The sequence below is a fragment of the Phenylobacterium kunshanense genome (assembly GCF_003254525.1).
Classification (GTDB): Bacteria; Pseudomonadota; Alphaproteobacteria; order Caulobacterales; family Caulobacteraceae; genus Phenylobacterium; species Phenylobacterium kunshanense.
Genome location: NZ_QFYS01000003.1, coordinates 114,481 through 171,205, shown reverse-complemented (window position 1 = coordinate 171,205; position 56,725 = coordinate 114,481). Strand labels below are relative to the sequence as shown.

48 protein-coding genes (2 of these 48 running past the window's edge) are annotated in these 56,725 nt (G+C 69.9%); 20 read left to right on the top strand and 28 right to left on the bottom strand.

Annotation, left to right across the window (positions count from 1 at the left end; all coding sequences use genetic code 11):
- Window positions 1-562, bottom strand: partial view of a TonB-dependent receptor domain-containing protein gene (locus DJ019_RS08865; protein WP_205854126.1) — the start only. 2,411 nt of this gene lie to the left of the window's left edge; only the first 562 of its 2,973 coding nucleotides appear in the window; the start codon lies at window positions 560-562; its stop codon lies beyond the left edge, outside the window.
- Between the two features lie 273 nt (window positions 563-835).
- Here DJ019_RS08865 and DJ019_RS08860 point away from each other — a divergent pair, with 273 nt between their 5' ends.
- The 3 genes from DJ019_RS08860 (at window position 836) to DJ019_RS08850 (ending at window position 4,222) form a co-directional block, all read left to right on the top strand.
- Entirely contained in the window at window positions 836-1,318 is a 483-nt protein-coding gene (locus DJ019_RS08860; RefSeq protein WP_111275659.1) for an Lrp/AsnC family transcriptional regulator, read from the top strand.
- Window positions 1,319-1,421: 103 nt separating this feature from the next.
- Window positions 1,422-2,651, top strand: a complete 1,230-nt coding sequence (locus tag DJ019_RS08855; protein ID WP_205854125.1) for an aminotransferase class V-fold PLP-dependent enzyme — start codon at window positions 1,422-1,424, stop codon at window positions 2,649-2,651.
- Entirely contained in the window at window positions 2,648-4,222 is a 1,575-nt protein-coding gene (locus tag DJ019_RS08850) for a S10 family peptidase (RefSeq protein WP_111275658.1), read from the top strand. The genes DJ019_RS08855 and DJ019_RS08850 overlap by 4 nt, the downstream gene beginning before the upstream one ends.
- Before the next feature lie 10 nt (window positions 4,223-4,232).
- Here the strand turns inward: DJ019_RS08850 and DJ019_RS08845 are convergent, their stop codons facing one another.
- Entirely contained in the window at window positions 4,233-5,747 is a 1,515-nt protein-coding gene (locus DJ019_RS08845; protein ID WP_111275657.1) for a S10 family serine carboxypeptidase-like protein, read from the bottom strand.
- Window positions 5,748-6,009: 262 nt separating this feature from the next.
- On the opposite strand from DJ019_RS08845, the gene DJ019_RS08840 reads away from it, so the two are divergent.
- Complete coding sequence (locus DJ019_RS08840) at window positions 6,010-7,188, top strand: pyridoxal phosphate-dependent aminotransferase (RefSeq protein WP_111275656.1); 1,179 nt, start codon at window positions 6,010-6,012, stop codon at window positions 7,186-7,188.
- A gap of 1 nt (window position 7,189) precedes the next feature.
- Here the strand turns inward: DJ019_RS08840 and DJ019_RS08835 are convergent, their stop codons facing one another.
- Window positions 7,190-8,587, bottom strand: a complete 1,398-nt coding sequence (locus DJ019_RS08835) for a L,D-transpeptidase family protein (RefSeq protein ID WP_165843951.1) — start codon at window positions 8,585-8,587, stop codon at window positions 7,190-7,192.
- A gap of 117 nt (window positions 8,588-8,704) precedes the next feature.
- On the opposite strand from DJ019_RS08835, the gene DJ019_RS08830 reads away from it, so the two are divergent.
- Window positions 8,705-9,160 (top strand): BON domain-containing protein, encoded by a 456-nt coding sequence (locus DJ019_RS08830; RefSeq protein ID WP_111275654.1) that lies wholly within the window; start codon window positions 8,705-8,707, stop codon window positions 9,158-9,160.
- On the opposite strand, the gene DJ019_RS08825 is transcribed toward DJ019_RS08830, so the two are convergent.
- From DJ019_RS08825 to ppsA, 3 genes are read right to left on the bottom strand one after another with little or no spacing between them, the layout of a single operon-like run.
- Entirely contained in the window at window positions 9,157-9,801 is a 645-nt protein-coding gene (locus tag DJ019_RS08825; RefSeq protein WP_240606422.1) for a phosphoribosyltransferase, read from the bottom strand. The genes DJ019_RS08830 and DJ019_RS08825 overlap by 4 nt on opposite strands.
- Entirely contained in the window at window positions 9,801-10,622 is an 822-nt protein-coding gene (locus tag DJ019_RS08820; protein ID WP_111275652.1) for a universal stress protein, read from the bottom strand. Before DJ019_RS08820 ends, DJ019_RS08825 begins: the two co-directional genes overlap by 1 nt.
- Complete coding sequence (gene ppsA / locus DJ019_RS08815; RefSeq protein WP_111275651.1) at window positions 10,619-13,039, bottom strand: phosphoenolpyruvate synthase; 2,421 nt, start codon at window positions 13,037-13,039, stop codon at window positions 10,619-10,621. The genes DJ019_RS08820 and ppsA overlap by 4 nt, the downstream gene beginning before the upstream one ends.
- A 136-nt stretch (window positions 13,040-13,175) precedes the next feature.
- Between ppsA and DJ019_RS08810 the strand changes: the two genes are divergently transcribed.
- Together DJ019_RS08810 and DJ019_RS08805 are read left to right on the top strand one after the other, a co-directional pair.
- Window positions 13,176-13,991, top strand: coding sequence for a TrmB family transcriptional regulator (locus DJ019_RS08810; RefSeq protein ID WP_111275650.1), 816 nt, complete (start codon window positions 13,176-13,178; stop codon window positions 13,989-13,991).
- Window positions 13,992-13,993: 2 nt separating this feature from the next.
- Window positions 13,994-15,811 carry a retropepsin-like aspartic protease gene (locus DJ019_RS08805; protein WP_111275649.1) on the top strand — a complete coding sequence of 606 codons (1,818 nt, stop codon included), beginning with the start codon at window positions 13,994-13,996 and terminating at the stop codon, window positions 15,809-15,811.
- Window positions 15,812-15,828: 17 nt separating this feature from the next.
- Here the strand turns inward: DJ019_RS08805 and DJ019_RS08800 are convergent, their stop codons facing one another.
- Both DJ019_RS08800 and DJ019_RS08795 read right to left on the bottom strand, forming a co-directional pair.
- Window positions 15,829-17,757: a PAS domain-containing sensor histidine kinase gene (locus DJ019_RS08800; RefSeq protein WP_165843950.1), complete on the bottom strand. Its 1,929-nt coding sequence runs from the start codon at window positions 17,755-17,757 to the stop codon at window positions 15,829-15,831.
- A gap of 100 nt (window positions 17,758-17,857) precedes the next feature.
- Complete coding sequence (locus DJ019_RS08795; RefSeq protein WP_111275917.1) at window positions 17,858-18,652, bottom strand: potassium channel family protein; 795 nt, start codon at window positions 18,650-18,652, stop codon at window positions 17,858-17,860.
- A gap of 98 nt (window positions 18,653-18,750) precedes the next feature.
- Here DJ019_RS08795 and DJ019_RS08790 point away from each other — a divergent pair, with 98 nt between their 5' ends.
- Window positions 18,751-18,933 carry a DUF3008 family protein gene (locus DJ019_RS08790; protein WP_111275647.1) on the top strand — a complete coding sequence of 61 codons (183 nt, stop codon included), beginning with the start codon at window positions 18,751-18,753 and terminating at the stop codon, window positions 18,931-18,933.
- 3 nt (window positions 18,934-18,936) lie between these two features.
- On the opposite strand, the gene DJ019_RS08785 is transcribed toward DJ019_RS08790, so the two are convergent.
- Both DJ019_RS08785 and DJ019_RS08780 read right to left on the bottom strand, forming a co-directional pair.
- The gene (locus DJ019_RS08785; RefSeq protein ID WP_111275646.1) at window positions 18,937-20,007 is read right to left on the bottom strand and encodes an acyl-CoA dehydrogenase family protein; all 1,071 of its coding nucleotides are present in this window, start codon (window positions 20,005-20,007) and stop codon (window positions 18,937-18,939) included.
- Window positions 20,008-20,010: 3 nt separating this feature from the next.
- Window positions 20,011-21,177 carry an acyl-CoA dehydrogenase family protein gene (locus DJ019_RS08780; RefSeq protein ID WP_111275645.1) on the bottom strand — a complete coding sequence of 389 codons (1,167 nt, stop codon included), beginning with the start codon at window positions 21,175-21,177 and terminating at the stop codon, window positions 20,011-20,013.
- Between the two features lie 118 nt (window positions 21,178-21,295).
- On the opposite strand from DJ019_RS08780, the gene DJ019_RS08775 reads away from it, so the two are divergent.
- Complete coding sequence (locus tag DJ019_RS08775) at window positions 21,296-22,687, top strand: PQQ-dependent sugar dehydrogenase (protein WP_111275644.1); 1,392 nt, start codon at window positions 21,296-21,298, stop codon at window positions 22,685-22,687.
- Here DJ019_RS08775 and DJ019_RS08770 read toward each other — a convergent pair.
- Complete coding sequence (locus tag DJ019_RS08770; protein ID WP_111275643.1) at window positions 22,636-23,007, bottom strand: VOC family protein; 372 nt, start codon at window positions 23,005-23,007, stop codon at window positions 22,636-22,638. The two genes, DJ019_RS08775 and DJ019_RS08770, sit on opposite strands and share 52 nt — an antisense overlap.
- A 117-nt stretch (window positions 23,008-23,124) precedes the next feature.
- Here DJ019_RS08770 and DJ019_RS08765 point away from each other — a divergent pair, with 117 nt between their 5' ends.
- Window positions 23,125-25,506 (top strand): penicillin acylase family protein, encoded by a 2,382-nt coding sequence (locus tag DJ019_RS08765; protein WP_111275642.1) that lies wholly within the window; start codon window positions 23,125-23,127, stop codon window positions 25,504-25,506.
- Window positions 25,507-25,513: 7 nt separating this feature from the next.
- On the opposite strand, the gene DJ019_RS08760 is transcribed toward DJ019_RS08765, so the two are convergent.
- The 7 genes from DJ019_RS08760 to DJ019_RS08730 form a co-directional block, all read right to left on the bottom strand.
- A complete protein-coding gene (locus DJ019_RS08760) occupies window positions 25,514-27,565 on the bottom strand; it encodes a TonB-dependent receptor plug domain-containing protein (protein WP_111275641.1) in 2,052 nt (683 codons plus the stop codon).
- 149 nt (window positions 27,566-27,714) lie between these two features.
- A complete protein-coding gene (locus DJ019_RS08755) occupies window positions 27,715-30,270 on the bottom strand; it encodes a TonB-dependent receptor (RefSeq protein ID WP_111275640.1) in 2,556 nt (851 codons plus the stop codon).
- A gap of 157 nt (window positions 30,271-30,427) precedes the next feature.
- Window positions 30,428-30,913 (bottom strand): RpiB/LacA/LacB family sugar-phosphate isomerase, encoded by a 486-nt coding sequence (locus DJ019_RS08750; protein ID WP_111275639.1) that lies wholly within the window; start codon window positions 30,911-30,913, stop codon window positions 30,428-30,430.
- The gene (locus tag DJ019_RS08745; RefSeq protein WP_111275638.1) at window positions 30,906-31,586 is read right to left on the bottom strand and encodes an SDR family NAD(P)-dependent oxidoreductase; all 681 of its coding nucleotides are present in this window, start codon (window positions 31,584-31,586) and stop codon (window positions 30,906-30,908) included. The genes DJ019_RS08750 and DJ019_RS08745 overlap by 8 nt, the downstream gene beginning before the upstream one ends.
- Before the next feature lie 173 nt (window positions 31,587-31,759).
- Window positions 31,760-32,932 (bottom strand): acetyl-CoA C-acetyltransferase, encoded by a 1,173-nt coding sequence (locus tag DJ019_RS08740; RefSeq protein ID WP_111275637.1) that lies wholly within the window; start codon window positions 32,930-32,932, stop codon window positions 31,760-31,762.
- A gap of 134 nt (window positions 32,933-33,066) precedes the next feature.
- On the bottom strand, window positions 33,067-33,561 hold the full coding sequence (locus DJ019_RS08735) for a GAF domain-containing protein (protein ID WP_111275916.1): 495 nt from the start codon (window positions 33,559-33,561) through the stop codon (window positions 33,067-33,069).
- Window positions 33,562-33,614: 53 nt separating this feature from the next.
- Entirely contained in the window at window positions 33,615-34,412 is a 798-nt protein-coding gene (locus tag DJ019_RS08730) for an SDR family NAD(P)-dependent oxidoreductase (RefSeq protein WP_111275636.1), read from the bottom strand.
- Between the two features lie 213 nt (window positions 34,413-34,625).
- Between DJ019_RS08730 and DJ019_RS08725 the strand changes: the two genes are divergently transcribed.
- The 4 genes from DJ019_RS08725 to DJ019_RS08710 all read left to right on the top strand — a co-directional run bounded on the left by DJ019_RS08725 (window position 34,626) and on the right by DJ019_RS08710 (window position 38,936).
- Window positions 34,626-35,159: an arsenate reductase/protein-tyrosine-phosphatase family protein gene (locus DJ019_RS08725; RefSeq protein ID WP_165843949.1), complete on the top strand. Its 534-nt coding sequence runs from the start codon at window positions 34,626-34,628 to the stop codon at window positions 35,157-35,159.
- A gap of 90 nt (window positions 35,160-35,249) precedes the next feature.
- On the top strand, window positions 35,250-37,289 hold the full coding sequence (locus tag DJ019_RS08720) for an alpha/beta hydrolase family protein (protein ID WP_111275634.1): 2,040 nt from the start codon (window positions 35,250-35,252) through the stop codon (window positions 37,287-37,289).
- A gap of 80 nt (window positions 37,290-37,369) precedes the next feature.
- A complete protein-coding gene (locus DJ019_RS08715) occupies window positions 37,370-38,332 on the top strand; it encodes a DeoR family transcriptional regulator (protein WP_111275633.1) in 963 nt (320 codons plus the stop codon).
- 160 nt (window positions 38,333-38,492) lie between these two features.
- On the top strand, window positions 38,493-38,936 hold the full coding sequence (locus tag DJ019_RS08710; RefSeq protein WP_111275632.1) for a helix-turn-helix domain-containing protein: 444 nt from the start codon (window positions 38,493-38,495) through the stop codon (window positions 38,934-38,936).
- A gap of 17 nt (window positions 38,937-38,953) precedes the next feature.
- Here DJ019_RS08710 and DJ019_RS08705 read toward each other — a convergent pair whose 3' ends face one another.
- The 3 genes from DJ019_RS08705 to DJ019_RS08695 form a co-directional block, all read right to left on the bottom strand.
- The gene (locus DJ019_RS08705; RefSeq protein ID WP_111275631.1) at window positions 38,954-40,501 is read right to left on the bottom strand and encodes a class I adenylate-forming enzyme family protein; all 1,548 of its coding nucleotides are present in this window, start codon (window positions 40,499-40,501) and stop codon (window positions 38,954-38,956) included.
- A 23-nt stretch (window positions 40,502-40,524) separates the two neighbouring features.
- Window positions 40,525-42,012: an MFS transporter gene (locus DJ019_RS08700; protein ID WP_111275630.1), complete on the bottom strand. Its 1,488-nt coding sequence runs from the start codon at window positions 42,010-42,012 to the stop codon at window positions 40,525-40,527.
- 138 nt (window positions 42,013-42,150) lie between these two features.
- Complete coding sequence (locus DJ019_RS08695) at window positions 42,151-43,383, bottom strand: TetR/AcrR family transcriptional regulator (RefSeq protein ID WP_165843948.1); 1,233 nt, start codon at window positions 43,381-43,383, stop codon at window positions 42,151-42,153.
- Window positions 43,384-43,505: 122 nt separating this feature from the next.
- Here DJ019_RS08695 and DJ019_RS08690 point away from each other — a divergent pair, with 122 nt between their 5' ends.
- Entirely contained in the window at window positions 43,506-44,678 is a 1,173-nt protein-coding gene (locus DJ019_RS08690; RefSeq protein WP_240606421.1) for a CaiB/BaiF CoA transferase family protein, read from the top strand.
- A 185-nt stretch (window positions 44,679-44,863) separates the two neighbouring features.
- Here DJ019_RS08690 and upp read toward each other — a convergent pair whose 3' ends face one another.
- From upp to DJ019_RS08675, 3 genes are read right to left on the bottom strand one after another with little or no spacing between them, the layout of a single operon-like run.
- Window positions 44,864-45,493: a uracil phosphoribosyltransferase gene (upp, locus tag DJ019_RS08685; protein ID WP_111275628.1), complete on the bottom strand. Its 630-nt coding sequence runs from the start codon at window positions 45,491-45,493 to the stop codon at window positions 44,864-44,866.
- A 10-nt stretch (window positions 45,494-45,503) separates the two neighbouring features.
- Window positions 45,504-46,667: a DUF1688 family protein gene (locus DJ019_RS08680; RefSeq protein WP_111275627.1), complete on the bottom strand. Its 1,164-nt coding sequence runs from the start codon at window positions 46,665-46,667 to the stop codon at window positions 45,504-45,506.
- Window positions 46,667-47,923 carry a GTP cyclohydrolase II gene (locus DJ019_RS08675; protein ID WP_111275626.1) on the bottom strand — a complete coding sequence of 419 codons (1,257 nt, stop codon included), beginning with the start codon at window positions 47,921-47,923 and terminating at the stop codon, window positions 46,667-46,669. Before DJ019_RS08675 ends, DJ019_RS08680 begins: the two co-directional genes overlap by 1 nt.
- Before the next feature lie 179 nt (window positions 47,924-48,102).
- Here DJ019_RS08675 and DJ019_RS08670 point away from each other — a divergent pair, with 179 nt between their 5' ends.
- Window positions 48,103-48,489, top strand: coding sequence for a nuclear transport factor 2 family protein (locus DJ019_RS08670; RefSeq protein ID WP_111275625.1), 387 nt, complete (start codon window positions 48,103-48,105; stop codon window positions 48,487-48,489).
- 97 nt (window positions 48,490-48,586) lie between these two features.
- Entirely contained in the window at window positions 48,587-49,240 is a 654-nt protein-coding gene (locus DJ019_RS08665) for an urease accessory protein UreF (protein WP_165843947.1), read from the top strand.
- Between the two features lie 17 nt (window positions 49,241-49,257).
- On the opposite strand, the gene DJ019_RS08660 is transcribed toward DJ019_RS08665, so the two are convergent.
- The 3 genes from DJ019_RS08660 to DJ019_RS08650 form a co-directional block, all read right to left on the bottom strand.
- The gene (locus DJ019_RS08660; RefSeq protein WP_111275623.1) at window positions 49,258-50,217 is read right to left on the bottom strand and encodes a glycosyltransferase; all 960 of its coding nucleotides are present in this window, start codon (window positions 50,215-50,217) and stop codon (window positions 49,258-49,260) included.
- A 68-nt stretch (window positions 50,218-50,285) separates the two neighbouring features.
- Entirely contained in the window at window positions 50,286-51,272 is a 987-nt protein-coding gene (locus tag DJ019_RS08655) for a glycosyltransferase (protein WP_111275622.1), read from the bottom strand.
- On the bottom strand, window positions 51,269-52,078 hold the full coding sequence (locus tag DJ019_RS08650; RefSeq protein WP_165843946.1) for a dienelactone hydrolase family protein: 810 nt from the start codon (window positions 52,076-52,078) through the stop codon (window positions 51,269-51,271). Before DJ019_RS08650 ends, DJ019_RS08655 begins: the two co-directional genes overlap by 4 nt.
- Window positions 52,079-52,247: 169 nt before the next feature.
- Between DJ019_RS08650 and guaD the strand changes: the two genes are divergently transcribed.
- The 3 genes from guaD to DJ019_RS08635 are packed head-to-tail and all read left to right on the top strand — an operon-like array spanning window position 52,248 to window position 55,957.
- Window positions 52,248-53,564, top strand: coding sequence for a guanine deaminase (gene guaD, locus DJ019_RS08645; protein WP_111275620.1), 1,317 nt, complete (start codon window positions 52,248-52,250; stop codon window positions 53,562-53,564).
- Between the two features lie 33 nt (window positions 53,565-53,597).
- Window positions 53,598-54,632, top strand: coding sequence for a purine-nucleoside phosphorylase (locus tag DJ019_RS08640; RefSeq protein ID WP_240606420.1), 1,035 nt, complete (start codon window positions 53,598-53,600; stop codon window positions 54,630-54,632).
- Window positions 54,629-55,957, top strand: coding sequence for an NCS2 family permease (locus DJ019_RS08635; protein WP_111275618.1), 1,329 nt, complete (start codon window positions 54,629-54,631; stop codon window positions 55,955-55,957). The genes DJ019_RS08640 and DJ019_RS08635 overlap by 4 nt, the downstream gene beginning before the upstream one ends.
- Here DJ019_RS08635 and DJ019_RS08630 read toward each other — a convergent pair.
- On the bottom strand, window positions 55,954-56,725 hold the 3' portion of the coding sequence (locus tag DJ019_RS08630; protein ID WP_165843945.1) for an adenosine deaminase family protein. The gene runs 698 nt beyond the window's last position; the window shows 772 of its 1,470 coding nt (coding positions 699-1,470); its start codon lies beyond the right edge, outside the window — the gene reads right to left on this strand; its stop codon occupies window positions 55,954-55,956. The genes DJ019_RS08635 and DJ019_RS08630 overlap by 4 nt on opposite strands.

Below are 56,725 nucleotides of genomic sequence, written 5' to 3'. Positions count from 1 at the left end.
ACTGGGCGTCCAGCTCCAGGCCCTCGAAGTTGTCCTTCAGGACGTAGTTCACCACCCCGGCGATGGCGTCCGAGCCGTAGACGGCGGCGCCGCCGCCCTGGACCACATCCACACGCTGGATGAGGCCTGTCGGGATGATGTTGGTGTCGACCACCCGGTCGCCCAGGCCCTGCGAGGAGGTCACGAACCGGCGGCCGTTGACCAGCGTCAGCGTGCGTCCCGGTCCGAGGCCGAAGATGTTCGGGAACTGCTGGCCGCTGCCAGCCGCCGCCCCGTTGCCGGGCGCGATGGCGAACTGAGGCATGTTGGAGGTGAGCTCGTTCAGCGCCTGACCGGCCTGCACGAAGCCGCGGTCCATGATCGCCTGGGCGTCGATCACCGCCACCGGCGCTTCGGTCGTCGTCTCGGCGCGCTTGATGCGCGAGCCGGTGATGACCACCTCGCCCAGCTCCTGCGCGTCGCCCACGGCCTGGGCCGCGGCCGGCTGGGCCGCCGTCAGCGCGAGGCCCGCCACCATGGTCGAGGCGAACAGCCGCCCGCGCACCGAATTCCCGATCATCATATCCCCCGCGGTTCCGGCCCGGACAGGAGGGTTAGGGACCCGCCCAGAGCTCTGCGTGAACGAACGGTAATGTCGGAGGCTCGGTTTTTCTTTTCGTTCTTGGAAGCATCACGCGCGCGTCACAGATTGATAATGCAGGCCACAGCACGGCCGTGCATGGCCAATGCAGGAACCGACGGTGACGCCGGGTCCCGCCAACCGACACAGCCCAGCCTTGACAGCGACGTTTCGTGCATCCGCTATGCGCGCAACCTTGCCGCACAGGACATTTCTATGCCCGCCCCGCTGGACGCGATCGACATCAAGATCCTGGAGCTGATGCAGAAGGACGCCTCGCTCTCGACGGGCGAGCTGGCGGAGCGGGTAGGCTTGTCGCAGTCGCCGTGCTGGCGGCGCATCCAGCGGCTGCGCGAGGAGGGCTACATCAAGGGGATCGTCGCCGTCGTCGACCACGAGAAGCTCGGCTACAAGATGCAGATCTTCGCCCAGGTGAAGATGACCACGCTCACCGAGGCCGAGCGGGCGAATTTCTACAAGGCGATCAACAGCATCCCGGAAATCCAGGACTGCTGGACCGTATTCGGCGAGATGGACGCCATGATGAAGATCCTGGCCCCCGACGTCGCCTGGTACCAGGACTTCATCTTCTCGGTGCTGCTGAAGCTGCCCGGCGTGGTCGACGTCCGCTCCATTGTCACCCTCGGCGCCCAGAAGAGCAGTCAGGCCGTGCCGCTCGTCGCCCGCCAGTTCCGGTAGGCCCACGAATAAATCATCCAAGCGACCCGGCGCCCCGCCCGAAGTTCGAAAGGATAATCCGACCTTGCGGAGCTAGCCTTGTCGTCGAGGGGCAGGAGACCCGATGGAATTCACCCGTAGAGCCCTCGTCGCCGGCGCCGCAGCGGCGCCCGCCCTGGCCCACGCCGCCGAGCAGGCCCTGCCGGCGAAGGCCGCCTTCGCGAAGATGCCTTACGTCTACCTCGACAGCGGCTCGACCCATCCCATGCCGCTGGGCGCCCGCGCCGCGCTTGAGGAATACCTCCGCTACAAGACCCGCGACGGGCTCTGGCCCGGCTACAGCATGGACGCCAAGGAGAAGGCGGTCGTGGAGGGCTTCGGCGCCCTGGTCGGCGCGGCGCCCGACGAGCTGACCATGATCCAGTCCACCACCATGGGCGAGAACCTCGTCCTCCAGGCCCTGGGCTTCCCTGAGGCCGGCGGACGCATCGTCACCGACGCCCTGCACTTCTTCGGCTCGTTCTACACCTACGGCGAGCTTGGCAAGGCTGGGGTCGACGTGGTGACCCTGCCGATGACCCCCGAGGGTCGCATCGACATGCAGGCCATGGCGGCCGCCGTGAACGACAGGACGAAGCTGGTCTCCATCAGCCACGTCTCGACCACCAACGGCTTCGAGCACGACCTGAAGGCCGTCTGCGACCTGGCTCACGCCCACGGCGCCTACGTCTATGCCGACATCGTCCACGGCGCCGGCTCCACGCCCCTGGACCTGCGGGCGGCCGGCGTCGATTTCGCGGCCTCATCCTCCTACAAGTGGCTGATGGGCGACTTCGGCCTCGCCTTCCTCTACGTGCGCCGCGAGGTGCAGGAGAAGATCGCGCGGCCCTGGTGGGGCTATCACCAGGTCGGCGGCCGGTTCGTCACCCACGTCTTCCCTTTCGACCCGCCCGGCGAGGCGGTCGCCGACTACGGCTACGCCCCCGGCGCCACCGGCAAGTTCGCCATGGGAACCACATCGTGGACCGGCGTGGTCCAGCTCGAGCACAGCCTGGGCTTCATCCGCGGGCTGGGCGTCGACCGCATCCAGGCCTACCGCCAGCCGATGGCCGACGCGATCCAGACCGAGCTTCGCCGCCGCGGCTACCAGCCGATGACACCGCTCGGCAGCCGCACGCCCCTGGTCGCCTTCGCCCTCAAGGACGCCCGGGCGAAGCTGAGCGACCTGCTGGCCAGGAACGACCTTCGCCTGACCGTCAGCGCCAACCGCTTCCGCGTCTCGCTCTCGGTGTTCAACGACATGAACGACGTCGACCGCCTGCTCGCGGTCCTGCCCAAGGCCCCGCCCGCATGAAGCTCGCCACGACCCTGGCCGCCGCGCTGCTCACGGCAAGCGGCGCGTTCGCCCAGACAGCGCCGCCACCGCCGAACTCCAGCCCCTTCGCGATCCCCATGTCGCGGCCCACGGCGCCCGGCCCCGTCGAGCCCCTGCCCGCGCCTAAACGCTTCCTCAGCAAGCGCAGCATCACCGTCAAGGGCCAGAAGGTCGCCTACACGGCCATCGCCGGCGAGACCTACCTCTACAACCGTGCCGCCGAGCCGATCGGCTCGATCTTCTCGTTCAGCTACCTGCGCGACGGCGCGAAGGATCCAAACCGGCCGGTTCTGTTCGTGTTCAACGGCGGCCCCGGCTCCTCCTCGCTCTGGCTCCACATGGGCGTCGTCGGCCCCCGCCGCGTGGTGCTGGACCGCGAGGTGAACCCGTCCAACACCCCGCCCTTCGGCGTCGCCGACAATCCCTACAGCCTGATCGACGTGGCCGACCTGGTCTTCATCGATCCTGTCGGCACGGGCTGGTCGCGCGTCGTCGGCAAGGGGACTACCGCCGACTTCTGGGGTGTCGACGAGGACGCCGACACCGTGGCCCAGTTCATCGAGCTCTGGCTCACCGAACACGGCCGCTGGAACAGTCCGAAGTTCCTGATGGGCGAGAGCTACGGCTCGGTCCGGGCCGCTGTGCTGCCCCGGGCGCTGATGGGCGGGCCGCTCTACGTCGGCATGATGCGCGGGATCACCGTCAACGGAGTGGTCTTGCTGGGCACGACCCTCAACGCCCGCATCGGCCAGCCCGACGCGGAGGGCGCCGAGATGCGCCAGGCCCTGATGCTGCCCGCCATGGCCGACACCGCCTGGTATCACCAGAAGGTCGATCGCGCCGGCCGCGGCCTGGAGGCCTTCCATCAGGAGGTCCTGGCCTTCGCCAAGGGCGACTACCTCGCCGCCCTCCAGGCCGAGAAGGCCGGCAGCCTGTCGCCGGATCGGCGCGGCGCCGTCGCCGCTCGGCTCGCCGGCTACACCGGCCTGCCCGCCGCCGCCTGGGAGAAGTCGCTCAGGATGTCCGACGGCGAGTTCTCCCGCCGCCTCCTGGCCGACCAGGGCCTGCAGGTGGGGACCTACGATTCCCGCTACACCCTGCCGCTCGCGGGCAGTGGGAACGATCCCGTCGGCGACGACCCCGCCATGGGCCGCTATGTCCCCGGCTTCCTAGCCGCCTTCCACCAGACCGTCGCGGAAGACCTCGGGGTGAAGATGGACCGTCCCTACGGCGCCATCGTCTGGAAGGACCTGCTGCCGTCCTGGAACTGGGACCGCAAGGGCGTGCCGCCGGGCCAGAGCTTCGCCACCGACCTCGCCGTCGCCATGCGGCGCAACGAGACGCTCAGGGTGCTGGTGGCCTCAGGCTACTACGACTTCTCCACCCACTCGGCGCCGGCGGAGTTCTCGGTGGAGCAGGCCAGGCTCCCGCCCGACCGCACCATGCTGCGCCGCTACGCCTCGGGCCACATGCTGTACCTGGGCGACACCGCCGGAGCCTTCGCCGACGACGTCCGCACCCTCATCCGCGACGCGACGAAGAAGAAGTAGCGGCGCGCGGCTACTTCGCAGTCACGAACGCCCGCACCGCCGCGCTGAACCGCGCCAGGTTCTCCGGCCCCTCGTACACACCATGTGGACCAGGGAAGTAGGCCGCCGTGAGCTGGCCCGCCGGCACGCCCGCCTGGTCCAGGGTGTAGCGCGCCGCATAGGCCGGGGTGGTCAGGTCGTAGTAGCCGGCCGCCCAGAACAGCCGCAGTGTCGGGTCCGCCCGCATCGCCGCGCCCAGGGCCTCCATGGCCCGAGCGTCGCGCTCGTGCTTCCAAGCCGCGTTCACGGTGAAGTTCACGCCGTAGTAGGGCTCGGCGCCGGCGGGGAACTTCAGCACCTCGGTCATGTAGCGCCTGACCACCGGCGAGGGCACCGCGCCGATGGCGGCGGGGCTCGGCGGCGGACCGGCCGGCGCGCCCGGCGCCCGCTTCGGCACGACGCCCAGCGCGGGGTCGTCGATCGCCCCGTCCTGCCCGGGCTCCAGCGGCGCGGTCACCCGGACGTCCAGGAGACCCGTACGCAGGCCTCGGTCCTTCAGGACGTTGAACATCCAGTCGTTCTTGGAGAGCCTGAGGTCCTTCTCCAGGATCAGCGCCGCGGGCAGCCCCACCAGCGCCGACATCCGCTCGGCGACCCGGCGCTTCTCGGCCTCCGGCAGGCTGCCGCCCTGGATAAGCGCCGCCACATAGTCGGTGCGCGCGAACTGAAGGGCCTCGGCATAGACCTGGTCCACGGTCCGCCCCGCCCGGGCGATGGTCTGGAAGTGCCAGGCCCCCGCAGCCATGGTCGGCAGGCTCGCCACATGCGGCATCTCACGGCCGGGCGTGTCGCCCACCAGGGCGATCAGCAGGACGCCGTCGAACGGCAGATCCTTCGCCACCTTCGTCAGCATCGCCGCCCGCGTCGTGCCATAGCTCTCGCCGGCCATATAGCGGGGTGAGGCCTCGCGGGCGTTGGCCTTCAGCCAGCCAGCGATCACATCCCGTGTCGCCAGGGCGTCGCCGGTGGTCGAATAGACACCGCCTGTGTCGGCGTCCGGCAAAGCGCGGGAAAACCCTGTCCCCACGGGATCGATGAACACCAGGTCCGCCACGTCCAGCGGGCTCTCGGGATTCGGCTCCCAGGCTCCGCCGCTGCGGTCCCCAGGCGCTGCGGGCGTTCGCCGATATGGCCCCATGGCGCTCATGTGCAGCGGAGACGACGAGGCCCCTGGCCCCCCGTTGAACACGAACACCACTGGCCTCTTCGCCGGCTCCCTCACGCCGTCGCGCACATAGGCGATCGTCGTGGCGTGGCCGACCGGCTTGCCCGCAGCGTCATCGACGCGGACTTCGCTGACCGTCGCCGTGTAGCGAAACCTCTGCCCCCCGAAGACGCCCACATGCCGGGTCACCGCCATCCGGGGGGCCTGAGCCGTGGCCTCGGGGGGGCTGCCAGGCCGGGTCTGGGCGGCCGACGGCGCGCCCATGGACGAAAGGACGATCAAACCCAGCGCGGCCAGGCCGCCGCTCCGCAAAGTCTTCATGCGCACCCCCCGGACTTGCGGACACCCTAGCCGCCGTCACCCGGATTTTCCTTTCGTTGTGCAGCCTGGGCGACGTCCAGCGACAGGGATGGTTCTGCGTCTCCCCGCATTGACGCATGAGTTATGCGCCCAGGCCTTTCGGCACGAATAGCCCACGCGCGACGCCCCGCGACCTGAGGCAAATTCGCAAAGATTGTCCGGCGGCGGCGCCTAAGCTTGCGGATACCCGCCAAACTTGGGGGCGGCGCGTAAGGACGTATCGTTGACCTCTGCCCAATCGCCCCGCGCGCCCGGCGCGCAGCCCCTGGCTGCGGGCGAGAGCCTGTTCGAGGCGCCGTCCTATGCAGAATGGGGCCGCGGCGTTCTGCGCGTGCGCGATTCCGGGGCCGACGTGGCCATGCTGTGGGACAGCACCATCGCCGAGCCCACCGCCGCCCTGATGGACGTGGTCCGCAACGCCTTCTCGCCAAGCGTCACCTCGCGCTACGTGAGCGTCTTCGCCGACGGCAACCGCTTCGCGATCGAAGCGCTGGCCCAGCGATACGGCCTCGCGACCGGCCAGATCCTCACGACCACGGGCGCGACAGGCGCCCTCGCCCTGACCCTGAAGGCGCTGGTGGAGCCTGGCGACCAGGTGCTGGTGGAACAGCCGGGCTTCGACGTCCTGGCGCGGCAGGCGCGCGAGGTCGGCGCGGTGGTCGGCCATGTCAGGCGTCCCGCGCCGGATTTCCGCGTCGACCTGGACGATCTGGCGGACCGACTGACGCCCCGAACCCGCGCTGTCCTGATCACCAACCTGCACAACCCCAGCGGCGCGCGACTGACGCCCGCGGAAATCGCCGCCATCGCCGCCGTCGCCGACCGGGTCGGGGCGGTGCTGGTAGTGGACGAGGTCTATGCCGACTTCGCCCGCGAGGCCGGGGATCCGCCCGCCGCGACCCTTGCCCCCAACATCGTCACGGTCTCCAGCCTCACCAAGGTGTTCGGCCTCTTCGCACTCAAGTTCGGCTGGCTTACCGCCGACGCGGGCCTGCTGGCGAAGATCCGCGCCGCCGCGCCCGACGGCGACATCGGCATCTCGAAGCTGTCCCATGCCGTGGCCGCCCATGTGCTGGAGGCTCCCGCGCCGTTCGAGGCGCATTGGACCCGCACCCTCGCCGCAACCCGCGCGCCGGTCGCGCGTACCGCCGAAGCGCTGCTTCGAAGGGGGCTTCTGGAAGGCGAACTCCAGCCCTACGGCTGCATGTATTTCCCGCGCGTGCCGGGCGTGGACGACACGCGGGCGCTGGCTCGCCGTCTGTTCGAGCGCCACGGCGTGCTGGTCGCGCCCGGCGAGTATTTCGGCGCCCCAGGGCGCCTCCGCATCGGCTTCGGCGCCGACGTGCAAACGGTCGAGCTAGGTCTCGCCCGCCTCGCCGAGGGTCTCGCCGCGGAGCGCTGAATCAGGCGTCTGCGCAGTCCGTGGAGCCCGCCGAGGCCATGGCGCCGCCGGCCGGCCTCACGCCACCCAGCGCGATCATCAGCTTGCGATCCCATCCATAGACGTCGCGACGGAACGCCACCCTGCCATCCTCGTCCGCCACGGCGGTCCAGTGAAACACATAGAGGGGCACGGGCGTCCGCAGCGCCACGCGCTGGGTGGAGCCGGCCGCGATCGCAGTCTCTACGCCTTCCACCGAACCACCCTGCGGCGACAGCAAGATCGCCGCCAGCTCCCGCGGCTTCTCCAGCCGCATGCACCCATGGCTCAGGGCCCGATCGGCGCGGGTGAAGGCGGCCTTGCCCGGCGTGTCGTGCAGATAGACGCCGAACGGGCTCGGCAGGTCGAACTTCACCACCCCCAGCGAGTTCTTGGGCCCGGGCCGCTGGACGAGCTGGCCGCCGACCCAGGTGAAGTTGTTGCGCGCGAGATAGCCGGGATCGCGCCGGGCGCGCGGCAGGATCTCCTTGGTCGCGATGGAGCCGGGCACCCGCCAAGGCGGGTTGAACACCACCGCTTCGATCCGCGAGGCGAACATCGGCGTCGGGTGCTTCGGGTCGCCCACGATGACCCGCATGGTCAGGCTCGGCCGACCGCCGGCGAACAGGGTCGCGGTCGCCCCTCCGGTGTCCACTTCCAGCCGGTCAGCGGGCAGGTCGCGCGGCGTCCAGCGATGGCGTTCCAGGTTCGCGTCGATCTGAGCGAGGCGGGTCGCCGCCGGCACATTCAGGGCCGCGCGGGTGGCCGGGCCGAGAACGCCGTCGACCTCCAGGCCGTGCCGGACCTGGAACGCCTCCAACGCCGCCCGCAGGCTGGCGTCGAACAGGGTGGGCTCGGCCTCCGCACCGACTTCGTAGCCCTCAGCCGCTAGTCGCGCGCGCAGGGCGGGGATCGTGTCGTGGCGGTCGCCTTCGCGCAGGGTCGGCCCGGCTGGCAGGATGCTCCAGCCCCGCGTCGTGAGCGACGCATACCGAGCCCGAGCCTCGCGGAGCGCGCGATACTGCGCGGAAGCGGGCGACAGGTTTCCGAGCCAGGCCTCGAGCGTTCCAGCGGCCCGGGCGGCCTCCAGCTCTCGCGACACGTCCCGCCGAGGCGGCTGCAAAGCCCATTCGTCGACCACGGCGCGCGGTCGAAGCCGCTGGCCCAGCTCCGTCTCGGCGTGCCGACGCAAGGCCGCCAGCAGATCCGCGTCATCGCGGCTGGCCGCCTGCGGATCGGCCTCCGCCAACGTCCGGACAATGGCCTGGCGCTCGGCCGACGACAGGGCGGCCGCCTGCGCGGATATCGCGCCGGCGCTCCACGCCAGCGCCGCGGCGACCGCCAGCCGCGCGATAGTCAACACCCACAACGCCACGTTCACCACCCGAGATCACCGGCCCGCCGTCTACGCGGAACGGCCGTCCACGCGATTGACTGATCGCAAGGCCGCTCCGCGCATCCTCGCCATGGTATACGTCTACCATCGCATGAGGCCGACATGGACAATGCCCCGCTGAGCGCCGCTGTTCGCGCCGAACTGGACAAGTTCGGCCCGCTTCCCGACCTTCATGCGAAGATGGCGGACGGGATCGTCACTCTCAGCGGTACGGTCCCCGACGAGGAACTGCGACGCCGGATCGAACAGCAGCTCCTGGCCCTCCCCGACGTGCTGGACGTCCACTGCTACGTCGACGTGACCCCGCCCTGCGACGGCCTGGAAGACCGCTTCCTGGCCATGCTGGCACGCGACGGGATCTCGGCCGACGACCTTCGCGTCACGATCGAGGGCGGCGTCGTCACCCTCTCTGGTCGGGCGGCGAGCTGGTTCGACCGCGACGCCATGGGCCGTCTGGCCTGGACCCTTCCGGGCGTTCGTGAGGTCGTCAGCCGGGTCACCCTGCCGCCGGGCGCTGTCGAGCCGGGCCGCGACGCAGGCGGCGACCTGATCCCCTAATCCCGGCCAGGCTGGCGCAAGCGGGCCATCGTCTTCACGACCTCGTCGTCCTCCAGCTGGCGGAAGTCGAGATAGTGCGCGCCAATCGCGCCCACCGGGCCGAGCGGCTCCAGGCAGACGACCTCATCAGCGTCCGCCTCCAGTGCGACCAGGACATCCGACGGCGCCACCGGGGTCGCCAGGAGCAGCCGCCGGGGGCCGCGCGCCCGCACCGCCTGAAGCGCGGCGCGGGTGGTGGCGCCGGTCGCGACTCCGTCGTCCACCAGGATCGCCACGCGCCCCGCCACGTCCACGGGCGGGCGCTTGCCGAGATAGGCCGCGCGTCGCCGCTCGATCTCGCGGAGCTGAGCGGCGCGGGCCGCCTCGAAGGTGGCCTCGTCCACGCCGTACGCCGCCATGACGTCCGGATTGCGAACCGTGGCGCCGCCATCGGCCACCGCGCCCATCGCCAGTTCCTCATGGAAGGGCGAGCCGATCTTGCGCACCAGGATCAAGTCCAGCGGAGCCGCCAGGGCCTGCGCCACCTCGGCGGCGACCGGAACACCGCCCCGTGGGAGCGCCAGCACCACGACGTCCTGGCCGGCAAACGAGGCCAGGGCCGCGGCAAGCCGGCGGCCCGCGTCCCGGCGATCCCGGAACATCAGTGGCTGACGAACAGCGGGACCCTAGGCCCGTCGAGCATGCGCCGGCTGACTCCTCCCAGGACCTGTTCCTGCAGTCGCGGCCGGCCGTAGAGTCCCATGACCACCAGGTCGGGCCTGGCCGCCTCCACCTGGCGCTGCAGCAGGACGCCGACCGGCGCATCGCCGCCCCGCTCCACGATCACGTTCGGCTCGACCCCGTGATGTTCGAAATGCCGCTGAAGCAGGCCGTCCGCGCCGTCGGCCCCGCCGCGGGCGACCATGACCACATCCACGGCGTCCGCCAGGCCGATGAGCGGCCAGGCGCTCCGCAGCGCTCGCGCAGCCTCCCGGCTGCCGTTCCAGGCGACGAGGATGCGGCGGAAGGTCGACGGCTTCGCGCCATCGGGCAGCAGGATCGCTGGGCCCCCGCTCGCCATCGCCAGCGACGCCGGCTCCAGCCCTCCCCGCGCGGTCTCGGACGCGGCGCTCAGGATGAAGAGGTCAGTCCGGCGCGCGCAGGCCGCCAGCGCCTCGGAGTCGGAAACCACGTCCCAGACGCTGGACACCTCCTGCTCGGCGGCGGCGGCCTCGAACACCCGCCGCGCGCCTTCCGCGGCCGCGGCCGCCGCCTTGTCATAGGCGTCGACCATCCGCTGGATCTCCGCGGCCGACAGCGCGGCCGTCACGTCCGGCGGCACGAAGGGCGCTCCGACCTGGCTCCGCGCATAGGCCCCGATCAGGGTCGCGCCGAACTTGGCGGCCACGTCGGCGGCGAACCGGGCCGTCGCCGCCTGGGCTTCGCCGCCGTCCATGCTGACGAGGATGTCGCGATAGGTCATGGGATCGCTCCGGGTTTGTTCTGGGGTTGTCGGGCGTCCGCCTCGGCCTCGCGCACGATGGCGAGAGTCCGGGGCAGGCTCTGGGGATTCACGCTGATGGAGTCCACGCCGAGGCCGGCCAGGAAGGCCGCGATCTCGGGATAGGTCGCCGGCGCCTCTCCACAGATGCCGACGTGCCGGCCGTTCCGGTGGGCGCCCGTCACGGCCTGCCGCAGCATCTCCATGACGCCTGGATCGCGCTCGTCGAAATCAAACGCGACGGTCTCGGAGTCGCGGTCCACACCCAGCACGAGCTGGGTCAGGTCGTTGGAGCCGATGGAGAAGCCGTCGAACAGTTCGGCGAAGGCGTCGATCTGGATGACGTTGTTCGGGATCTCGCACATCACATAGACCTCGAGCCCGCCCTCTCCACGCTTCAGGCCGTGTGCCGCCATGGCGTCCAGCACCCGGCGGGCCTCGTCGACCCGACGGCAGAACGGGACCATGACCTTCAGATTCGTCAGCCCAAGCTCGCCCCGCACCCGGGCCAGCGCCTCGCATTCCAGGGCGAATCCGTCGGCGTAGAGCGGGTGCGCGTAGCGCGCGGCGCCCCGGAACCCGAGCATCGGGTTCTCCTCTGTCGGCTCGAAATCACGGCCGCCGGTCAGCCGTGCGTACTCGTTGGTCTTGAAGTCGGACAGCCGCACGATCACCGGGCGAGGCCAGAAGGCCGCCGCGATCACGCCGGCGCCCTCCACCAGTCGGTCCACGAAATACTGTCGCGGTGAGGGATACGCCCTGGCCAGACGCGCCATCGCCGTCCGGTCGCGGGCCGACGTCACGCGGTCCGGATGGGCCGCCGCCATCGGATGCAGTCGGATCTGCTCGCCGATGATGAACTCCAGCCGCGCGAGCCCCACGCCGGCGCTGGGCGCCTGGGCGAACCGGAAGGCCAGGTCGGGCTGCGCCAGGTTCAGCATGATGTGCGTCCGTGGCGGCTTCAGGTCGGCCACGTTCAGGCGCTGGACTTCGAACGGCACGTCGCCCGCAAAGACCCGGCCGGTCTCCCCCTCGGCGCACGAGACGGTCACACGGTCGCCATCCGCGAGGCGCCGCGTCGCGTCGCCGGTCCCGACCACCGCCGGAACGCCCAGCTCACGCGCGATGATCGCGGCGTGGCAGGTGCGGCCGCCGCGCTCGGTCACCACCGCCGCCGCCCGCTTCATCACCGGCTCCCAGTCGGGATTGGTGACCGGCGCGACCAGCACCTCGCCTGTCTGGAAGGCCTTGAGGTCAGCGGGCTCGCGCACGATCCGGACCGGACCGGCGGCGACCCGTTCGCCGACCGCCTTCCCCTCAACCAGGACCTTGCCCGAGCCCTTGAGCCGGAAGCTCTCGATCTCGGCGCCGCTCCGCTGCGAGGCCACGGTCTCCGGTCGCGCCTGGACGATGTAGAGCCGCCCGTCGACGGCGTCCTTGGCCCACTCGATGTCCATCGGCATGGGGCGACCGGCGCGCTGCGAGTAGTGGGTCTCGATCCGCAGCGCTACATCGGCCAGGGTGAGAACCTCGTCGTCGGTCAGGCAGAACCGTCCCCGCAGCGCCCTCGGGACCGGACGCGTGGCGAGCCCGCCCCCGCGCCGCCAGGTCATCCGCGTGTGCTTAGTCCCCAGGCTCCGCTTCAGCACCGCGCGCGCGCCCTGCAGGAACGTGGGCTTGTGGACATACCACTCGTCGGGATCCACCCGCCCCTGCACCACATTCTCGCCGAGGCCGTAGGCGCCGGTGATGAAGACTACGTCCCGGAAGCCGCTTTCAGTGTCGAGCGTGAAGCTCACCCCGCTCGCCGCCTCGTCCGAGCGCACCATCCGCATCACGGCCACGGACAGCGCGACCTTCTCATGCGCGAAGCCGTTGTTCACCCGATAGACGATCGCCCGGTCGGTGTAGAGCGAGGCGAAGCAGCGGCGGCAGGCCTCGATCAGACCGTCCTCGTCCCGCACGTGCAGGAAGCTCTCGTGCTGGCCGGCGAAGCTGGCCGTGGGCAGGTCCTCTGCTGTGGCCGAGCTGCGAACCGCGACGCTGAGGTCCGGGCCCGTGCGGACCTTCAGGTCGCGGAACGCCTCGACGATCGCCGCTGCGAGCTCCGGCGTCCCCGTCGCCTCGTAGACGATCCTCCGGGCTTCCGCGCCGCGTCGCGCCAGGTCCGCGACGTCAGCGACGTCCAGCCCCGCCATCAGTTCGGCCAGCCGGGGCCCGGCGCCCGCGCGAGCGATAGCTTCCCGATAGGCATCGGCGGTAATCGCAAATCCCTCCGGCACGCGAGCCGGGCCCTGATCCAGGAGCCGATGAAGCTCCCCGAGCGAGGCGGTCTTACCCCCTACGACCGGCACGTCGTCGAGCGTCAGGCCGTCGAAGGATCGGACGTGACCGCCCATTCGCCTGCTCCCTTGCCGCGAACCTGCAAGCTAACCGGCCCGCGACGCCGCCCGCGTTGAGCACGGTCAACCCGCGCGTCCGACCTTACGAGAGCTTAACTGGACCAAACATGCGAGCGCACATTTAGTAGCAGCCATGACTGCTACTACACCCGTCGCGGCGCTTCTGGACCTCGGCTTCACCGACATCGAGGCGCGCATCTTCTGCGAGCTCACGCGCCTGGGCCCCGCCACCGGTTACCGGCTGTCCAAGGCGATCGGAAAGGCCAGCGCCAACACCTACCAGGCCCTCGAGACCCTGGCCCAGAAGGGCGCCGTGATCGTCGACGAGGGTGAGACCCGCATCTGGCGAGCGGCGCCAGCCGCCGAACTGATCGCCGCCCTCGGAGCGCGCTTCCAGCAGCGCAGCCAGTCGGCGCTTGCGGCGCTCGCGGATCTGAAACCGCCCGCGGCCGAGGCTCGTCTCTACGCCGTAAAGACCCCCGATCAGGTGATATCGCGGGCCCGGGCCATGATCGAGGCCGCCCAAGAGATCCTGCTGTTCGACCTTTTTCCCGAGCCCTATGTGGCGCTCGAACCCGACCTGGTCCGCTGCGGCGCCCGAGGCGTCCGCGTCGTCGGCCAGGTCTACGGCGACGGGCCCACCCGGGTCCCCGCGGTCAGCCAGCCGGTGGCCGAGACCCAGCTTGCGGCCTGGCCCGGCCGCCAGGTGACGATCATCGCCGACGGCCGCGAACACCTCACCGCCCTGCTCTCCCGGGACGGCCAGCGCTGCCGTCACGGGGTCTGGAGCGACAGCGTGTACCTCGCGTGCCTGTACCACAGCGGGCTCGCCGCAGAGATCGTGCTCGGGGCCCAGGCGCGCGGCCTCACCCTCCCCTTCGACCCTTCGCTGTTCGGCTCGCGGCCTCCGGGCCTCGACGCCCTGACCGATCCAGCCTTCGGAGACTGACCATGAAATCCGTCCTGGCCGCCGCCGTGGCCGCTCTCGCCCTGGCCGCGCCCGCCGTTGCGCTCGCCGACCCGGCCCGCGAGGCCATCGACCGCTACGTCGCCTGGCGTGGCGGACCCGCCTTCGAGAAGGCGACCGGCCTCCTGGTCCGCGGCAAGACCGACAACGGCCGCTTCCAGGGCGAGGTGGAGCGCCGCATCGAACCCGGGCGTAGCGTCGAGCGCATCAGCCTTGGCTCGGCCGTCATCCACCGGGCCTTCATCGGCGACGGCGGCTGGACCGTCACCCTGAGCGGGCAGGTCGAGGACGCCGGCGCCCCCGCCGCAAAGGACGCCGCCCGCCGACGCCTGGTCGCCTTCGACGACGCGCTTCGGGGCAAGAATGGGAAGGTCACGCTCGAACCGGGCGAGACATTCGAGGGGCGCACCGTTCAGGTGCTGCGCGTGACCTTCGACGGCCGCAACCGGTACGACCTGCTGCTCGATCCCGCGAGCGGCGCCCTCGTGGCCGAGCGGCTGACCGAGGAGGGCACGACGACCACGACACGCTTCGACGACTGGCGCATGGTCGAAGGCGTCCGCATGCCCTTCCGGCAGGTCCAGCAGACTGCCGAGGACCCCATCGTGATGACCACCCTCCTCACAGAAGTGGACATCAATCCGAAAGCCGACCCGGGCGCATTCGCGCGCCCGGCGTCGCGGAAGCTCTACGCCTTCCCGGAAGGGCGGGCGCACACCGACCCGCTCACCTTCGAGCTGTACATGGGCACGCGGATCAACATTCCCGCGGCGGTCAACGGCGCCCAGACCAACGTGATGCTCGACAGCGGCGCCGAGGCGACCGTGCTGGACAAGGCCTATGCCGAGAGCCTCGGGATCAAGCCGACGGCCATCGTCGCTGCCGTCGGCACCGGCGGACGCGACGTCGCCGAGCTGGCCAACGGCGTGACGATACGGATCGGCGATGTGGAGCTGCGGGACCTGACCGTGGCGCTGATGGACCTCAAGCCCATCGCCGCCGCCATCGGCCGGCCGCTGCCCGCGATCCTCGGCAAGGAGGTGCTGAACGCCTTGACGGTGCAGCTCGACTTCGGCGGCCAGACCATCACCTTCCACGATCCGGCCCGCTTCCAGCCGCCGGCGGGCGCCGTCCCCGTGCCGGTGACCAATGTCTCGGGCCTGCACGCCATTCCCGCCTCGATCGAAGGGGGCAAGCCGGTGCTGATGGACTTCGACCTCGGCAACGGCCAGCCGCTGCTGGTCTTCCCGACCTACTGGAAGCCGAACGGCATGCTGTCCGACCGCCCGACGTCCAAGGGCATGTCGGGGGCGATCGGCGGAATGCGCTCCCGCAACGTCGCAACCGTCAAGAGCCTGACGCTCGCCGGTGTCACCCTGCGCGACATCCCCGCCACCTTCGGCGACGAGGACAACAGCGCGCTGAACAACGGCCACACGGCCGGCAACATCGGCATGCCGATCCTCGGGCGCTTCGAACTGACCACCGACTACGCGCGCAGCCGCATATTCCTGAAGCCGCGGCCCGGCGTGATCGACGCGCCGTTCCCCAAGGACCGTCTCGGCGCGCTGACCCGCTTCGGGAACGGCGCCTTCACCATCGGCGTCGTCGCGCCCGGATCGCCCGCCGAGGCCGCCGGCCTGAAGGTCGGCCAGGTCATCACGGCGGTCGATGGCCGCCCAGCCGCAGAGCTGGGCGTCGCGGGCCTCACCGCCCTGCGGACCGGCCCCGCGGGCCGGGCATTGGCGCTGACCCTCGCCTCGGGCGAGACGATGAGCCTCGTGCTGAAGGACTATTACTGACCCCGGCCGGGCGGCGCTCAGACCGCGGCGGCCGCCCGCGCCTCGCCCACGGCGAGGACCTCGTTCATGGCCTCCAGCAGTTCGCTGAAGGTCACCGGCTTCTCAAGGTGGCGATCGGCGCCGGCCGCAAGACTTGCGGCCACGTGCTCGGGCAAGGCGTTGGCGGTGAGCATGATCAGCGGCGTCGCGGGGCGTCCCGCGGCGCCCTCCGTCTCCCGCACCCGGCGCGTGGCCTCCAGGCCGTCCATCACCGGCATCTGCATGTCCATCAGCACGACGTCGAACACGTCGGCTCCCATGGCCATCAGGGCCTCCGCCCCGTTCTCGACGCTGACCACCTCGGCGACGCCGTCCAGCATCAGCTCGATGACCTTGCGGTTCGTCGGGTGGTCGTCGGCGAGCAGAATGCGCAGCTGGCGCACAGGCGCCTCCACAGCCACCGCTTCCAGGTCGTCTCCCACCGTCTCGGTCTCGACCAACGGCAGCTCGAACCAGAACCGCGCGCCCTGGCCCTCCCGGCCGTCGGCGTCGAGAACGCCACCCATCAGCTCGCAGAGCTCGCGGCTGATCGCCATGCCCAGGCCGGTGCCGCCGAACCGGCGCGTGATCGAGCCGTCCGCCTGCTCGAACCGACCGAAGAGCTGCGCCTTCATTTCGGGTCGGAACCCGATTCCCGTGTCCTCCACGCTCACGCGTACTCGCCCAGCCATCGGCGCCTCGGCCGTGATCCGCACCTCGCCCCGTTCCGTGAACTTCACGGCGTTGGACAGCAGGTTCAGGAGCACCTGGCGGATGCGATATGGATCGCCCTTGAAGGCCTGATCGGCGCCCGGCAGGACGTCGATCTTTACCGCCACGCCCTTCTCGTCGGCCTGCAACCGCGCCAGCGCGGCCGCCGAGCGAACCAGATCGCCCAAGTGGAAGTCCGTGGCCTCGATGGCGATACGCCCGGCCTCGATACGCGCCAGGTCCAGGATATCGGACAGCAGGCGCTCCAGCGTCGCGCCGGATGACGCGATGATCCGCACCAGCTCCCGCGCCCTGGGCTCCAGCTCCTGGCGCGCCAGCATGTCGGCGCCGGCCACGATCCCGTTCAGCGGCGTGCGGATCTCGTGGCTCATGTTGGCCAGGAACTCGCTCTTGGCCCGGTTCGCCGCCTCGGCTTCGGCCAGCGCCGCCTTAAGCGCCAGCGCGGCCTCGCGCCGCTCGGTGACGTCTTCGCCAAGGGTCACGAGGTGCAGCGGCTGGTCGCCGTCGTAGGTCGCGAACTTCTTGGTCGTGAAGTAGCGGACGCCAGCGCGCGTCGTGATCGGCTCCTCCTCCGAGACCCGGGTCTGGCGCGAGGCGATCACCTCGGCGTCCTCGGCCGCGAAGCCGCGCGCCTCGTTCTGGGGAAAGAGCTGGTAGGCGTCCTTACCAATGAACTGGGTGCTGGAGAGGCCGAACGCGTCCTCCGCCGCGCGGTTGATCAGCACGTAGCGACCGTCGCGGGCGTTCTTGGCCAGAAGCGGGTTGGGCAGCAGCCGCACCAGCGTTTCCAGGAAGGTCTCGGATTCGACCGTCTCCGAGACGTCGCGCGACACCGCCAGCAGGCGAACCACGGCGCCAGCCCGGTCCCGCACCGGCGAGATCACGGTGTCGAGGTGAAGATGTTTGCCGCTGGCCGTGACGCAGGCGCCGCGGAAAACCCTCACCTCCCCGCGGGCCGCCGCGGCGATGGCCTCCTGCATGGGGCTCCGGGCGTCCACGGGCCAGAGCAGCGGCCAGTGCTTCCCGCGCATCTCCTCGACCGGGGTCTCGCACAGGGCGCTGCCCGCCGGGTTCACATAGAGGATCTCGCCCGACGGGCTGAGCAGGCGGGCGCACTCCGGCCATGCGTCGAGGATCGCGGCCAGATCGACCTGACCTACGCCATCCGTCGCCGTCTGAGTCGCCTCCCCCGGCACTCGCAACCCCCGAAGCGACACGCCCCACGCGCGCCCAGGTTGCAGTTGGCTCACAGAAACCTAAAGCATTTGCGAAGGACAGGCGGCGCGAGCGCTGCGCCTATTCCTCGTTGGGGATGTTGAGCAGGGTTCCGCACGCCTTGCAGTGCACCGCGTCCGGGTCGTGGCGCATGAGGCCGCAGGTCGGGCACAGGAAACGCACCTTGAACGGACGGATCAGTGTCTGGGCCAGTCGGACAAACAGCGTGATGCCGCTGATCATGATCACGATGGTGAGGAGCCGGCCCCAGACCCCCGGCAGGGTGATGTCGCCGAACCCGGTCGTGGTCAGGGTGGTCACCGTGAAGTAGAGCGCGTCCACATAGCCCTGGATGCCCGGATGTTCCCGCGCAAAGCTGGCATAGACGAAGCCAGTGGCCACGAAGACGAAGGTGACCAGGGTCGCAAGCGTCTTCGCAACCTCTTCCCATCGCGTCTCGTCGTAGCGCCGACCGATCGTCTGCCAGAAGAACTCGCTGTGAAACAGCGACCACAGGCGAAGCACGCGCAGGAACGCCAGGTTGAACAGCCAGAGCGGGAACAGCAGGGTGGCCAGGACGAAGAGATCGATCCAGGTGTTCGGCTTGCGCAGCCATTCCCGCAGGTTGCGGTAGCTCAGCGCCCTGGCGGCGATGTCGGCGGCCAGGATGCAGGCCACCGTGTAGTCGACATAGAGGTAGGCCGGAAAATCGCGCAGGAAGGGGGCCGCGATGAAGAACCCGATCGCCAGGAAATCGATGGCGATCACCCAGAGCCGGAATCGCACCGCGCCCGGCGACTTGCCATGGTAGAGCGCCCGCAGGCGCGCGCGCAGCCGCGAAACCTTTTCCCGCCCGGCGACGGCTCCCTCGGTCAAGCTGCCGATCCCCTCATGCTTCACAAGAACCCTCGTCCGACTTGCGGGTTCATGCCCTCAGCCGCGCACCCTCGCGCGACATTGGGAGGAGGACAACCATGCCCGCCAAATCCGCCGCTCAGCAGAAGGCCGCCGGCGCCGCGCTGTCGGCCAAGCGGGGAGACACGCCCAAGAGCGAACTCAAGGGCGCCTCGAAGTCGATGATGTCGATGTCCGAGAAGGAGCTCGAGAAGATGGCCTCGACGAAGCGCAAGGGTAAGCCCCAGCACGTCAAGCACTGAGGCTCAGGCCGCCAGGCCCTGCATCCTCGCCGCCGCCTCGCGCACCCGTTCGGGACCGCCCAGGAGCTGGCGGTTCTGGCCGATGCGCTTGAACCAGTAGTGCAGGCCCAGGAGATCGGTCATGCCGATGCCGCCGTGCACCTCGGTCGCCGTGCGCGCGACGAAACGGCCGATCTCCGACAGATGCGCCTTGGCGTGGGCCGCCATCAGCGAGGCCTCCTCCGGCGCGTGGTCGAAGGCGTAGGCGGCGTACCAGACGAGCGCCCGCGCAGGCTCCAGCTCGGCGGCCATCTCGGCGCACAGGTGCTTCACCGCCTGGAACGAGCCGATGGTGCGGCCGAACTGCTTGCGCTCCTTGGCGTAGTCGACGGCCCTGTCCAGCATCGCCTGCGCCGCGCCCAGAGTGTCGGCGGCCAGCACGATCCAGGCCGCGTCCCGCAGACGCTCCAGCGCCTGTCCGTTCGCGAGCGGCTCGGCGGGCGTGTCGCGGAACACCAGCTCAGAGAGGCGGCGCGTGTTGTCGATACTCGGCATCGCCGCCGTTTCGGCCGCGCCGCGGGCGAGGTGCAGCGCCCCGCCCCGGTCGGCCACCACCAGCAGGTCCGCGCCCGCAACGTCCAGCGCGAACAGCGCCTTGCCGGACAGCCGCCCGCCCCCGGCCGTCACGCCCGCGCCATCGCGCGCGCCGGCGATCGGCTCGGAGATCGCCGCACCGGCCAGCACCGCGCCCGCCGCCAGCTTCGGCAGCCATTCCCGGCGCTGGGCGTCACTGCCGGCGGCGAGCGCCAGCGGCGCCAGCACCGCCGTGCTCAGGAATGGAGTCGGCGCCACATGCCGTCCCAGGGCCTCGGCCGCCAGCGCCGCCTCCAGCATCCCGAGGCCCAGGCCGCCATGCTCCTCGGGCACGAGCAGGCCCGGAAGGCCAAGGTCGGCGAGGCCCTTCCAGATGTCCGGGGCCGTCTGCTCGCCCCCGTCCGCGAACCGCCGCACCCGTTCCAGCGGCGCGAGGTCGGCGAGGGCCCGGTTCAGGCTGTCCTGCAGCATCACCTGGTCGTCAGAGAGCGCGAAACGCATGGCTTAGGCCTCCACGACCTTGGGCTCGCGCGGCATGTTCAGGCCGCGCTCCGAGATGATGTTCTTCTGGATCTGGGCGGTGCCGCCGCCAATGATCAGCCCCAGGTCGAACATGTAGTTCCACTGCCAGCGCCCCTGGGCCCGCAGGTGCGGACCGTCCTGATAGAGGATGCCCAGCTCGCCCAGCGCGTCGATCGCCAGCGCCGCCACCTGGTGATTCAGCTCGCAGCCCTGCAGCTTGACCACCAGCCGCGCCAAGCCGGCCGTCTGGTCGGTCATGGTGCGCAGGCCGTTGAATTTCATCGACAGCACCCGCGCCTGGAGCTGCATCAGCCGGTCGCGGAGGATCGGGTTGTCGATGATCCTCTGGCCGTCCACCGTCTCTGACTTCATGAGTTCGATCAGGGACTTGAGCCGCGCTTCCGTCGCATTGGGATCGCCCAGCATCCCCCGCTCGTGCTTCAGGGTGGCGTTGGCCACGAACCAGCCTCGACCGCGCCCGCCAACGACGCTCGCCTTCGGCACGCGCACGTCGGTGAAGAACACCTCGTTGAATTCCGCCTGGCCGGTCATGGTCTTCAGCGGCCGCACCTCGATCCCCGGCGTGCTCATGGGGAACAGGAGGTAGGAGATGCCCTCGTGCTTCGGCTTGTCGGGTTCAGTGCGCACCAGGCAGAACATCATCTGCGCCTGGGCCGCCGTAGAAGTCCAAATTTTTGAACCATTTATGACGAAATCATCACCGTCTTCGACGGCTCGGGTCTGCAGGTTGGCGAGGTCGGAACCGGCGCCCGGTTCGGAATAGCCCTGGCACCAGATGATGTCCCCGGCCAACGTCGGCGGGATCCACTGGCGCTTCTGCTCCTCGGAGCCGACCTCCAGCAGGGTCGGGACCAGCATGGAGATGCCCTGCCCCGCCATCCCGGGAGGCGCCCCGGCGGCGATGAACTCCTCGGCGATGATCCGCGACTTCAGGATGTTGGGCTCGGCGCCGTAGCCGCCGTATTCCTTCGGGATGGTGCGGGCGGCGTAGCCGTTGGCGATCAGCAGCTTCTGCCAGGCCTTGGGGTCCTTGGGCGCGCCGCCCTCGTATTCGCCCTTGTGCGCGTTCAGGAAGGACCGCACCTCGTCGCGGAAGGCCGCCAGCTCGGGCGTCAGCGTCAGGTCCATTTGCCTTTCGGCCCCTTTGTGCGTTTCTGCTGTCGCGTCAGTGAACCGGTTTTCCGGTCGCCCGCAACGGCGCCGTGGCGTCAGTCTGGTGCGATTGGGCCGCCCCTGGGAGGATGTGATGAAGTCTCGCTGGTTGGCCGCGGGCGCGGCCCTGTTCCTCCTGGCCTCGTGCAGTTCCGCCGGGTCGGATGATCCGTTCGTCGGCTTTGGACCGAACCCGGACCTGCCGCCGCCGCAGAAGAGCCTGATCCCGACGATCGGCGTGCCGGAGGTCGTCGGCTGGCCTGCCGGCGCCGCGCCGAAGGCGCCTCCGGGCTTCACCGTCACGCGCTTCGCAGAAGGCCTGGATCATCCCCGCTGGCTGCTGGCGCTACCTAACGGCGACGTCCTGGTGGCCGAGTCCGCCGCCCCGCCCAAGGCGGAGACAGGCAAGTCCGGCGGACTGCGTGAGTTCTTCGCCAAGATGCTGATGAAGCGCGCCGGCGCGGTGGTGAGGAGCGCGGACCGCATCACCCTCTTGCGCGACGTAGACGGCGACGGCGTGGCAGAGACCCGAACCGCGTTCGCCACGGGCCTGAAGTCGCCGTTCGGCATGACGCTCGTGGGCGAGACGCTTTACGTGGCCAATGCCGACGGCGTGGTCAGTTTCCCCTACCAGCCCGGCGCGACCCAGGTGGCCGGTCCGGGCGCGCCGGTGTTCGACCTGCCGGGCGGGCCAATCAATCACCACTGGACGAAGAATGTCGTGGCCAGCCCGGACGGGACCAAGCTCTACGCCACGGTCGGCTCCAATTCGAACATTGGCGAGAACGGCATGGCCGCCGAAGAGGGGCGCGCGGCGATCTGGGAGTACGACTTGGCCACTCGCGCCAAGCGACTCTACGCGACCGGCATCCGCAACCCGAACGGCCTCGACTTCGAGCCGACGACCGGAACGATGTGGACCGTCGCCAACGAGCGTGACGAGATCGGCAGCGACTTGCCGCCCGACTACCTCACCAGCGTCAGGGATGGCGGCTTCTACGGCTGGCCCTACAGCTATTGGGGGAAGATCGTCGACCAGCGGGTGAAACCCCAGCGGCCCGACCTGGTGGCCAAGGCCCTGGCGCCGGACTACGGCCTCGGGCCGCACACCGCCTCGCTGGGGCTGACCTTCTATCGCGCCACGGCCTTCCCCGAGAAGTACCAGGCCGGCGCCTTCATCGGCCAGCACGGCTCGTGGAACAGGAAGCCGCTGAACGGCTATCGCGTGGTCTTCGTGCCCTTCTCCGGCGGCCGGCCGCAGATGCCGGCCGAGGCCTTCCTGACGGGCTTCCTCAACGCCGAAAACAAGATCCAGGGCCGCCCGGTCGGCGTCGCCGTGGACGGCCGCGGCGCCCTCCTGGTCGCCGACGACGTGGGCGACATCATCTGGCGGGTCGCGCCCGCCCCACAGGCGGGGCAGGCGCGCCCTGATCGTCAGCCCATCTTGAAGAAGCAGAGCTTGTTGCCGTCCAGGTCGCGGACGTAGGCGCCGTAGAAGGTCGGCATCCGCTGGCCGGGCGGGCCGTCGCACGTGCCGCCAGCAGCCAGGGCAGCGGCGTGGGCGGCGTCCACCTGCTCGGTCGAGGTCGCCGGGAAGCCGAACATGCTGCCGTTGCCGGCGCTGGCGGGCTTCTCGTCATAGGGCTTGCTGATGGCGATCATGCCGGGCGTCGCGCCGCCGCCGTAGAATTGCATCCGGTCGCCGTTGGCGAAGGTGCGCTTGCCGCCGAGCGGCGCCAGCACCGCGTCGTAGAACGTCTTGGCCTTCTCGAGATCGTTCGTCCCGATGGTCACATAGCCGATCATTTCGGAATCCCTCCCTGTTGAACTGACACTCCTAGCCGATGACCCGCACGGAAGCGCAAGCGGCGCGTGACGAACAGTCCCTCGAAGGTCCAGTATCTCGGTGCAGGGGAGGCGCACATGAAGCTGGCAGGTGTGGTGTTGGGGTTGGCGCTGGCGGCGGCGGGGACCGCCCGGGCCGAGGTGTCGACGGCCGTGCGGCAGGAGACGGGCGCCGTCCGCGGCCTGTCCGCGCCGGCAGAGATCGTGGTCGACCGCTGGGGCATCCCGCACATCTACGCTGCCTCTACGAAGGACGCCTTCTTCCTCCAGGGGTGGAACGCCGCCCGCGACCGGCTCTGGCAGATCGACCTCTGGCGAAAGCGGGGCCTGGGGCGCCTCTCCGCCAGCTTCGGGCCCGCCTATGTCGCCCAGGACCGGGCCGCGCGCCTGTTCCTCTATCGGGGCGACATGGCCGCAGAGTGGGCGTCGTATGACCCCATCGGCCGCGAAGCGGTGGAGTCCTTCGCCGCCGGCGTGAACGCCTATGTGGCCGAGGTCCGCGCCGGCCAGCGGCCCCTGCCCGTGGAGTTCCGGCTCACCGACAGCCAGCCCGAGACCTGGAACCCCGAGGACATCCTGCGCATCCGCAGCCACGCCCTGGTCAGCAACGTCACCTCCGAGGTCGCCCGCGCCCGGACGATCTGCGCCGGGGGCCTGGCCGCCGACACCCTGCGCCGTAAGCTGGAGCCGGCGCACAAGGTCACGGTCCCCAAGGGCCTCGATCCCTGCGAGGTGCCGGAAGATGTCCTGGCCGACTACGTCCGCGCCACCGAGCCGGTCAGCTTCGCCGCCTTCGCCAAGGCCAAGGCGGAGGCGGAGGCGCCAAAGCCGCTGGCCCAGGTGATCGACGAGCGCGCCGCCGAGGGCTCCAACAACTGGACGATCTCAGCCGCCCGCAGCGCCACCGGCCGCCCGATCCTCGCCAATGACCCGCACCGGCCGGTCGGCGCCCCCTCGCTGCGCTACATCGCTCACCTGGACGCACCGGGGCTGAGCATCATCGGCGCGGGAGAGCCGGCCCTGCCCGGCGTCTCCTTCGGCCACAACGGCACCACCGCCTTCGGCATCACCATCAACTACGTCGACCAGGAGGACCTCTACGCCTACCAGACCCGCGCCGGCGCCTACCGCTACAAGGGCGGCCACGAGCCGATGCGGGTGATCCGCGAGACCATCGAGGTCAAGGGCGAGGCCCCCCGCGAGGTGGAGCTGAAGTTCACCCGCCACGGCCCCGTCGTGTGGGAAGACGCCGCCAAGGGCCGCGCCTTCGCCGTCCGCACCATCTGGAACGAGCCGGGCCTCGCCGGCTACTTCGGCTCCTCGCGCATGTGGCGGGCGAAGTCGTGGGAGGATTTCCAGCTCGCCCGCAACCGCTGGGGCGCGCCGCCGCTCAACCTCGTCTACGCCGACACCCATGGCGACATCGGCTGGTCGGTCGCCGCCCGGACCCCCGTGCGCAAGGGTTGGGACGGCCTGATGCCCGTACCCGGCGATGGCCGCTATGAGTGGACCGGCTTCGTCGAGGACGGCGGCCTGCCGGTCGTGAAGAATCCGAAGGAGGGCTTCTTCGCCACCGCCAACGCCATGAACATCCCAGCCGAGCCGGCCTACCCGCGCGAGAAGCGCCAGCTTGGCTTCGAATGGGCCGACCCCAGCCGCAGCCAGCGCATCCACGAGGTGCTGAACGCCCTCCCCAAGTCGACCTTGGCCGACTCCATGGCCTTGCAGGTCGACAGCGTGAGCCCGCAGGCCCGCCGGGGCGTCGCCCTGTTGAAGGACGTCACATCCCCTGATCCCGCGCTGGCCAGGGCGCTCGGCTACCTCCAGGCCTGGGATGGGAACGAGACCACCGACAGCGTCGCCGCCGCCCTCTATGAGACCTGGGCGCTCAAGCACCTGGGCCGCCAAGTGGCCGTGAGGGCGACAACGCCCGCCGCCGCCAAGCTCATCGGGGACGGCGCACCCGACCCGATCTTCGCCTGGCTGGAAGCCCAGCCACCCGCCGCGCGCGCGCCGCTGATGCTCGCCGCCCTCGCTGACACGATCGCCGAGCTGAAGGGCCGCCTCGGCGCCGACATGGCGACCTGGACCTGGGGCCGGCTGCACCACGCGAAGTTCGTCCCGGCCGTCGCGACCTTGGCCGACCCGCAACTCGCCGCCCAGATGACGGTAGGCCCGCTGCAGGTCCCCGGCTCGGCCTCGACCCCGCGCGCCGCCACCTGGCGACCGAACGACTTCGCCCAGAGCTCGGGCGCGTCGGTGCGGATCGTCCTGGACGTCGGCGCCTGGGACAACTCCATGGCCATAAACACCCCCGGCCAGTCCGCCGACCCCATGAGCCCGCACTACCGCGACCTCTTCCCCCTGTGGGCGGCGGGGTCCTACGTGCCCCTGCGCTTCAGCCGCGCGGCGGTCGAGGGCGACGCCGAGGTGGTGATGAAGCTGACGCCGGCGAAATAGGTCCGGCTCACCGGCCGAACGTCTTGCGCAGCCGGACCATCAGGTTGCCGCCCCACTCAAGGTCACGGACGTCGGTGTAGACGAGCTGGCCCAGGCTGCGCGGACCGGCATAGACCTCGCGGATTCGCTTGGCGTCGCGCATGTTGATCCCGTTGGCCTCGATGCGCAGTGTCACGTCGGGGCGCAGGCGGTGCTCGGTGTAGAGGATCAGGTAGGGTGAGACCTTCTTGGTCTCGATCTCCGTCAGCCGGAACACCCGCTCGCGAAAGCCGCCCAGCAGGTCGAGCCCCCAGGTCATGCGCCACTGCGGCAGCGCCTGGCTGAAGTGGACCTCCCAGTCGACCGGGTGCAGCGTCGAGATCTGCCGGTTCGAGCGGGTCAGGGGGTCGAGCACCTTGGTGTCGCGCCAGGTGACCTGGCCCTTGAGCTGGGCCGATCGAAGCCCCAGCCGATCAAGCGGCGCCGTGAGCCCGGCCTGCACCTCGGTCTTGCGTCCACTGCCGATATTCCCCGGCGCGTCCGCCAGGATGACCCCGCCCGGCCCCAGGATCGGCGCGCGGTCCACCACATCCGAGAGATCGAAGTGGCGGTAGGTCAGGACGATCGACCCATCCTTCCAGAAGCTGCGCTCGACGGTCGCTTCGTAGACCCAGGCCTGCAGCGGGGTAAGGTCGGGATTGCCGGCGACTACCACCCCTGTCGAGGCGACGTTCGGCGAGGCGACGAAGTCGTCGAAGTTGAGCTGTCCCACCTCCCGCTCGATGCGCAACCGCATCTGGGCGCCCTCGCCGGGCGTCCACGTTAGGGCGGCCCGCGGCTTCAGATAGGTGAGCGACTTCTCCAGCGTGACGTCGCCGGCCGAGGTCACCCGCGAATACTCCTGCCGGGCGCCGGCCTCCAGGGTAAGACGCGGCGACAGACGCCAGGTCCCGCGCAGGATCGCCTGACCGCGCACCTCCTCCACCAGGACGTCTCCGGCCGGAAGGGGCACGGGGCGGCCGTTGACCGCGAGGGCGGTCTGGCTGTCGAGGCGGTTGTAGGCGCCCTCCCCGCCGGCCTCTATCCGCATGCCAGGCGCCGGCGTGATGTTGAACTGAAGCCGCCCGACGGTCTCATAGCTCTTGCGGTCCAGGGCGAAGTCGCGTGTGAGCGTCGGTCCCCGGAAGATGGACTCCAGGTCCTGGATGAACACCTGCTGGAAGAGCAGCGCCTCCATCCCGACCTTCTCGTTTAGCCGGCGGGTGAACCGGATGCCGGCCTCGTGCTGGCCGCGCTTGTTCGGCGACTTCTCGTACTCGACCCCGCCGGCGATGCGGTCGTTGTCATAGAGCTCCAGAGCGCCGTAGTTGAACTGGATCGAGCCGGTCAGACTGAGCTGTCCGCCCATCAGCGGAGTGGAGAAGGCGCCCGTGGACTGGATCCGGTGGCCGTGCTGATCGGCGTCGACCTCGGAGTCGATCAGGCGCCGGCCGTCCGGAGCATACCGGATACGCCCGCCGTCCCCGTTCTCGTCGTTGGGGAAATGGCCCGTGCTGAAGGTTTGGCTGAACTCCGCGTTCCGGCCGCCCGGCAAGGTCCACTGCCCCTCGAACCTGACCCCCGGCAGGAACCGCCCGTCGTAGACGGCGTCGAAATAGGGCTGCACGGCGCCGCGGAAGCCGGCCTGCTGGCCGCGCACGACATTGGCCACCACCGAACGGCCCTCCATGTCGATGCCGGGTGCGCCTCCGCGGATCACCTCGACCCGCGCCACGGAGGCGGCGGGAATGCGTCGCAGGATGTCTTCCAGCGTGTCGTTCTTGGCCAGCGGCGGCTTGCCGTCGATCAGCACATTGCCGCCCGAGCCCTCAAGGCCCCTGACCGTCGAGCCCTTGTCGAAGGTGAACCCCGGCAACCGGACCACCATGTCGTAGGCGCTGACCGGCCGCACGTCTGCGAAGAACGCCGGCGGATAGGCGGTCACGCCCCGCTCGGCGGCAGCGGGCTGAGGCGCAGCCGGCAAAGCCTCGACAGCCGCCGGCGGCGCGGCCGCGGCGGCGAGCATGACCCATGGACCCATCTTCGGGGTTCCCTCCCAAGCGGCACTTTCGCGCGCTTTGGAGGGCTAAGCTACCAACGTTCAGTTGGCCGTCGGATTTCGAAAGTCGGGTGCGGCTTTCACGTAACAGAGCCCGCCGGCGTGACGTCTCCGCCACGCCGGCGCCGCCCTCAGCGGTAGCGGTAGGTGACCCCGATCCCCACCATCCGCGGCGCGCCCGCGATGAAGGTGGGCAGGCCCAGGCTGTCGCCCGTGTTGCCGGCGTCGATGATGTAGTCCTCGTCCGTCAGGTTGGTGGCGAAGGCCTCGACCGTCACCGGCATCGTCTCCGACGTCCACGCGACGCGCAGGTTCAGGAGGCCGTACGCCTTCTTGAACTCGTCCTGAGCCGTGTCCGCCACGAAGACGCTGGGCGGCCGCTGGAACTTCGCCAGGTCGTTGTTGTCGTCGAAGAACGCCTTCGACTGCCAGGTGTAGCTGGGCCGCACCTCGAACTCGCCGCCCAGGCCGCGGAACCGCCACGCCGCCGCCAGCGACAGCGAGTGGTCGGGCGACAGGCGGAAGCGGTTGCCGTCATAGGCTCCGCCGTCGAAGCGGGCGTGGCTGTAGGCGTAGGTGGCCAGCAGGTCCAGGTCGGCGGTCACCGCCCAGTCCGCCTGTCCCTCGACGCCATAGGCCTTGGCCTTGCCGGCGTTGGTGGTGACGAACAGCGTGCCCTGCTGCTCCACGGTCTGGAAGTTGTCGTAGTCGTAGCGGTAGGCCGACAGGTCCAGGCGCAGGCGCCGGTCCATCAGGGCGAACTTGCCGCCGAGTTCGTAGCTGTCGACCGTCTCGGCCTCCACCCGGGCGAACCGCGGGGTCGAACCGGGCAGCGCCGGGCCCGAGGCGGCCAGCACCTCCGGCCGCCGTCCCCGCGCGATCGAGGCGTAGAGGTTGGCGTCCGCGCTGGCGGCATAGCGGCCCACGAGGCGCCAGGTGACGCCCTCGTCGGTCAGATCCTGCTCGAACGCTTGTCCGCCCGTGGTGGGCTGGAAGGTCAGGCCGAACAGCGGAAGCTGGCTTTCAGGGATCGACTGGACGATCGGAAGCTGCAGCGCCCCGAGGATCGCCTGCGCCTGCGCGATGGCCGCCGGCGTGCCCGCCGAGGCGAGCTGCGCCGCCCCGATGGCGCCGCCTAGCACGCTGCGCCCGCCGACGACCCGCGAGCCGAAGCCCGTGGTCTTCTCATCGCGGGTGAAGCGGACCCCGGCCGAGACCTCCAGCTTCTCGGTGACCTTGGCGGTGACGTCGGCGAACACGTCGAATGAATCCAGGTCGCTGGTGCTGCGGGCTTCCTCCACGTGAGCGGCGCGCAGGTTGCCGGCGATGGCCGTCGCCTGGGCCGGGGTCAGGACGATGCGGTTGCCCGACAGGCTCGCCACCAGACCCCGCACCAGCGCGCCGGTGAAGGCGGTGTTGGCGAACAGGCCGGCGGGCGCAGCCGTCGTCGCCGGCAGGCCAGAGCCGGCGGCCGAGCCGTTGAGCTGGCCGGTCAGCACCGCCAGCCCGATCCGCTCGTCGAACTGCAGCGGCAGGCGCTGCTTGTCCTTCGCCCCGAAGATGTCGCCGCCGACGAAGCCGCGGATCCGGCCGCCGTTGTCGAAATTCAGCCGCAGCTCCTGGCTCCACTGCGTCCCGCGCGCATCATTGAGGCCCGTCAGGATCGGCAGGCCGAGGCCGTCAGGATCGTAGGTCTCCTCGGCGTCGTAGCGGCGCCAGGCGCTGATCGAGTTCAGCGTCAGCGAGTCCGTGAGCTTGAATTCCACCAGACCGGTGTAGCTCAGCACCTCGCGCTCCAGCCCCAGCGCCCGGCCGTCGCCGAAGTTCGCCGGCGCCAGTAGCGCGGCCGCGCTCTGCGGCCGGCGGTCGCCCAGCACCTGCCCCGTGACCGGATCGGCCGGCGAGAACCCGCCCGACTTGAACGCCGTGCCGGTCGGCTCGTCCTTCTGGTAGTTGACGATCAGGTCCGCCTTGATCCTGTCGGCGGGCTCCAGCCGCAGCGCGCCGCGGATCGCCTTGCTGTCCACCGACTGGAAGGCCTCGCCGCCCAGGGCGTTCTCCACATAGCCGTCACGCGCCCGCATCCGGCCCGCAAGGCGCAGAGCCGCCTGCTCGCCCAGCGGCAGGTTCACCGCCGCCTCGACCATGCGGTAGTCGAAGTCGCCGGCCTCGAACCGCGCGTAGCCGTCCACGCCGGCCGTCGAGGCCTTGGCCTGGATGATGTTCACGCCGCCGATCAGGGCCCCGCGACCGAACAGCGTCGATTGCGGCCCCTTGGCCACCTCCACCCGCTCCAGGTCGAACAGCTCGACGTAGGCGCCCTGGGCCTTGGAGATCGAGACCCCGTCCTGGAACACCGACACCCGCGCCTCGGCGGCCGGATCGGTGGAGTCCGAGGTGATGCCGCGCATCACGAAGCCGGGGTTGTTCGGCGACTGGTCCTGCACCTCGAAGCCGGGCGTGAACAGCGACAGGTCGTTGAAGTCCTGGACGCCCAGGGCGTCCAGCCGCTCCTGGCCGTAAGCGGTCAGCGCCAGCGGCACGTCGATGGCCCGCTGCTGCTGCTTCTGCGCCGTCACGACGATCTCCTCGATCGCCACCGGCTCCTGGGCGAACGCCGCCCCGGCCGCGCCGGCCATCAGCACGGCGCTCGCCGCGGCCAGCAGCCGCGCACGTGAATTGGTCATTGATCTATCCCCTACGCGAATGCGCGTGGGGCGGCCCTAGCGTGGCCGTGTGACGGACGCATGAAGGCGCCGCACCGCACAACCCAGTTATCTCGCAACTGCAGCATAAATGCCGCAATCCCTTATCTGATAAGGCATTGCCGACCGGTCGGAAGCCTCAGCGCGACTGGATGTCCAGCTTCGCCAGCCGCTCGCGTCGGGCCGCATAGCGATCGCCCAGGGCAGGCGTGGCCAGGAAGGCCTCCAGGATTTGCTCCGCGACGGCGCCATCCGTGTTGTCAGCGCCGAGCACCAGCATGTTGGCGTCGCCATGCTCCCGCGCGGGACCGCTCTCGGCCGGTGTGTGCAGAAGCGTCGCGCGCATGAAGGGAAAGCGGTTGGCGGTCATCGCCATCATCTGCCCACTGCCGCAGATCCCGATGGCGAAGTCGGAGCGCCCCGCCCTGATCTCGTCCACCAGCCGCAGCGCGTGGTCCATGGCGTCGACCCGCTCGGCCCCGCCGTCCGCCCCGCAATCGGTGACCTCGTATCCGTGGGTCTTCAGCCAGTCCGCCAGCCGCGTCTTCAGCGCAAAGCCGCGATGGTCCGACCCCACGCAGATCGGCTTGTTCGTCAGGCGGCCCGGCCGCTCGGCCTCAGACACGGCCGGTCACGGGCATCAGCGCACCGGTCACCGCCGTCGCCGCCTCGCTCGCCAGGAACAGCATGACCGCGGCCAGGTCGGCGGGAGCCACCCATGCGGAGAAGTCGGCATCCGGCATGTCGGCCCGGTTCGTGGGCGTGTCGATGATCGACGGCAGCACGGCGTTGACGTTGATCCCGTCGCCCTTGAGTTCTTCCGCCAGCGACTGGGTCAGGGCGTGGACGCCCGCCTTGGCCGCCGCATAGGCCCCCATCCCCAGGCCCGCCTTCAACGCCGCGGCCGAGCCGACGTTGACGATCCGGCCGGCCGCGCTGGCCCGCAGGTGAGGGATCGCCGCGCGGCTGGCGTTCGCGGCCGTGACCACGTTCAGGGTGTGCATCCGGGCCCAGGTGGAGGGGTCCTGAGTCTCGATGGTCTCCCAGACGAAGCCGCCCGCGATGTTGAGCAGCGCATCGATCCGTCCGAACCGCTCGCCGACCGCCGCCATGGCCGCCGCCGCCTGCACCGGGTCGGCCAGGTCGACCTCCGCCAGCACCAGCGCGCCCTCCGCGCCCGCCGGCGCCTTGGCGAAGTCGATCAGCGCCACCTCATCGCCCTGCGCGCGTGCCGCCCCGGCGACCGCCGAGCCCAGCACCCCGAAAGCCCCCGTGATCGCGATGACCCGACTCGTCATGACTCATCCTCACCAAGCGCCGCAGGCTTTCAGACCACAGAAAATTCGGAAAACACAGACGGCGCCGGGGCGGCCCGGTCATCCCAGATCCGCTTCCGCGTCCTTCTGTGTTTTCCGTGGTTCAAATAAAAAAGGGGGCGCCGAAGCGCCCCCTCGATATTCGCCGTCGAAGCCTAGAGCCGCTCGACGATCGTCACGTTCGCCATGCCGCCGCCTTCGCACATGGTCTGCAGGCCGTACTTTTTGCCGCGGTTCTTCAGGGCGTAGATCAGGGTGGTCATCAGCTTGGTGCCCGAGGCGCCAAGCGGGTGGCCCAGCGCGATGGCGCCGCCGTTGACGTTCAGGCGCTCGGGATCAGCGCCCAGCTTCTGCAGCCACGCCACCGGTACCGAGGCGAAGGCCTCGTTCACTTCGAACAGGTCGATGTCGTCGATGTTGAGGCCGGTCTTCTTCAGCGCGCGCTCGGTCGCCGGGATCGGGGCTTCCAGCATGATCACCGGGTCGTGGCCCAGGACCGACAGGTGGTGGACGCGGGCCAGCGGCGTCAGGTTGTGCTCCTTCAGCGCCTTCTCCGACACGACCATCACGCCCGAGGCGCCGTCGCAGATCTGGCTGGAGGTCGCCGCCGTGATCCGGCCGCCCTCGCGCAGCAGCTTCACGCCGCGCATGCCCTCGAGGCTGACGTCGTAGCGGATGCCCTCGTCGCTGTCGTGACGCACGGTGTTGCCTTCGGCGTCCAGGCCGTCGATGGCCAGGATCTCGTCCTTGAAGGCGCCGCCCTGGGTGGCCGCGATCGCGCGCTGGTGGCTGTGGTAGCCGAACTCGTCCAGCTGGTCCTTCGTCAGGCCGTACTTCTCGGCGATCATCTCAGCGCCCATGAACTGGCTGAACTGGATGTTCGGATAGCGCTCTTCCTGGCGGGGGCTCTTGGGAACGCCGAAGCCTTCCTTGGCGGCCAGGCTGACCGACAGGCCCATCGGCACGCGGGTCATGCTCTCGACGCCCGCCGCGATCACCACGTCCATGGTGCCGGCCATCACCGCCTGGGCGGCGAACTGAAGGGCCTGCTGCGAGGAGCCGCACTGACGGTCGACCGAGGTCGCCGGCACGCTTTCCGGCAGGCGCGAGGACAGCACCGCGTTGCGCGCGATGTTGGTCGACTGCTCGCCCACCTGCATCACGCAGCCCATGACCACGTCCTCGATCACGGCCGGATCGACGCCGGTCCGGTCGAGCAGCTCGTTCAGGACGGCGCCGCCCAGGTCGGAGGGGTGCCAACCGCGAACGCGGCCGCCCTTGCGGCCACCGGCGGTGCGGGTTGCGGCGACGATATAGGCTTCGGCCATCTCAAAGCTCCCAGACTTGCTAGCGCATGCTCTCTGCGCCTCGCAGGGCGCGTCGCAGCGGGTCTTAGCGGGGCGCCCCTGCGTAAGACAACGGAGGTGACGCGGGCGTCACCTTACGTTGGGGCGCCGAACGCTCATCCGAACGTCGCCCTGAGGATGCGCTCCAGCCAGTTTCGGTCGACCGCATCGAACGCCGCCGGGCGCTCGGAATCCACGTCGAACACGGCGATCAGCTCGCCGTCCGCGTCGATCACCGGCACGACGATCTCGCTCGCCGAGCGGCTGTCGCAGGCGATGTGGCCGGGAAAGGCGTGGACGTCCTCCACCACCTGGGTCTCCCGCCGCGCCGCCGCCGTGCCGCAGACGCCGCGCCCGAACGCGATCCGCAGGCAGCCCAGGGTTCCCTGGTACGGCCCCACCACCAGCTCGTCCCCCTTCGCCGGGTCCACCACGTAGAACCCGGTCCAGAAGAAGTGGTCGAAGCTGTTGGCCAGCATCGAGGCCACCGTCGCCATCCGCGCGGTGACGTTCGGCTCTCCGTCCAGCACCGAGGCGATCTCCTCGGCCACGGTGGCGTAGCGCGCGGCCTTCTCGGCGGGCAGGGCGAGGTCGTTGAAAGCTTCGGCCATGCCGGCCGATGTAGCGATCCCCTCGCCCATCGGCCAGCCCCGGTCCGCCCGCGTCAGAGCGCGAACGAGAAGCCGCCGTTCACCGGGTAGACCTGCCCCGTGATCCAGCTCGAGGCGTCCGAGGCCAGGAACTGCACCATGTTGGCGATGTCGTCCGGCTGCCCGGGACGACGGATGATGTATTTTTCCAGCGTCCGCTTCAGGCGCTCGGGGTCGCCCTCCAGGGTCCGGCGCACCGCCGGGGTGGCCGTCAGCGCGATCGCCACCGAGTTCGCGGTGATCCCGTAGCGGCCCAGCGACCGCGCCACCGAACGCATGAAGCCCGCCGCGCCGGCCTTGGCGCCGGCATAGATCTCCAGGCCCGCGTCCCCCCAGCGGCTGGCGTCAGAGATCACGGTGATGATCCGGCCCGGCGCCTGGCGCTGCAGCATCCCGGGGATCACCGCTGCGGTGCAGTTCATCACGCCGTAGAGATTGACGCCGATGAAGCTGTTCCAGACCTCGGGGCTGGTCTCCCAGAACGGCTTGCCCAGCTCGGGCGAGGGATTGGCGCCGGAGTTGCCCGCGTTGTTGACCAGGATGCCGACGACGCCCAGGTCGGCGGCCGCCTTGGCGACCATTTCCTTGACCGCGGCGTGGTCAGACACGTCGCACTGCAGGGCGATCGCCTTGCCACCCGCGGCGCGAATCTCCTCGGCCACCGCCTCCGCCCGCTCCAGCACATAGTCGTTCACGACCACGCCGCCGCTGTTCTTGGCGTCCGCCAGCTGCAGGGCGACCTGCCGCCCCACGCCCTGCCCTGCGCCCGTCACCAGGGCGACCCGCCCGCCCAGATCGAGGATGTCGCTCATGTGGGTTCCCTCCGTATCGTTGTTGCCCGCCGTTTCGCGGCTGACGCAGCCTAAGCGGGCTGACGTGGGGGACGCCGATAGCCGCCAGTGGAAGTCGAACGAACAGGCGCCGCGCAGTCAGGCCAGCGTGAAACCTGGGCTCGCGCCACAACGAACCCGCCCACCGGCGGAATGGGCTGGACCCGCCACCCCGCGCCAACGAGGCTCCTCGCCATGCTCAACCGTCGTCATCTGCTCATGGGGCTGTCCGCAGTGGCTGCCCCCCTCCCCTGCTGGGCCGCCGAGCCCGTGAAGATCGCATTTGTCGACACCGGCAACACCGGGCGCGGCCTGATGGCGGAAGTCCTGGCGAGGGCCGAGGCGGCGAGGCGCAGTCTGCCCGTCGCGCTGATCTCACGCGGACTGAACCCCGATCCCTTCGATGAAAGGGCGGAAGCCAACGCCAAGATCCTGTTGATGAATCGAGGAATCGACGTGGCCGGCCATCGTGCGCGCCATCTCGAGCCCGGCGACATCGTCCACGCCGACCTCATTCTCACGATGACGACCGATCATGTGGCAGGCGTACGGGCCCTGGCGCCATATGCAGCCACCAAGACCTTCACGCTCGCGAGCTACGCGATCGGCGCCGACGAACAGATTCCTGACGCCTGGGGCAAACCCATGGCCGCCTACGAAGCCGTCATCGCGCAGCTGGATCGCCTCATACCGCTGGCGTTGACCAAGGCGACAGCCGGTCGGACCTGAGAGGGCGCAGCGACCCGGCATCCCGCTGGCTAGACAAAGCTCCGCCGCGCCCCTCATCTGCGCGCGAAGGTAGAATTCGGAGAGTGCGGCATGCGTCTGGCGACGATGGCGATGGTTATGGCGCTTGCGGGCGGGCTGCCCGCGACCGCTCAGGTTTCCGAAGCGCCCACCAAGGTGTTTAGCGCCCGCGACCTGTTCGGGCTCGCCCAGGCGTCGGATCCCCAGGTGCGCCCGGACGGCGGGAGCATCGCCTACGTGCGCGCCGCCAATGACATCATGACCGACCGCGCCCAGCGCTCGATCTGGCTGGTCGACGCCAAGACGGGGGCCCAGACCCCGCTGGAAGCCGGCGAGGCCAACTACCTGGCGCCGCGCTGGTCCCCCGACGGCTCGCGTCTAGCCTACATCGCCGCCGGCCCGGGCGGGGCGCAGCTCTACGTCCGCTGGATGGCCACGGGCCGTTCGGCGCGGGTCGCGACCCTGGAGCAGGCGCCCAACGACATCGCCTGGTCACCCGACGGCAAGACCCTGGCCTTCACCATGCTGGTCGGGGACGAGGGACGCCCGCTGGGCGCGCCGATCCGCAGGCCGGAAGGCGCCAAGTGGGCCGAGCCGCTGAAGGTGATCGACAAGATCACCTACCGCGCCGACGGCGAGGGATTCCTGAAGCCGGGCTACCGCCACCTGTTCACGGTCTCGGCCGACGGCGGCCAGCCGCGCCAGCTTACCTTCGGCAAGTTCGACAACGGCGGGCCGATCAGCTTCGCCCGGGACGGCCGGTCGGTGCTTTTCGCCACCAACCGGGCCGAGACCTGGGAGCGCGACGCGCAGGAGTCCGAGATCTACGCCGTGTCTCTGGCGGACGGCGCCCTGACGCGCCTGACCAACCGCGTGGGGCCCGACGTGAACCCGGTGGTCTCGCCCGATGGCGGCAAGATCGCCTACCTCGGCTTCGACGACGCCCGGCGGCGCGGCTACGAGAACGTGCGCCTCCATGTGATGGACCGCGACGGGAAGAACGCCCGCGTCCTCACCGCCGACCTGGACCGCAGCGTCGCCGACCCGCAGTGGTCGGCGGACGGGCGCCACCTCTACGTCTCGGTCGAGGACGACGGCCAGACCAAGGTCGCCCGCGTCGGCCTGGACGGTAAGGTCGAGATGCTGTTCTCCGGCCTCGGCGGCGGCGGCCTGGACAGACCGTACACCGGCGGCCAGTTCTCGGTGGGTCGCGGCGGCCTGATCGCCTTCACCGACGGCGTACCCAACCGGCCGGCGGACCTGGCGGTCTGGAGCGGCGGCAAGACGCGCACTCTGACCGATCTCAATGCCGGCCTGCTCGCCGGCAAGGCGATGTCTCGGGTCGAGGCGCTGCCGGTGACGTCCAGCCACGACAAGAAGCCCATCGGCGCCTGGATCGCCTATCCGCCGAATTTCGACCCGGCGAAGAAGTATCCGCTGATCCTGGAGATCCACGGCGGCCCGTTCGCCGCCTATGGCCCGTTCTTTTCGACCGACGTCCAGCTCTATGCGGCCGCTGGCTATGTGGTGGTCTATTCCAACCCGCGCGGCTCCACGTCCTACGGCGAGGCCTTCGCCAACGAGATCGACCGTAACTATCCCAGCCACGACTACGACGATCTGATGAGCGTCGTGGACGCGGCCGTGGCCAAGGGCTTCGTCGACGACAAGCGGCTCTATGTGACCGGCGGTTCGGGCGGCGGCGCCCTGACGGCCTGGATCGTCGGCAAGACCGATCGATTCCGCGCCGCGGCGACCCAGAAGCCGGTGATCAACTGGACCAGCCAGGTGCTGACCACCGACGGCTACACCTTCATGGCCAGCTACTGGTTCGGGAAGATGCCGTGGGAAGACCCGCAAGGGTACTGGGCCCGGTCGCCGCTCAGCCTGGTCGGCAATGTGAAAACCCCGACCCTGGTGGTGGTCGGCGAGAACGATGACCGCACCCCGCCCTCCGAGGCCGATCAGTATTTCGCGGCGCTCCAACTGCGCGGCGTGCCGACGGCCCTGGTCCGTGTTCCGGGCGCCAGCCATGGCGGCATCGCCGCGCGGCCGTCCCAGTCGGCATCGAAAGCGGCCGCGATCCTGGCGTGGTTCGAGCGCTACCGTTGACGTGGCGAGAGGGGCGCCCAGACTCGCGGAAACGTGGTTAAGCTGCCTGGAACGCTCAAGTTTCGAGGGTGAGACCGCTGATGTCAGGACCCGTCTCGCACTCGACGATCCGGGTGGCGGCGCGCCTGGCCATCGGCTTCACCCTCGACCTCGTCAAGATGCTCGGCTTCGGACGGGACGTGGTCGACGGCCTGCTGATCACCGCCATCAGCCAGGCGAATGTCGCCCAGATCAGCCGTAGCCGCGAGCTGCAACTTGCCTACGCCACCCTGGACCAAGCGCCGCCGGACGAGCTGCGTCGGCCGGTCAGCGTCAGCGCCACGGCCAATTCGCTTCGCCTGCCTTTCGAGACCACGCGCCGACGGGTGGCCTCGCTCGCCGAGCTCGGCGCGATCCGAACCACGCCGCGCGGCGTCATCATCCCGACGGCCCCGCTGAGCTCCCCATTCTATCGCTTCGTCGCCGAGGGGCACTACAACCTGGTCCGCGCCCTCTACTTCCGCCTTCGCGCCATCGGCATGTTCGAGGACCTGCCGCGTGCGGCTGTCCCGGCCTTCGATCCGGAGACCCCGCCGGTCCGTCTCGTGGTGCGAATGTCTTCGGACTATGTGCTGCGGTTGGCGGAGACCATCGGCGCCCACATCGGCGATGTCGTCACCGGGGTGATCCTGCTGGATCTGTTCCACGCGAACACCGAGCACCTCTCCGACAATGAGGGGGGAGCGGCGGACGCCGAGTGGACTGAGCAAGGCTTTGTTCCGGACGATCAGCGCCGGGCCGTTCGCACCGCCGCCATCGCCCAGCGCCTCGGCATCGCGCCGGAGACCGTGAGACGCCACATGCAGCGTCTGGCCAAGCAGGACCTATGCGAACGAAAGGAGGACGGATACATCGTCTCCGCCCGCATCCTGGCGCGCCCGGGCATCGTCCAGTTCATGCTGGACAATCAGTCGCACATGCACCGGCTGTTCGCCTCACTCGCTGATTTTGGGGTGCTTTCCGAGTGGGAACGGGAGGTCCAGGCCCTGCGCGGCGCGGCCTGACCGAAACGAGAACGCGCCACACCCCCAAAATGGGTATGCGCAGGTTTCCCAGAGGCCCCACCTTACCTCAACCTGTGGACGTACCTCGGGGGAGGTACAGGTGCGGGGGCTGTTCCATCCGGGGGGGTGGCGCGGTCCCCGCTTCACCTGGTTAGGGGCTATGACGAAGCTGTTAGACCGAGAGATTACCGGCGTACCGTACAACGGTGACGCCGAGACCGCCCGGGGCGAAGGCCCCCATCCCGTCGATCGCCACGTGGGCCTGCGGATCCGCATGCGCCGCAAGGAAATGGGGGTCAGCCAGGAACGCCTCGCCGAAGCGCTGGGGATCACGTTCCAGCAGGTCCAGAAGTACGAACGCGGCGCCAATCGGGTCAGCGCCTCCAAGCTCTGGGAGATCGCCGCGGCCCTGAAAACGCCGGTGGCCTACTTCTACGACGGCCTCGGCGACCAAGAGGCGCTGTCGGCCCAGCGCGACGCGGCCCAGGACTTTCTGTGCTCCAGCGAAGGCATCGAGCTGGTGCAGGCCTTCCCCCGCATCAGCGAGCCGTCCATCCGCCGCAAGATCGTGGAACTCGTCCGCGTCTGCGCCGACGAAATCTGAACTCTGGCCCGGCCGGCTCAGGCGCCGGCCGGCGTCCTGTACCCGTCGCGCAGCTCACGCTTCAGCACCTTGCCGATATGGCTGCGCGGCAAGGACTCGACGATCTGCACATCGGCCAGCCGCTGGGTCTTGCCGACCCGGCCATTGACGAAGGCCTTGATCTCTTCGGCCGTGGCCGGAACGCCCGCCTTCAGCGCCACGAACGCCACCGGCGTCTCGCCCCAGGCCTGTGACGGCACGCCGACCACGGCGGCTTCCACCACGGCAGGATGCTGCGCCAGCTCGGCTTCCAGGTCGCTCGGATAGATGTTGAAACCGCCCGAGATGATCATGTCCTTCTTGCGGTCCATGAGCGTGAGGAACCCGTCCTCGTCGAAGCGGCCCACGTCGCCCGTCCGGATGTAGCGAAGACCCTCCGGGCTGTACCACTCGGCCTCGGACGTCTTGCCCGGCTGATTGTGGTAGCCGACCATCATTGCGCCTGAGCGGCCCACCACTTCGCCGATCTCGCCCTGGGCGACTTCCTTGCCGTCCTCGCCGATCAGCCGGATGTCGTGGCCCGGCAGCGGCGTGCCCACGGTGTGCAGCTTGTCGGGATGCAGGTGCGCCTGCAGGTAGCAGGAACCGCCGCCCTCGGTCATGCCGTAGAACTCGGTCAGTCCGCCCGGCCAGCGGTCCAGCACCTGCCGCTTGAGCTCGGCCGAGAAGGGCGCCGAGGTGGCGAACTTCATCTGGTACGAGGAGAGGTCGTAGCGGTCGAACTCCGGATACTCCATCAGCCGCCGGTACTGCACCGGCACCAGCATGGCGTGGGTGGCGCGGTGCTTTTCGGACAGCTCCAGGAACTGCTTCACGTCGAACTTGGGCATCAGCACGGCGGCGCCGCCGTTCGACAGCGTCGGCAGGAACGAGACCAGCGTCGTGTTGGAGTAGAGGGGCGTCGAGATCATCGTCACGGCGTCGGCCGGATAGACGCCGCGCCGGACCTGCCCCCAGCGCATCCGATGCGGCTGGACGATCCCCTTCGGCGCGCCCGTGGTGCCCGACGAGTAGATGATGTTGAAGCCCTGGTCGGGATCGACCTCGTGCAGTTGCGGCTTCGCGCCCTCGGGCGCCAGCCACCGCTCGAGCGGCGCGCCGGCGTCCGAGCCGTCGAGCGACACGCGGATGGCCTCCACCTCGTCCATCACCCCCGCCATGTGCTGGGCGAGCTGTGCGTCGAGGAAGAAGACCTTGGCGCCCGAGTCCTTGAGCTGGATCACCAGGCTCTCAGGCGTCGACGACGGCGCCAGCGGCGCCACGATCGCGGCCGCACGCAGGATGCCGAGGAACACGGCCGCATACTCCACCGACGTCGTCGCGCAGATGGCCACCACCTCGGCCTTGCCGACGCCGTCCCGCTGCAGAGCCGCCGCGACGCGATCCATTAGGGCGTCCAGCTCGCCGTAGGTGAGCGTGCGCCGCGCATCGACCAGCGCCGGCTTGCCCGCCTGCTCGACCGCGTGGGCGCGGATGACGTCGGCCAGGGTTCCAAAATCCTGGGAAAGCAGCTCTTCGGCGGTCACTAAGGATACTCCTGAACGATCGGTCAGCTCAGCCGGCCGATGGACGAAGCCGGCTCGCCCTCCTGCGCCAGGTCCGCGGCGGCGGCAAGCTTGCGCAGCGTCTCCATGTGGCTCTTGCGCGTGATCCCGTAGCCGAGCAGCAGGATCGTCGCGACGCCGTAGAGCGCGACCTGGGTCGGCACGTACACGAGCCCCAGCGCCCGGACCGTCGCCTCAGGCACCTCGCCTGGCCTTGCGCCAGTCGGGAAATTGATGGCCGCGACGATCAGGCCCGAGGCGAAGATCCCCAGGCCGGACACCGACTTGTTGATGAAGGCGACCGCGGCGAAGAACAGCCCCTCCTGGCGCCGCCCCGTCTGCAGCTCGGAATCCTCGACCACGTCGGCGATCATCGAGGAGAAGAGGATGTTGGCGACGATACCGATCCCGACGGCGAAGATGTTGGTCGCGAAGATGACCCCGAAGATCAGCGGGCTGTCGTTGGCCGGGAAAGCGCCCAGGAGCCTCAGCACGATCGGCCCGATGGCCACCAGCAGCGCCGCGGGAATCAGGATCATGGCCGCCGGCTTCTTGTCGAAGCGTTTGGCCACCTGCGGCGCGACCAGGAAGGCCAGGATGGCCGCGGTCAGGCTGGAGAAGGTGAAGGCGGCGATCTCGGCCGACGTGAACTCCCAGAAGTAGGTCGAGAAGTAGAGATTGATCGCAAAGCCCAGCCCGATCCCCGCATAGAGGAAGAAGCTGGACGCCAGGATCATGAGGAAGTTCCGGTTCGACAGCGTGCCGACCATCTCGCGGGCCAGGCGGCCAAAGGTGAGGTGCTCGCTCGGCGGCTCACGCAAGTGAGGGATCTGGCGGTGTGTCCCGATGGCCGACACCAGGATCGCCAGCAGCATGAGGCCCCCTGCGAAGAGCCCGTAGTTGGCGTAGCCCTCGGGGTTCAACTGGCCGACCGGATACTGCTCGGTCGGCCGCAGGAAGACGGCAAGCGCCAGGCCGTACATGGCAAGGCCTCCCATCCACGCGAACAGGTAGCGATAGGAGAGCAGCCGGGTGCGCTCGTCGTACTCGGTGGTCAGCTCCGCCGCGAGCGCCGCCGACGGGATCTCGTAGCAGCTGATGAAGGATCGGATCAGGATCGCGGTCGACATCAGGTAGGCGATCAGCGCCCCGTCCTCCCAGCCTTTCGGTGGGTTCCAGAGCAGAAGGTACGATACCGCCACCGGGATCGCCGCCGCATACATGAAGGGATGCCGCCGGCCCCACTTCGAGCGTGTGTTGTCCGACAATTGGCCGATGATCGGGTCGATGAAGGCGTCGAGGATCAGCGCCCCGGCGATGGCCAGGCCCACGGTCCCGGCGGGCAGGCCCATGACCTGGGCATAGAAGAAGGCCAGAAAGTACGAGAAGCCGTTGTCCTTCACCCCGAAGGCCACCGAGCCGAAGCCATAGAAGAACCGGGTCGGGAAATTCAGGCGGCGCGCGGTGCTCGGCGCCGGGGCGTCGGTGGACAAAGTCTTCCTCCGGGGATGCGGCTAAGCCGTCGTTGTGGCGGAACCTGCGTGACCAGCCACTCCCCGTCAATGCGTTTGAGCGCCCGGTACTTCCGGGATCGCGTAAAGTGCGCCGCGATTTTGAGCGAATAGTACGGCTCAGCTCGCAGCCGGCGAACAAAGCCCTTCGAACAGGGGGCGCACGTAGTGCGCGACCACCGCCTGCGGCGCGACACCTGGCGTCCAATAGTGCAGCTCGGCCGCCGCATTGATGGCCGCGGTGATGATCTGCGCGGCGATGTTCACGTCCACCGGGGCGACGGAGCCGTCGGCGATCCCGTCGCAAAGGATCGATGCAAAGCGGTACGACAGGCGGTCGAAGCGCTGCATCAGACCGGCGCGCAGGGCTTCCGGCACCGCCGTCAGGGCCGACGTGCGCAGGAGCGGAGCCTCCCCGCTCACCTGATGCTCGATCAGGGCGGCGACCGCGCTGACGAGTACTTCGAGTCCGGAGCCACCGGCCTGTTCCGCCGCGTGGATCGCGCGCCACATGATCTCGAACGTGCGCTCGAAACACGCCAGGACCAGCTCATCCTTGGTCTGGTTGTGGTGGTAGAAGGCGCCCTTGCTGACGTTGAGCCGCGCCGAGATCTTCTCCACCGACGCGCCGTGGTAGCCCTCCTCGTTGATGAGGCCCGTGGCGGCGCGGAGGAAGGGCTCCGATGCGACCGGCTCCCCCGCGGCGGCAAGCGGTAGCGGCCGCGGTTGTGGCCAGGCGGCGTCGCGGCTGGCGACCCCGCGGGCCAGGATGCGCGCCATCCGATCGGCGGACCGGGCGTAGTCCGCGACCTCGGCCTGATGCAGCCAGGCCGGGATCCAGAACACCTCGCTCAGCAGCATGTGTGCGCGGGCGTTGGCGTGCGGCCGGGACAGCGCCGGATCCAGCAGCGACCTGAACCGGCGGAACATGCCGATGTAGGCCTCGTTGACCACTGGCGCGTTCAGCGCGCGGACGTCGTTGAAGACCGGGAGCCGATCGGCCTCGCCTGCCTGGACGCGGCGCGCGTAGTCGAACCAGCCGGCGAGAAAGGCGCTCAGCCGCCCTTCGGCCGAGGCCTCGCCGCTCGCGCTGTCGATCAGCGCCTCGTAGGACTGGATCCCCTTCAGGAACGCCGCGGCGGCCAGTTCTTCCTTGTTGCGGAAGTAGTAGATGACCCCCGTCGGCACGAGGTCGAGCCGCGCGGCCACGTCGCCCAGGGTCATGCCACGCACACCCTTGCGGTTCATCTCCTCTACGGCGGAACTGACGATGGCGCTGCGCCGGGCCTCATAGCGGCGGGTGGGCGCGCGCCGCCCGCTCGATCCGCCTTCCGCGCCGTCGTCGAGTGTCATGGCCATACCGCTGTATCTAACCGACTTTTTGTGCGCCCTCCACGGGGCCTGCCGCGACGTCACTCTGTTGTCCTGGCGCGCGGCGCGCGATTAGCTGGCGCAAAAGCGTACGGGAGGCCGGAATGTTGCTCGAGGGATTGAAGGTGGTGGAGATGGCCACGTGGGTCGCCGGGCCCAGCGCCGCCGCCGTGCTGGCCGACTGGGGCGCCGACGTGATCAAGGTTGAGAGCCCGCTCGGCGACGCCACCCGGGTCTATTTCCCGGACACACCCGAAAACCCGGGCAATCCGATTTTCACCAACGAGAACCGCGGCAAGAAGGGTGTGGTCCTCGACATCAGCAGGCCGGAAGGGCGCCATGCGCTGAAGGCGCTGCTGCGCGACGCGGACATCTTCGTCACCAACGTCCGCCCCGGATCGATGAAGCGCCTCGGCCTCGACTATGACAGCCTGAAGGTCGAATTCCCCAAGCTCATCTACTCCGCCGTCACCGGCTACGGCCTCGTCGGCCCCGAAGCCGATACGCCGGCCTTCGACATGACCGCCTTCTGGACCCGCTCGGGCGTGGCCCACGCCACCATCCCACCGGACCAGGAGCCGTTCGCCTCCCGCCCGGGCTTCGGTGACCATGTCACCGCCCTGGCCACCGTCTCGGCGATCCTCGCCGCGCTGCACGAGCGGCATTCGACGGGCAAGGGGCGCCTGGTGGAGACCAGTCTGCTCCGCGCCGGCGCCTATGCCATCAGTTGGGACCTGGCGATCCAGCTTCGCCTCGGCCACGTGGTCACCGCCCAGCCGCGCGACGAGCGGCCTGGGCCGATCTCGGGCTTCTTCCGGACCAAGGACGACCGCTGGCTGCTGCTGCTGCCGCGGACGAACGACTGCTTCACCCAGCTCATGATCGCGCTGGACCGTCCCGAACTGTTGGCCGAGCCGCGCTACGAGTGGCCCATCGAGGACATGGACACGGTGCGCGAAGTTCGCGCCCTGGTCGACGAGGCCTTCGCCCAGATGACTCTGGCCGAAGTGGGCGAGCGGCTGACCGCCGGTGACCTGGCCTGGGCGCCCATGGGCACGCTGGCCGAGCTGGCGGAGGCGGACTATGCGAAGGACGCCGGCTGCTTCGAAATGGTCGACGACGGCTGGGGCACGCCCTACCGCCTGCCCGCCTCGCCGGCCCGCTTCCCCGAAGGTGCGCCCCCGGTCACCCGCCCCGCGCCGAAGCTCGGCGAGCACACGCGCGAGGTGCTGGAGGCGGCCGGCCTGACGCCCGACGAGATCGCCGCGGTGCTCTAGAGACAAGAGCGGCCGCGCAGGTTGACCGCGCGGCCGCAAGGCGAGGAAGGAGAACGCCCCGAGAGGGCTGACCCACTGTTCGCCCTCACCGACGCAGCGGCAATCGACCTGCGACCAGCCGCACGAACTTGCCGACGAACGCCCAGACCTGAGGCATGTCCGCCCCAGGGCGCCCGGTTTCGCGGCTATCGCGTGCCGTACATGCGGTCCCCGGCATCACCCAGGCCCGGCAGGATGTAGCCGTGGTCGTTCAGCCGTTCGTCGATGGCCGCGGTCCAGACGTGGACGTCGGGGTGATGGCCGTGGAACTTGGACAGCCCCTCGGGCGAGGCCAGGAGGCAGGCCAGCCGGACCGACTTCGCCCCCGCCTCGCGCAGCCGGTCGACGGCGGCGATGGCGGTGTTGCCCGTGGCCAGCATGGGGTCGACCACCACCACGGCCCGTTCGGCGAGGTCGGCGGGAGCCTTGAAGTAGTATTCCACGCAGTGAAGCGTGGCCGGGTCTCGATAGAGCCCGATGTGGGCGACGCGCGCCGCCGGGACCAGCTCCAGCATCCCCTCCAGCATTCCGAGGCCAGACCGCAGGATGGGCGCGAACACGAGCTTCTTCCCCGCGAGCATCGGCGCCTGCATGGTGGCAAGCGGGGTTTCGATCTCCACCTGCTCCAGCGGCAGGTCGCGGGTGACCTCGTAGCAGACCAGCGAGGCGATCTCGCGCAGCAGCTCCCGGAAGCTCTTGGTGGAGGTGTCCCTCTTCCGCATCAGGGTCAGCTTGTGCTGCACCAGCGGATGGTCGACGACGGTGACGCCCTGCATCTGAACTCCCCTAGAATACCGTGCCGTCCGAGATGACGGCGAGGGGCGGACCGCCGTCCGCCCGGAGTTGTCTCGCGATCCGCCGGCCCGCGGCCCAGGTTCCGCCTTCCAGCACCCGGGCCAGGGGGAAGTCGCGCTTCGACACCCCAAGCCGCTCGCGCACCATCGGCGCCAACTCGTCCAGCAGGGCCACGGTCAGCGAGCGCCAGGCCACCACAGTGGGACTGTCCACGGGATGCCGGATGCGCGTGTCGTCGGGATTCCGAAGGACGATCACACCCGTATCCACGAACAGGCCGCCGTTGCGGTATTCGGCGAGACCGGTGAGACCGTCGAGGTCGACGATCTTCAGGCCCGCGGCTTCCAGCGGCTCGATGAGGGAATAGGCCATCCACTGGGACAGCTTGTGCAGCGGCACGAAGCCGTCGATCGACGGATGGCGCCAGCAGTCGCCGAGCGGGCGGCCGTCGAGACTGAGCCGGCCGGGCCAGATGGGGCCAAGCGTCTGCAGCAGCACTTCGAGGATGGTCGGCGCGGCGAGGTAGTCCCGCTTGGCGCGCGCCTTGATGAGGTCGAACAGGTCGCCTGGGCGCTCGACGACCGATCCCAGCCGTCGCAGCAGGGCGGCGCGTCCCTCCAGGCCCGCCAGGAGATTGTCATCGCACACCTGGAAAGCGTCAGCGATCATCGCCGCGTCGACGCGGCCCAAGGCGTCCGACCGCAGCGGGTCGGCCGGGTCGGACGAGAACGCGCCGGACTGGAAGAGCCGGAACGAGGCGACGCCCAGCCCCTCGGACCGGGCGAGCTCCACGCCGGTCTCGGGATCGCGGTAGCGCCAGCCCGGGCCGGAGCCAGCGTCCAGCAGGACCGAGGGGATCACCAGGTCGAAGGCGGCCCGGGCCCGGGCCTGGGCGTCGCCCGGGGTTTCGAGTCCGGCCCAGAGGTCGCGGCCGCCCACGACGAAGTGGCGCCAGCGGGCGTGAAACGGCACGTTCAGGTCGGGATAGTTGGCCCGGACCGTGTCGGCCACCAGATCGGCGGCGGCGTGCATCCGGTCCGGTTGGACACTCCATTCCGGCAGCTGCCAGTCGAGGGCGAGCCGCAGCATCTGGCGCGCGGTCTCGCGCACGGCCCCGGCGGTGAGGAGCCAATCGGCATCGGAGGCGGCCGTCATCAGAATTCCTTCAGGTCCCGGCCGACGACCTTCTTCAGGTCGGCCTCGCTGGGCGCGCCCTCGGGTGTGAAGTAGCCGGCGGCCTTCTTGGCCTCCATCTCGACGCTGGCGTCGGGCGGGACCAGATCGGCCGGGATCGGCACGCGCTCGCCGATCTCGACGCCGCCCGCCACCAGGGCGTCGTACTTCATGTTGGACATGGAGACGAACCGGTCGATCCGCCGGATCCCCAGCCAGTGGATCACGTCGGGCATGAGCTGCTGGAAGCGGGCGTCCTGCACCCCGGCCACGCACTCGGTGCGCTCGAAGTAGGTCGCCGCCTGGTCGCCGCCGGGCTGCCGCTTGCGGGCGTTGTAGACGAGGAACTTGGTCACCTCGCCCAGGGCCCGTCCCTCCTTGCGGTTGTAGACGATCAGTCCCGTCCCGCCGGCCTGCGCTTGGCGCGTCGCCTCCTCGATCCCGTGGGTCAGGTAGGGCCGGCAGGTGCAGATGTCGGAGCCGAACACGTCCGAGCCGTTGCACTCGTCGTGGACGCGGCAGGTCAGCGGGACCGACCGGTCGCCCAGCTTGGTCGCATCGCCGAAGATGTAGAGCGTGATCCCCCCGATCGGCGGCAGGAAGACGTGCATGTCGGGCCGGGTCACCAGCTCGGGGTACATGCCGCCGGTCTGCTCGAAGAGCGTCCGGCGCAGCGTCTGCTCATCCACCCCGAACCGCGCGGCGACACCCGGCAGATGCCAGACCGGGTCGATGGCGGCCTTGGTCACCGCCACGTCGCCGGTGTCGTGCAGCACCTGGCCGTCAGGCTTCAGCCGGCCGGCGCGGATCGCCGCGTGGATCTCGGGCAGGTCGATGCGCGCCTTGGTCACGGCGATGGTGGGTCGGATGTCCACGCCCTCGGCGATCTCGGCGGCGAAGTCCTCGGCGATGCGCGCGCCCCAGGGATCGAGCGAGACGATCCGGCCAGCCTCGCTCCACTGCGGGTGCGGGCCGATGGGGACGACCGGATGGGTGTTGACCAACTCGGGCCGCACCATCGGGTCCATGGCGCCGGACGCCACCGCGAGCGCGCGATAGACCGAATAGGCGCCGCCGTGCGCGCCGATGGCGTTGCGGTCGGACCCCGCGTTGGCGGTGGCGACGACGGGCCCCCGCTCGCGCGCCGTGGGCGCGTCCCACTGGATCGGAAAGCGGCTCGCCGCGCCCGCGCCGGGGTGCGATGTGAGCCGGATATGCGACGTCCTGTTGCCGGACATGGATCGGCAGGCCTCCAGAGTCGAAAAGGCCCCGCGCGGGCTCGCCGGCGCAGGGCCTTTGAGATCGAAGAGTGATCCTGGCGCGCGGAGTTGGCAACAATTCCTGAAACAGCCCCTGCCGGACGGCTTGACGCCCGGCCTTCAGGGACGGCCCATGCAGCGAAGACTGGGGGAGAACCATGGAAAGCCACATCAAGGACCTGGAAGAGGTCCGCAGCCTGATCCAGCTCTACATCGACGGCGCGAACGGCGACGTCGGCAAGCTCAAGCAGGCCTTTCATCCGGACGCCCGGATGATGGGCCACATCGGGCCGATGGAGACCTACATCCCCATCACCGACTTCTTCGCGATGATCGAGAAGCAGCCGGGAATGGCCGGGCCGAACTACCAGACCTACGTGCGCAGCATCGACCTGGCCGGCGACGCCGGCGTCGCGGTGCTGGTCGAGACCGACTACATGGGCTGCGACTTCGTCGACTACTTCTCGGTCGCGAAGGTCGGCGGCCGCTGGCAGATCACCAACAAGACCTATGCCCACACCGGAGGCCAGCCCCCCGGCGCGTGAGGAAGGCAGCCTAAAAAACAGGCGCCCGGCCTCGATCGGTCCGCGCCCGCCAAGGTTGTCTGGACACCCCACGGGACCGCCTCAGGCTCGTCCCGTGATGCCCACCGAAGCCCGCCTCCTGCGTCTGCTCACCTGGCTGTCGCCGGCCGTTCCCGGCGGGTCGTCCGGCCCTGCCCGCGACCTCGAAGCGGCGATCCGTGCGGCCGAGGTGCGGGACGCAGAGAACCTCTCGGCCTGGATCGGCATCGTGCTGGAGCGTGGGGCCTGGAACGACGCGGTGCTGTTCAAGGCGGCCTGGATCGCCGCGACAGCCGAGGACGCCACCGCCCTCGACGATATTTCGGACCTGGCCGCCGCCCTCGCCCCGGACGCCGAGCGCCGCCGCGAAATGCTGAGCCAGGGCAAGGCCTTCCTGGAGGCGGTGTCGGCCTGGAGTCCGCCGCCGCTGGCCGAGGCGGCCTATCCCGTCGCGCTCGGCGCCACGGCCGGCGCCGCCGGAGTGCCCCTCGAACCCGCCCTGACCGCCTGGCTTCACGCCTTCGCCAGCCATCTGGTGGATGTGGCGGCACGGAGCCTTCCCCTGGACCGGTCGGACGCGGTTTCGGTGATCGCCGGACTGGAGCCCGTCCTGCTGCGCCTCGTCGCCCGAGCGGCCGCCTCGGCCCTGGACGACCTCGACCGCGAGCCAACTCGCGCCGGAGTTGTGCGCAGCCACCCGGAGGCTCCGGATGGGCGGCTGTTCATCGGCTGAGGCGCAAGAGCCGCCCCCTAATCCAGCGGGCCGTCCTTGATCCGCACTTCGGGGGCGAGGCGCATCCAGGTTTCCTCGAGGGCCTCGCGGAAGCGGGCGTAGGACCATTGGCGGGCGGTGGCCTGGGCGGCTTCGCGGTAGCGGGCCAGGGGCGGGCCGCCGGTCAGGACGAGGTCTGCGGCGCGGGCCAGGGCGTCGACGGCGGCCTCGCAGTCGTCTTCCGGCACCCAGAACCCGTTGGCCGCGGTGGCGTACTCCCGGCCGCCGATGCCGGTGAAGCCGGCGCAGACGCAGCCGCTGGCCATGGCCTCCAGCGTCGCCATGCCGACCGACTCGAAGCGGCTGAGGCTGAGGTAGATCTCGGACGCGGCGAGGACCCCGGCCACCTCCGGCTCGCGCAGGTCCGCCACCTCCCGCCAGGGGCGGCCGGCGTGCCGCGGATAGAGCCGCTTGAAGTAGGCCGAGATCACCTTGGGCTCCAGGGCCCGCTTCTTCGGCACATAGGCGATGGCGGGCGTCCGCTCGGACGCGGGGCCGAACAGACGCTCGTCGGCGAAACAGGGGACCAGCTCGACCTCGGCCGTCGGGAAGGCCCGGCCGACCACGCCGGCCAGGATGCGGCCGACGGCCATGAACCGGGGCGTTTCCGCGAATGCGGCCAGCGCCTCCACCGCGAAGGCGCTGAAGATGTACTGGTTCTGGGTGAAGACCACCGTGCGGGACGGGTCGCGCCGCATCGCCTGGCCCAGGGCGTTGGAGGCGTCCTCCGGGATCACCAGGATGTCGCCGCGCAGCACGGGAAAGGCGCGGTGGACCGGCGCCCGGTGATCCAGCCACTCGGGCATCACCGCCTCGGGCGTGGTGGCGAACACCGCGTCGAAGCCCAGGTCGCGCAGGGTCTCCACGTGGCGCAGGATCATCTTCATGCCGCCCTGGATGCGGCCGGTCGGGAAGCCGTAGTAGACGATCCGGGGCATGGCGGGCGGCGACGGTCCTGAGGCTGATCCCGGCTATGCCATGATCCGCGCGGCCTTGCGAAGGCGGGTCAGTCGAGGGGGCCGTCCTTCAGGCGCGCGCCGGGCGCGAGCCGCATCCAGGTCTCCTCCAGCGCGTCCCGGAACCGGGCATAGGACCATGCCCTCGCCGTCTCCTCGCCGGCCTCGCGCAGCCGGCGGAGCGGCGGGCCACCCGCCAGGACCACATCTGCCGCCCGGGCCAGGGCGTCGGCGCCGGCCTCGCAGTCGTCGTCGGGGGCCCAGAAGCCGTTGGCAGGGGTGGCGTAGTCCTGCCCGCCGACCCCCGTGAACCCGGCGCAGACACAGCCGCTGGCCATGGCCTCCAGGGTCGACATGCCGACGGACTCGAAGCGGCTGAGGCTCAGATAGAGCTCGGCCCCCGCCAGCGCCTCCGCGACCTCGGCCTCGGGCTTGCCGTCGATCTCAAGCCAGGGGCGGCCCGCGTGGCGGGCGTGAAGTTTGCGCAGGAGGCCCCGGATGATCTTGGGTTCCAGGCCGCGCTTCTTGGGCATGTAGGCGATGGCCGGCGACTTCTCCGCCGCCGGGCGAAACAGGCGATCGTCCGCGAAGCAGGGGACCACCTCGACCGGGGCGTGGGGATAGAGCCGCCCGATCGTGGCCGCCTGCCCCTGCCCCACCGCCATGAACGTCGGCGATCGTGACGCCGGGAAGCGGTCCAGGGCGTCAAGTGCGAAGGCGGCCAGGATGAACTGGTTCTGGCAGAAGATGACGACCGGGTGGTCCAGCCCCGCCACGGTCGCGATCGAGTTCACCGCATCCTCGGGCAGGACCACAACATCGCCGCGCCGGATCGGCGTCGAATATTCGACCGGGACGTGGTGGGAGAGCCAGGTCGGCAGGGTCGTCGCCTTGGTCGTCCAGTAGATGGCGTTGAACCCCAGGTCCCGGAGGGTTTCGACGTGGCGAAGGATCATCTTCTGCCCGCCCTGAATCTTGGCGTTCGGGAAGGCGTAGTAGACGATCCTGTTGGCGGCCGCGGGCGACGGAGCCGTCATGCGCCGACGCTCGCGAACGCCTCACCGAAGACCTGGACGACGCGGTCGCGCGCCGCCCGGGCGGCATCCGGATCGAACTCGAACCGCACCGCCCCGCCCTTGCCGTTGTGGGCGTAGGGGTCGTGGATGGTCTTGGCCGGCATGTCCCGGTCGAAGGCATGGGTCGCGCCCGGATGGACGACCAGTTCCACGTGCGCGCGGTCGGCGGGCGCAAGGCCGGCGAGGAACGCCTCGCAGACCTCGGGCGTGTCGTAGGCGTCGGCGCCGCCGGCATGGATGAGAACCGGCGCGCCCGTGAGGTCGCGGAGTTCGTGCCCCGGGGCGCGATTGTAGCTCCACAGCACCGGGTAGAAGGCCGCATGCGCCACGAACCAGGTTCCCGGCTCGGCGTGAGCGTCGGCATAGCGGCGGGTGGCCGACAGGACGCTGACCACGCCGCCCCAGGAGAACCCCATGATGGCGATGCGGGCGGGATCCACCTCGGGCTGGCGCGTCAGGAAGGCCAGGGCGGCGAACGCGTCCGGCAGGGTCTCGGGCACGGTCTTCGGGCGGCCCGGCGCGCCCCTCACCGTCCCGCGGGCGGACCACATGTCGAGCTCCAGCGTGGCGAACCCCGCGGCCTGCAACGCCTGGGCATGGAAGCGCCCCCGGGCGTCGACGCCGTCCGAGCCGTGGCAGATCACCACCGCGGGGACGCGGGGCGGGGCGGCTCCATCGGCCGCCGCAGGAACGTCCATACGCGCGGCGACCGTCAGGGGTCGCTCGGCCCGGGTCTCGAAGGCGACGTAACAGGTGCGGAAATCCATGGACTCGGAGCCTTGAGGGGAGCGGCGGATATCCTGAAGGCGCCCGGGCGGCGTCGCAACCGGCCGGCGCGGTTGCATTTCCGTCGAAGCGCGGGGATTCTGGGCCGCCGACGCGCGGAGGCGCCTTGCTCGGCCTTGCCCTCAACTCTTCCTGCCTGGCCGCCCCCGAATGAGCCGCAAAGCCTATCGCGCCGGCCTGCTGCATGCCCTGGACGATCCCTCGCGCGCCGGTCCGGACGCGATCGCCTATCATCCCGATGGGCTGCTCGTGGTCGAGGACGGGCATGTGGCGGCGTTCGGCGCCTATGCCGACGTCGCGCCCGCGCTGAAGGATGCGCCGGTGGAGCACCTGCCCGGGCGGCTGATCGCGCCGGGGTTCGTGGACGCCCACGTCCACTATCCGCAGGTCGACGTCATCGCGGCCTGGGGCGCCCAGCTCCTCGACTGGCTCCAGGCCCACACCTTCCCGACCGAGCAGGCGTTCGCGGATCGCGGCCATGCCGACGCGGTGGCGCAGGTGTTCCTCGACCAGCTCCTGGCCAACGGCACGACCAGCGCCCTCGCCTTCTGCACGGTGCACAGGACCTCGGCCGAGGCGCTGTTCGAGGCCGCGCTCGCGCGCAACATGCGGCTGATGGCCGGCAAGGTGCTGATGGACCGCAACGCGCCCGAGGGCCTGACCGACACGGTCCGGACGGGCCGCGCCGACACCGAGGCCCTGATCCGCGCGTGGCATGGCCGGGGACGGCTGGGATACGCCGTCACGCCACGCTTCGCGGTGACCTCCAGCGACGCCCAGCTCGCCATGGCGGGGGAAGTCCTAGCGGCTCACCCCGACGTGCTGCTGCACACCCACATGTCGGAGAACGCCGCCGAGATCGCCGAGGTGGGACGGCTGTTCCCGCAGGATCGGGACTACCTGGCGGTCTATGAGCGCCATGGGCTGGTGGGCCGCCGCTCGGTCTTCGCCCACTGCGTCCATTGCGACGAGGAGGCGATGGAGCGACTGGCCAAGGCCGGCGCCTCGGTCGCCTTCTGCCCCTCCTCGAACCTGCTGCTCGGCAGCGGCCTGTTCGGCCTGAAACGCGCCTGCGCCCACGGGATCAACGTGGCGCTCGCCACCGACGTCGGCGGCGGGGGCAGTTTCTCCCTGCTCAACATGATGGGCGAGGCCTACAAGGTGGGCCAGCTCCAGGGCGACAGCCTGGACCCGCTGCATGCCTTCTACCTGGCCACCCTGGCGGGGGCCCGCGCCCTGCACATCGACGGACGGGTGGGCAATCTCGCGCCGGGCAAGGAGGCCGATTTCGTGGTGCTGGACCTTGGCGCCACGCCCCTCCTCGCGCGCAGGACGGCCAGGACGCGCACCCTCGCCGAGATGCTGTTCGTGCTCGCCGTGCTGGCAGATGACCGCCTCGTGGAACGCACCTATCTCATGGGCGCGCTCGCGCATCAGCGGGGGCTTGCGGCGCAGCCGCGGGCCTGACGACTATGCCGCCCACTTCAGCTGGGGGTTCGGGTGCTTCGAGTCATCGCCATCATCGCCTGCCTGCTCGCGCCACTGCCGGCGCTGGCGCAGGACAAACCGATCCCGATCAAGGTGGTGGTGATCGCCGCCTTCGAGATCGGCGCGGAGACGGGCGACACGCCCGGTGAATTCCAGCACTGGGTCGAGCGCTATCCGCTCACCGAGACCGTGAAGATTCCAGGCATCGAACGACCCGCCCGGCTCTCGCCCGATGGCGTGCTGGCGATCACCACCGGGATGTTCGGCCGCGCCCGCGGCTCGATGGCCGCCCTGCTGCTCGACCCGCGCTTCGACTTTTCGAAGAGCTATTTCCTGATGGCCGGCATCGCCGGCGTGGACCCGAAGATCGGCTCGATCGGCAGCGCCGCCTGGTCCGACTGGGTGGTGGACGCCGATCCGCTCTACGAGATCGACGATCGCGAGATCACGCCGGGCTGGCCTTGGGGCCTCTACGCCTTCCACAGCAAGGGCCCCGGCGAGAAGGGCAGCGGCGAAGGCGCCAGCGGCATGGCCTGGCGCCTCGATCCCGGCCTGACCCAGTGGGCCTATCGGCTCACGCGCGACATCGCCCTGCCCGACGGGCCGAAGCTGGCGGCCGAGCGGGCGGGCTACAAGGACGAGCCGGCCGCCCAGCAGCCGCCTCGCGTGTTTGTCGGATCCAGCCTGGCGACCGTGCGCTTCTGGCATGGGCGGCGGCGGACCGATTGGGCCCGCGACTGGGTGCGGCTGCAGACCGACGGCGCCGGCGTGCTGGCCATGACGGACGGCGAAGACCAGGCGGTGCTCGACACCCTGAACCTCTACGCCAAGGAGGGACGGGTCGATCCCCGCCGCGTCCTCGTGCTCAGGACGGCGAGCAACTACTCGTGGCCCGGGGCCGGCAAGCCGATGCGGATCGAGTTCGCAGACGGAGGCTCCGCCGCCGCCTTCGAGGCCGCCTACCGCGTGGGCTCGCCGGTCGTGAAGGCGCTGGTCGCCGGGTGGGACCGCTATGCCGAGACCCTGCCCCAGGCGAGCGCGCCATGAGCTTCCTCGACCGCACGTTCCAGCTCCGCGAGCGCGGGACCAGCGTCCAGACCGAAGTCCTGGCCGGCGCGACCACCTTCCTGACCATGGCCTACATCGTCCTGGTCAACCCCTCGATCCTGGGCGCGGCCGGCATGCCCGCGGCGGGGGTGGCGGCGGCCACGTGCCTGGCGGCCGGGATCGGCTGCCTGCTGATGGGGTTTCTCGCGAACTATCCCATCGCCCTGGCTCCCGGCATGGGCCTGAACGCCTACTTCGCCTTCACCGTGGTGCAGGGCATGGGCGTGCCGTGGCAGACCGCCCTGGGCCTCGTGTTCATCTCCGGCGTGCTGTTCTTCCTGCTGACCCTGGCGGGGGTGCGACAGCTGATCGTCAGCGCCATCCCGCGGGCGCTGTTCTCGGCGATCGCGGCGGGCATAGGCCTGTTCATCGCCTTCATCGGCCTCCGCGGCGCCGGCTTGGTCGCGGACAATCCGGCCACCCTCGTGACCCTGGGCGACGTGAAGGCGCCGACGGTCCAGCTCGCGGTCCTCGGCCTCGCGATCCTGTCGGTGCTGATGGTGCTGAAGGTGCGCGGGGCGATCTTCATCGGCATCGTCGCCACGGCATTGCTCGGCTGGGCGCTCGGCCTCGCCCAATGGTCGCCTCAACCCTACGACGTGGAGGCCATGACCAGCACGGCGTTCCAGCTCGACATCCCGTCGGCCCTGGGGATCGGCGGGCATGGGCTGGGCCTCGCGCTGCTGGAGATCCTGTTCGTCTTCCTGTTCGTCGACCTGTTCGACAACGTCGGCACCCTGGTCGCGGTCTCGAAGAAGGCGGGACTGATGCAGCCTGACGGCACGATCCCGCGCCTCAACCGCATCCTCTTCGCCGACGCAGGGGCGACGGTCGTCGGATCGCTCGCCGGCACCAGCACGGTCGTCAGCTACATCGAGAGCGCCTCGGGCGTCTCGGCCGGCGGACGGACGGGCCTGACCGCCGTGGTCACGGGGTTGCTGTTCCTGGCGGTGATGTTCGTCGCGCCCTGGGCCCAGGTCATTCCGGCCGCCGCCACGGCCCCCGCGCTGATCCTGGTGGGCGGGATGATGATGGGGCCGCTGACCGAGGTGGACTGGGACGACCCGGTCGTGGCGATCCCGGCCTTCCTCACGCTCGTCACCATCCCGCTGACGTTCTCGATCGCCAACGGCCTGGCGTTCGGCGTCATCGCCTATGCGGTGCTGAAGGTCGCCAGCCGGCGGGTGGGCAAGGCCGACTGGCTGCTGTTCGCCCTCGCCGCCCTCTTCGTGGCGCGGTTCGTCTACATGGCGGTCGAAGGCTAGCGGCGCGTCGCCTCGAACTCGCGCAGCAGCCGCTCGTGCCGCCACTGTTCGCGGGCCTTGTCGCTGGCGGCGACGAAGGCGGCGCAGGCGCCCTTGGGCTCCGCCGCGCCGACCTGGCCCGCGCAGGCCTTGACCGGCCTGCGGTAGCGGTTGGGGTCCTCCCAGAGGCCGGGCCCGGACAGGAAGCTGAAGGCGACGCCATTGCGCGCGGCGGTCTTGAGGTCTTCGTAGGTCGCGCCGTTCCGTACCGCGGCCTGGTAGTCGTCGCTGAGCTCTGAGCGGGTGATGCCGGCGTCGTCGGTGGAGAGGCTCACCGGCACCCCTTTCTTGCGCAGCCAGGCATAGGGGTGGTCCTCAGGCTTCACCTCCAGGATCGTCTCGTTCGACAGCAGGTTCACCTCGACCAGCACGCCCTTGGCGGCCATCTCCTCGGCGAGCGCGTCGGCGCCCATTTCCTCGGGCAGGTCGGTCCCGTGGCCGATCCGGCGGGCGCCGGCGACCCGGACGGCGTCGCGGACGTGGTAGCTGAGGTGCTTCGGGTGGGCGATCTTCAGGGTCAGCTCGCCGGCGTGCAGGGCGACCGGAACCTTGCGGCCCCTGTCGGTCAGCTCGGCGATGATCGCCATGTGCAGGTCGTAGTAGCGCGTGGCGTCATAGCTGTCCTCAGGCGCCACGAGTTGCAGCCCCACCCATCGCTTGTCGGCGAGCACGGTGGCGACGCCGAGCTGGAGCTGGGCCATGGTCTGCTCAGGCGGCCCCTGGCGGATC

Bases quoted from the DNA above. Each gene is read 5' to 3' on its own strand.
- DJ019_RS08860 (WP_111275659.1), top strand. From the start codon at position 836: ATGCCCGCCCCGCTGGACGCGATCGACATCAAGATCCTGGAGCTGATG.
- DJ019_RS08855 (WP_205854125.1), top strand. From the start codon at position 1,422: ATGGAATTCACCCGTAGAGCCCTCGTCGCCGGCGCCGCAGCGGCGCCC.
- DJ019_RS08850 (WP_111275658.1), top strand. From the start codon at position 2,648: ATGAAGCTCGCCACGACCCTGGCCGCCGCGCTGCTCACGGCAAGCGGC.
- DJ019_RS08845 (WP_111275657.1), bottom strand. From the start codon at position 5,747: ATGAAGACTTTGCGGAGCGGCGGCCTGGCCGCGCTGGGTTTGATCGTC.
- DJ019_RS08830 (WP_111275654.1), top strand. From the start codon at position 8,705: ATGGACAATGCCCCGCTGAGCGCCGCTGTTCGCGCCGAACTGGACAAG.
- DJ019_RS08825 (WP_240606422.1), bottom strand. From the start codon at position 9,801: ATGTTCCGGGATCGCCGGGACGCGGGCCGCCGGCTTGCCGCGGCCCTG.
- DJ019_RS08820 (WP_111275652.1), bottom strand. From the start codon at position 10,622: ATGACCTATCGCGACATCCTCGTCAGCATGGACGGCGGCGAAGCCCAG.
- ppsA (WP_111275651.1), bottom strand. From the start codon at position 13,039: ATGGGCGGTCACGTCCGATCCTTCGACGGCCTGACGCTCGACGACGTG.
- DJ019_RS08810 (WP_111275650.1), top strand. From the start codon at position 13,176: ATGACTGCTACTACACCCGTCGCGGCGCTTCTGGACCTCGGCTTCACC.
- DJ019_RS08805 (WP_111275649.1), top strand. From the start codon at position 13,994: ATGAAATCCGTCCTGGCCGCCGCCGTGGCCGCTCTCGCCCTGGCCGCG.
- DJ019_RS08790 (WP_111275647.1), top strand. From the start codon at position 18,751: ATGCCCGCCAAATCCGCCGCTCAGCAGAAGGCCGCCGGCGCCGCGCTG.
- DJ019_RS08785 (WP_111275646.1), bottom strand. From the start codon at position 20,007: ATGCGTTTCGCGCTCTCTGACGACCAGGTGATGCTGCAGGACAGCCTG.
- DJ019_RS08780 (WP_111275645.1), bottom strand. From the start codon at position 21,177: ATGGACCTGACGCTGACGCCCGAGCTGGCGGCCTTCCGCGACGAGGTG.
- DJ019_RS08775 (WP_111275644.1), top strand. From the start codon at position 21,296: ATGAAGTCTCGCTGGTTGGCCGCGGGCGCGGCCCTGTTCCTCCTGGCC.
- DJ019_RS08770 (WP_111275643.1), bottom strand. From the start codon at position 23,007: ATGATCGGCTATGTGACCATCGGGACGAACGATCTCGAGAAGGCCAAG.
- DJ019_RS08765 (WP_111275642.1), top strand. From the start codon at position 23,125: ATGAAGCTGGCAGGTGTGGTGTTGGGGTTGGCGCTGGCGGCGGCGGGG.
- DJ019_RS08760 (WP_111275641.1), bottom strand. From the start codon at position 27,565: ATGGGTCCATGGGTCATGCTCGCCGCCGCGGCCGCGCCGCCGGCGGCT.
- DJ019_RS08755 (WP_111275640.1), bottom strand. From the start codon at position 30,270: ATGACCAATTCACGTGCGCGGCTGCTGGCCGCGGCGAGCGCCGTGCTG.
- DJ019_RS08745 (WP_111275638.1), bottom strand. From the start codon at position 31,586: ATGACGAGTCGGGTCATCGCGATCACGGGGGCTTTCGGGGTGCTGGGC.
- DJ019_RS08740 (WP_111275637.1), bottom strand. From the start codon at position 32,932: ATGGCCGAAGCCTATATCGTCGCCGCAACCCGCACCGCCGGTGGCCGC.
- DJ019_RS08735 (WP_111275916.1), bottom strand. From the start codon at position 33,561: ATGGCCGAAGCTTTCAACGACCTCGCCCTGCCCGCCGAGAAGGCCGCG.
- DJ019_RS08730 (WP_111275636.1), bottom strand. From the start codon at position 34,412: ATGAGCGACATCCTCGATCTGGGCGGGCGGGTCGCCCTGGTGACGGGC.
- DJ019_RS08725 (WP_165843949.1), top strand. From the start codon at position 34,626: ATGCTCAACCGTCGTCATCTGCTCATGGGGCTGTCCGCAGTGGCTGCC.
- DJ019_RS08720 (WP_111275634.1), top strand. From the start codon at position 35,250: ATGCGTCTGGCGACGATGGCGATGGTTATGGCGCTTGCGGGCGGGCTG.
- DJ019_RS08715 (WP_111275633.1), top strand. From the start codon at position 37,370: ATGTCAGGACCCGTCTCGCACTCGACGATCCGGGTGGCGGCGCGCCTG.
- DJ019_RS08710 (WP_111275632.1), top strand. From the start codon at position 38,493: ATGACGAAGCTGTTAGACCGAGAGATTACCGGCGTACCGTACAACGGT.
- DJ019_RS08695 (WP_165843948.1), bottom strand. From the start codon at position 43,383: ATGACACTCGACGACGGCGCGGAAGGCGGATCGAGCGGGCGGCGCGCG.
- DJ019_RS08690 (WP_240606421.1), top strand. From the start codon at position 43,506: ATGTTGCTCGAGGGATTGAAGGTGGTGGAGATGGCCACGTGGGTCGCC.
- upp (WP_111275628.1), bottom strand. From the start codon at position 45,493: ATGCAGGGCGTCACCGTCGTCGACCATCCGCTGGTGCAGCACAAGCTG.
- DJ019_RS08680 (WP_111275627.1), bottom strand. From the start codon at position 46,667: ATGACGGCCGCCTCCGATGCCGATTGGCTCCTCACCGCCGGGGCCGTG.
- DJ019_RS08675 (WP_111275626.1), bottom strand. From the start codon at position 47,923: ATGTCCGGCAACAGGACGTCGCATATCCGGCTCACATCGCACCCCGGC.
- DJ019_RS08670 (WP_111275625.1), top strand. From the start codon at position 48,103: ATGGAAAGCCACATCAAGGACCTGGAAGAGGTCCGCAGCCTGATCCAG.
- DJ019_RS08665 (WP_165843947.1), top strand. From the start codon at position 48,587: ATGCCCACCGAAGCCCGCCTCCTGCGTCTGCTCACCTGGCTGTCGCCG.
- DJ019_RS08660 (WP_111275623.1), bottom strand. From the start codon at position 50,217: ATGCCCCGGATCGTCTACTACGGCTTCCCGACCGGCCGCATCCAGGGC.
- DJ019_RS08655 (WP_111275622.1), bottom strand. From the start codon at position 51,272: ATGACGGCTCCGTCGCCCGCGGCCGCCAACAGGATCGTCTACTACGCC.
- DJ019_RS08650 (WP_165843946.1), bottom strand. From the start codon at position 52,078: ATGGATTTCCGCACCTGTTACGTCGCCTTCGAGACCCGGGCCGAGCGA.
- guaD (WP_111275620.1), top strand. From the start codon at position 52,248: ATGAGCCGCAAAGCCTATCGCGCCGGCCTGCTGCATGCCCTGGACGAT.
- DJ019_RS08635 (WP_111275618.1), top strand. From the start codon at position 54,629: ATGAGCTTCCTCGACCGCACGTTCCAGCTCCGCGAGCGCGGGACCAGC.